At 64.1% G+C, this 54,992-nt stretch carries 57 protein-coding genes (2 of these 57 cut by a window edge); 25 read left to right on the forward strand and 32 right to left on the reverse strand.

Annotation, left to right across the window (positions count from 1 at the left end):
* Positions 1-8 carry the beginning of a bifunctional aconitate hydratase 2/2-methylisocitrate dehydratase gene (gene acnB / locus HA052_RS07005; protein WP_166451363.1) on the reverse strand. 2,578 nt of this gene lie to the left of the window's left edge, so only the first 8 of its 2,586 coding nucleotides appear in the window; it begins with the start codon at positions 6-8; its stop codon lies off the left edge, out of view.
* Positions 9-224: 216 nt separating this feature from the next.
* Here acnB and gcvA point away from each other — a divergent pair, with 216 nt between their 5' ends.
* Complete coding sequence (gcvA, locus tag HA052_RS07010; RefSeq protein WP_166451364.1) at positions 225-1,118, forward strand: transcriptional regulator GcvA; 894 nt, start codon at positions 225-227, stop codon at positions 1,116-1,118.
* Positions 1,119-1,152: 34 nt separating this feature from the next.
* On the opposite strand, the gene HA052_RS07015 is transcribed toward gcvA, so the two are convergent.
* Positions 1,153-1,926: a substrate-binding periplasmic protein gene (locus HA052_RS07015; protein ID WP_166451365.1), complete on the reverse strand. Its 774-nt coding sequence runs from the start codon at positions 1,924-1,926 to the stop codon at positions 1,153-1,155.
* Positions 1,927-2,124: 198 nt separating this feature from the next.
* On the opposite strand from HA052_RS07015, the gene HA052_RS07020 reads away from it, so the two are divergent.
* Positions 2,125-3,132, forward strand: a complete 1,008-nt coding sequence (locus HA052_RS07020; protein ID WP_081550164.1) for a class 1 fructose-bisphosphatase — start codon at positions 2,125-2,127, stop codon at positions 3,130-3,132.
* Positions 3,133-3,196: 64 nt separating this feature from the next.
* Here HA052_RS07020 and ybiA read toward each other — a convergent pair whose 3' ends face one another.
* The gene (ybiA, locus tag HA052_RS07025) at positions 3,197-3,745 is read right to left on the reverse strand and encodes a riboflavin biosynthesis intermediates N-glycosidase (protein ID WP_166451366.1); all 549 of its coding nucleotides are present in this window, start codon (positions 3,743-3,745) and stop codon (positions 3,197-3,199) included.
* A 430-nt stretch (positions 3,746-4,175) separates the two neighbouring features.
* On the opposite strand from ybiA, the gene HA052_RS07030 reads away from it, so the two are divergent.
* Positions 4,176-4,412, forward strand: a complete 237-nt coding sequence (locus HA052_RS07030) for a helix-turn-helix domain-containing protein (RefSeq protein WP_166451367.1) — start codon at positions 4,176-4,178, stop codon at positions 4,410-4,412.
* Between the two features lie 17 nt (positions 4,413-4,429).
* Here the strand turns inward: HA052_RS07030 and HA052_RS07035 are convergent, their stop codons facing one another.
* From HA052_RS07035 to HA052_RS07050, 4 genes are read right to left on the reverse strand one after another with little or no spacing between them, the layout of a single operon-like run.
* Positions 4,430-5,578: an osmoprotectant ABC transporter ATP-binding protein OsmV gene (locus tag HA052_RS07035; protein ID WP_081550158.1), complete on the reverse strand. Its 1,149-nt coding sequence runs from the start codon at positions 5,576-5,578 to the stop codon at positions 4,430-4,432.
* Entirely contained in the window at positions 5,578-6,237 is a 660-nt protein-coding gene (locus HA052_RS07040; protein WP_081550156.1) for an ABC transporter permease, read from the reverse strand. Before HA052_RS07040 ends, HA052_RS07035 begins: the two co-directional genes overlap by 1 nt.
* Before the next feature lie 10 nt (positions 6,238-6,247).
* A complete protein-coding gene (locus tag HA052_RS07045; RefSeq protein ID WP_166451368.1) occupies positions 6,248-7,168 on the reverse strand; it encodes a glycine betaine ABC transporter substrate-binding protein in 921 nt (306 codons plus the stop codon).
* Positions 7,169-7,221: 53 nt separating this feature from the next.
* Positions 7,222-7,926: an ABC transporter permease gene (locus tag HA052_RS07050; RefSeq protein WP_166451369.1), complete on the reverse strand. Its 705-nt coding sequence runs from the start codon at positions 7,924-7,926 to the stop codon at positions 7,222-7,224.
* 457 nt (positions 7,927-8,383) lie between these two features.
* Between HA052_RS07050 and HA052_RS07055 the strand changes: the two genes are divergently transcribed.
* Both HA052_RS07055 and fabG read left to right on the forward strand, forming a co-directional pair.
* Positions 8,384-9,283, forward strand: coding sequence for a LysR family transcriptional regulator (locus HA052_RS07055; RefSeq protein ID WP_166451370.1), 900 nt, complete (start codon positions 8,384-8,386; stop codon positions 9,281-9,283).
* 38 nt (positions 9,284-9,321) lie between these two features.
* Positions 9,322-10,095 (forward strand): 3-oxoacyl-ACP reductase FabG, encoded by a 774-nt coding sequence (gene fabG, locus HA052_RS07060; protein WP_166451371.1) that lies wholly within the window; start codon positions 9,322-9,324, stop codon positions 10,093-10,095.
* On the opposite strand, the gene HA052_RS07065 is transcribed toward fabG, so the two are convergent.
* From HA052_RS07065 to HA052_RS27575, 6 genes are read right to left on the reverse strand one after another with little or no spacing between them, the layout of a single operon-like run.
* Entirely contained in the window at positions 10,092-10,523 is a 432-nt protein-coding gene (locus HA052_RS07065) for a GNAT family N-acetyltransferase (RefSeq protein WP_166451372.1), read from the reverse strand. The genes fabG and HA052_RS07065 overlap by 4 nt on opposite strands.
* Positions 10,520-11,440 (reverse strand): EamA family transporter, encoded by a 921-nt coding sequence (locus tag HA052_RS07070; RefSeq protein WP_166451373.1) that lies wholly within the window; start codon positions 11,438-11,440, stop codon positions 10,520-10,522. Before HA052_RS07070 ends, HA052_RS07065 begins: the two co-directional genes overlap by 4 nt.
* Positions 11,437-12,714: an aminotransferase class III-fold pyridoxal phosphate-dependent enzyme gene (locus HA052_RS07075; RefSeq protein WP_166451374.1), complete on the reverse strand. Its 1,278-nt coding sequence runs from the start codon at positions 12,712-12,714 to the stop codon at positions 11,437-11,439. Before HA052_RS07075 ends, HA052_RS07070 begins: the two co-directional genes overlap by 4 nt.
* Positions 12,698-14,188, reverse strand: coding sequence for an iron-containing redox enzyme family protein (locus tag HA052_RS07080; protein ID WP_166451375.1), 1,491 nt, complete (start codon positions 14,186-14,188; stop codon positions 12,698-12,700). Before HA052_RS07080 ends, HA052_RS07075 begins: the two co-directional genes overlap by 17 nt.
* A 42-nt stretch (positions 14,189-14,230) precedes the next feature.
* On the reverse strand, positions 14,231-15,232 hold the full coding sequence (locus tag HA052_RS07085) for a heme oxygenase-like domain-containing protein (RefSeq protein ID WP_166451376.1): 1,002 nt from the start codon (positions 15,230-15,232) through the stop codon (positions 14,231-14,233).
* A 9-nt stretch (positions 15,233-15,241) separates the two neighbouring features.
* The gene (locus tag HA052_RS27575; RefSeq protein WP_081550138.1) at positions 15,242-16,231 is read right to left on the reverse strand and encodes an iron-containing redox enzyme family protein; all 990 of its coding nucleotides are present in this window, start codon (positions 16,229-16,231) and stop codon (positions 15,242-15,244) included.
* Between the two features lie 592 nt (positions 16,232-16,823).
* Between HA052_RS27575 and HA052_RS07095 the strand changes: the two genes are divergently transcribed.
* On the forward strand, positions 16,824-18,419 hold the full coding sequence (locus HA052_RS07095) for an ABC transporter substrate-binding protein (protein ID WP_166451377.1): 1,596 nt from the start codon (positions 16,824-16,826) through the stop codon (positions 18,417-18,419).
* Positions 18,420-18,470: 51 nt separating this feature from the next.
* Here the strand turns inward: HA052_RS07095 and HA052_RS07100 are convergent, their stop codons facing one another.
* Positions 18,471-18,830, reverse strand: coding sequence for a hypothetical protein (locus tag HA052_RS07100; RefSeq protein WP_166451378.1), 360 nt, complete (start codon positions 18,828-18,830; stop codon positions 18,471-18,473).
* Between the two features lie 560 nt (positions 18,831-19,390).
* Between HA052_RS07100 and HA052_RS07105 the strand changes: the two genes are divergently transcribed.
* Together HA052_RS07105 and HA052_RS07110 are read left to right on the forward strand one after the other, a co-directional pair.
* Positions 19,391-19,663: a hypothetical protein gene (locus HA052_RS07105; protein WP_166451379.1), complete on the forward strand. Its 273-nt coding sequence runs from the start codon at positions 19,391-19,393 to the stop codon at positions 19,661-19,663.
* Positions 19,664-19,694: 31 nt separating this feature from the next.
* Complete coding sequence (locus HA052_RS07110; RefSeq protein ID WP_081550130.1) at positions 19,695-19,994, forward strand: DUF1484 family protein; 300 nt, start codon at positions 19,695-19,697, stop codon at positions 19,992-19,994.
* A gap of 56 nt (positions 19,995-20,050) precedes the next feature.
* Here HA052_RS07110 and HA052_RS07115 read toward each other — a convergent pair whose 3' ends face one another.
* Both HA052_RS07115 and HA052_RS07120 read right to left on the reverse strand, forming a co-directional pair.
* Positions 20,051-21,091, reverse strand: coding sequence for an arginine deiminase-related protein (locus HA052_RS07115; protein WP_206118806.1), 1,041 nt, complete (start codon positions 21,089-21,091; stop codon positions 20,051-20,053).
* A gap of 73 nt (positions 21,092-21,164) precedes the next feature.
* A complete protein-coding gene (locus HA052_RS07120; protein WP_166451380.1) occupies positions 21,165-22,280 on the reverse strand; it encodes a succinylglutamate desuccinylase/aspartoacylase family protein in 1,116 nt (371 codons plus the stop codon).
* Between the two features lie 119 nt (positions 22,281-22,399).
* Here HA052_RS07120 and HA052_RS27920 point away from each other — a divergent pair, with 119 nt between their 5' ends.
* Entirely contained in the window at positions 22,400-22,873 is a 474-nt protein-coding gene (locus tag HA052_RS27920) for an Lrp/AsnC family transcriptional regulator (protein WP_166451381.1), read from the forward strand.
* Here HA052_RS27920 and HA052_RS07130 read toward each other — a convergent pair.
* From HA052_RS07130 to HA052_RS07145, 4 genes are all read right to left on the reverse strand, one after another.
* Entirely contained in the window at positions 22,865-23,593 is a 729-nt protein-coding gene (locus tag HA052_RS07130) for an ABC transporter permease (RefSeq protein ID WP_166451382.1), read from the reverse strand. The two genes, HA052_RS27920 and HA052_RS07130, sit on opposite strands and share 9 nt — an antisense overlap.
* Positions 23,594-23,603: 10 nt before the next feature.
* Positions 23,604-24,278 (reverse strand): ABC transporter permease, encoded by a 675-nt coding sequence (locus tag HA052_RS07135; protein WP_166451383.1) that lies wholly within the window; start codon positions 24,276-24,278, stop codon positions 23,604-23,606.
* A gap of 353 nt (positions 24,279-24,631) precedes the next feature.
* Positions 24,632-25,390 (reverse strand): transporter substrate-binding domain-containing protein, encoded by a 759-nt coding sequence (locus HA052_RS07140; protein ID WP_166451384.1) that lies wholly within the window; start codon positions 25,388-25,390, stop codon positions 24,632-24,634.
* Positions 25,391-25,492: 102 nt separating this feature from the next.
* Positions 25,493-26,254 (reverse strand): dimethylarginine dimethylaminohydrolase family protein, encoded by a 762-nt coding sequence (locus tag HA052_RS07145; RefSeq protein WP_166451385.1) that lies wholly within the window; start codon positions 26,252-26,254, stop codon positions 25,493-25,495.
* A 278-nt stretch (positions 26,255-26,532) separates the two neighbouring features.
* On the opposite strand from HA052_RS07145, the gene HA052_RS07150 reads away from it, so the two are divergent.
* The gene (locus HA052_RS07150) at positions 26,533-27,441 is read left to right on the forward strand and encodes an aspartyl/asparaginyl beta-hydroxylase domain-containing protein (protein WP_206118807.1); all 909 of its coding nucleotides are present in this window, start codon (positions 26,533-26,535) and stop codon (positions 27,439-27,441) included.
* A 6-nt stretch (positions 27,442-27,447) separates the two neighbouring features.
* On the opposite strand, the gene HA052_RS07155 is transcribed toward HA052_RS07150, so the two are convergent.
* From HA052_RS07155 to HA052_RS07185, 7 genes are all read right to left on the reverse strand, one after another.
* Positions 27,448-28,431 carry an amidohydrolase family protein gene (locus HA052_RS07155; RefSeq protein WP_166451386.1) on the reverse strand — a complete coding sequence of 328 codons (984 nt, stop codon included), beginning with the start codon at positions 28,429-28,431 and terminating at the stop codon, positions 27,448-27,450.
* Between the two features lie 90 nt (positions 28,432-28,521).
* Complete coding sequence (gene nbaC / locus HA052_RS07160; protein WP_206118808.1) at positions 28,522-29,085, reverse strand: 3-hydroxyanthranilate 3,4-dioxygenase; 564 nt, start codon at positions 29,083-29,085, stop codon at positions 28,522-28,524.
* A 30-nt stretch (positions 29,086-29,115) separates the two neighbouring features.
* Complete coding sequence (locus HA052_RS07165) at positions 29,116-29,532, reverse strand: RidA family protein (protein ID WP_081550110.1); 417 nt, start codon at positions 29,530-29,532, stop codon at positions 29,116-29,118.
* The gene (locus HA052_RS07170) at positions 29,529-30,308 is read right to left on the reverse strand and encodes a 2-keto-4-pentenoate hydratase (protein ID WP_166451387.1); all 780 of its coding nucleotides are present in this window, start codon (positions 30,306-30,308) and stop codon (positions 29,529-29,531) included. Before HA052_RS07170 ends, HA052_RS07165 begins: the two co-directional genes overlap by 4 nt.
* On the reverse strand, positions 30,305-31,324 hold the full coding sequence (gene dmpG, locus HA052_RS07175; RefSeq protein ID WP_081550106.1) for a 4-hydroxy-2-oxovalerate aldolase: 1,020 nt from the start codon (positions 31,322-31,324) through the stop codon (positions 30,305-30,307). Before dmpG ends, HA052_RS07170 begins: the two co-directional genes overlap by 4 nt.
* 10 nt (positions 31,325-31,334) lie before the next feature.
* Positions 31,335-32,273, reverse strand: coding sequence for an acetaldehyde dehydrogenase (acetylating) (locus tag HA052_RS07180; RefSeq protein WP_166451388.1), 939 nt, complete (start codon positions 32,271-32,273; stop codon positions 31,335-31,337).
* Entirely contained in the window at positions 32,270-33,082 is an 813-nt protein-coding gene (locus HA052_RS07185) for a 2-keto-4-pentenoate hydratase (protein ID WP_166451389.1), read from the reverse strand. Before HA052_RS07185 ends, HA052_RS07180 begins: the two co-directional genes overlap by 4 nt.
* Before the next feature lie 172 nt (positions 33,083-33,254).
* Between HA052_RS07185 and HA052_RS07190 the strand changes: the two genes are divergently transcribed.
* Both HA052_RS07190 and HA052_RS07195 read left to right on the forward strand, forming a co-directional pair.
* Positions 33,255-34,232, forward strand: a complete 978-nt coding sequence (locus HA052_RS07190; protein WP_166451390.1) for a LysR substrate-binding domain-containing protein — start codon at positions 33,255-33,257, stop codon at positions 34,230-34,232.
* Between the two features lie 268 nt (positions 34,233-34,500).
* Positions 34,501-35,964, forward strand: coding sequence for a 2-hydroxymuconic semialdehyde dehydrogenase (locus tag HA052_RS07195; RefSeq protein ID WP_166451391.1), 1,464 nt, complete (start codon positions 34,501-34,503; stop codon positions 35,962-35,964).
* 18 nt (positions 35,965-35,982) lie between these two features.
* Here HA052_RS07195 and HA052_RS07200 read toward each other — a convergent pair whose 3' ends face one another.
* The gene (locus HA052_RS07200; protein ID WP_166451392.1) at positions 35,983-36,453 is read right to left on the reverse strand and encodes a hypothetical protein; all 471 of its coding nucleotides are present in this window, start codon (positions 36,451-36,453) and stop codon (positions 35,983-35,985) included.
* A 602-nt stretch (positions 36,454-37,055) separates the two neighbouring features.
* On the opposite strand from HA052_RS07200, the gene wecB reads away from it, so the two are divergent.
* From wecB to prmB, 13 genes are all read left to right on the forward strand, one after another.
* Complete coding sequence (gene wecB / locus HA052_RS07205) at positions 37,056-38,240, forward strand: non-hydrolyzing UDP-N-acetylglucosamine 2-epimerase (protein WP_166451393.1); 1,185 nt, start codon at positions 37,056-37,058, stop codon at positions 38,238-38,240.
* Positions 38,240-39,844, forward strand: a complete 1,605-nt coding sequence (locus tag HA052_RS07210) for a glycosyltransferase family 2 protein (protein ID WP_081550092.1) — start codon at positions 38,240-38,242, stop codon at positions 39,842-39,844. The genes wecB and HA052_RS07210 overlap by 1 nt, the downstream gene beginning before the upstream one ends.
* Positions 39,841-40,854, forward strand: a complete 1,014-nt coding sequence (locus HA052_RS07215) for a glucose-1-phosphate adenylyltransferase family protein (RefSeq protein ID WP_166451394.1) — start codon at positions 39,841-39,843, stop codon at positions 40,852-40,854. The genes HA052_RS07210 and HA052_RS07215 overlap by 4 nt, the downstream gene beginning before the upstream one ends.
* The gene (locus tag HA052_RS07220) at positions 40,851-41,816 is read left to right on the forward strand and encodes a hypothetical protein (protein ID WP_166451395.1); all 966 of its coding nucleotides are present in this window, start codon (positions 40,851-40,853) and stop codon (positions 41,814-41,816) included. Before HA052_RS07215 ends, HA052_RS07220 begins: the two co-directional genes overlap by 4 nt.
* Complete coding sequence (locus HA052_RS07225; RefSeq protein ID WP_166451396.1) at positions 41,813-43,690, forward strand: polysaccharide deacetylase family protein; 1,878 nt, start codon at positions 41,813-41,815, stop codon at positions 43,688-43,690. Before HA052_RS07220 ends, HA052_RS07225 begins: the two co-directional genes overlap by 4 nt.
* On the forward strand, positions 43,680-44,549 hold the full coding sequence (locus tag HA052_RS07230) for a YaiO family outer membrane beta-barrel protein (protein WP_166451397.1): 870 nt from the start codon (positions 43,680-43,682) through the stop codon (positions 44,547-44,549). Before HA052_RS07225 ends, HA052_RS07230 begins: the two co-directional genes overlap by 11 nt.
* A complete protein-coding gene (locus HA052_RS07235) occupies positions 44,546-45,331 on the forward strand; it encodes a hypothetical protein (RefSeq protein WP_166451398.1) in 786 nt (261 codons plus the stop codon). Before HA052_RS07230 ends, HA052_RS07235 begins: the two co-directional genes overlap by 4 nt.
* Positions 45,332-45,433: 102 nt before the next feature.
* Complete coding sequence (locus HA052_RS07240) at positions 45,434-45,709, forward strand: hypothetical protein (RefSeq protein WP_166451399.1); 276 nt, start codon at positions 45,434-45,436, stop codon at positions 45,707-45,709.
* Between the two features lie 166 nt (positions 45,710-45,875).
* Positions 45,876-46,445: an aminodeoxychorismate/anthranilate synthase component II gene (locus tag HA052_RS07245; protein ID WP_166451400.1), complete on the forward strand. Its 570-nt coding sequence runs from the start codon at positions 45,876-45,878 to the stop codon at positions 46,443-46,445.
* Positions 46,445-46,840 (forward strand): lysozyme inhibitor LprI family protein, encoded by a 396-nt coding sequence (locus HA052_RS07250; RefSeq protein ID WP_166451401.1) that lies wholly within the window; start codon positions 46,445-46,447, stop codon positions 46,838-46,840. The genes HA052_RS07245 and HA052_RS07250 overlap by 1 nt, the downstream gene beginning before the upstream one ends.
* A gap of 57 nt (positions 46,841-46,897) precedes the next feature.
* Positions 46,898-47,926 (forward strand): anthranilate phosphoribosyltransferase, encoded by a 1,029-nt coding sequence (gene trpD / locus HA052_RS07255; RefSeq protein WP_166451402.1) that lies wholly within the window; start codon positions 46,898-46,900, stop codon positions 47,924-47,926.
* A 69-nt stretch (positions 47,927-47,995) separates the two neighbouring features.
* On the forward strand, positions 47,996-49,372 hold the full coding sequence (locus HA052_RS07260) for a phosphomannomutase/phosphoglucomutase (RefSeq protein WP_166451403.1): 1,377 nt from the start codon (positions 47,996-47,998) through the stop codon (positions 49,370-49,372).
* Positions 49,373-49,473: 101 nt separating this feature from the next.
* Positions 49,474-50,388, forward strand: coding sequence for a 50S ribosomal protein L3 N(5)-glutamine methyltransferase (gene prmB / locus HA052_RS07265; RefSeq protein WP_166451404.1), 915 nt, complete (start codon positions 49,474-49,476; stop codon positions 50,386-50,388).
* 123 nt (positions 50,389-50,511) lie between these two features.
* Here the strand turns inward: prmB and HA052_RS07270 are convergent, their stop codons facing one another.
* From HA052_RS07270 to HA052_RS07285, 4 genes are all read right to left on the reverse strand, one after another.
* Positions 50,512-51,237, reverse strand: a complete 726-nt coding sequence (locus HA052_RS07270) for a hypothetical protein (protein WP_166451405.1) — start codon at positions 51,235-51,237, stop codon at positions 50,512-50,514.
* Positions 51,238-51,243: 6 nt separating this feature from the next.
* Positions 51,244-51,795, reverse strand: coding sequence for a neutral zinc metallopeptidase (locus tag HA052_RS07275; RefSeq protein WP_081547220.1), 552 nt, complete (start codon positions 51,793-51,795; stop codon positions 51,244-51,246).
* A gap of 206 nt (positions 51,796-52,001) precedes the next feature.
* Positions 52,002-52,631, reverse strand: coding sequence for a LysE/ArgO family amino acid transporter (locus HA052_RS07280; RefSeq protein WP_166451406.1), 630 nt, complete (start codon positions 52,629-52,631; stop codon positions 52,002-52,004).
* A gap of 69 nt (positions 52,632-52,700) precedes the next feature.
* Positions 52,701-54,992, reverse strand: partial view of an EAL domain-containing protein gene (locus HA052_RS07285; protein WP_346774544.1) — the 3' portion only. Its footprint extends 99 nt past the window's final position; 2,292 of the gene's 2,391 nt are visible here — the last part of the coding sequence; the start codon falls outside the window, past its right edge; its stop codon occupies positions 52,701-52,703.

The raw sequence follows: 54,992 nt of genomic DNA on the forward strand, positions 1-54,992 counted from the left end.
TCCAGCATGACTTTGGACCTTTATGGCTTGGGTTGTTGGCAGCGTCCCCGGCAAGGCCGGAACACCGACGCTGCGGGACAATGGGGTAGGCTATGGCTGCGGCCACCAAGGCCGCGCTGCGACGCCCATTGGCGCAGCCTTGATTTCATGCTTGAAGATTACGCTGTTAGCCGTCCGCTTTCAAACGAGTTATCGCAACATAGATTGTGAGTTAAAATCACAGCATGAGCACTTACCCCCCTCTCAACACCCTGCGTATTTTTGAGGCAGCGGCCCGACTGGAAAGCTTTTCCGCCGCCGCCGGCGAACTCTTCGTCACCCACGGGGCTGTGAGCAAGCAGATCAAGCAGCTGGAGGATTGGCTGGGCTTGCCGCTGTTCGAACGCAGCGGCGGCAGAGTCAAGCTGACCGATCCCGGCTGGCGCTATCTGGTGCAGGTGCAGGACGGCCTGGACCTGATCGCCAACGCCACTTCCCAGCTGCTGCAAGCGGACAGCCGGCGCCGGGTCAGCATCAATTCCACGCCCACCTTCGCCATGTACTGGCTACTGCCGCGGCTAAGCCGTTTTCGCGAGCAGTTTCCGGAACTGGAGCTGCACCTGGCCACATCGGACCGCGACATCAGCCGGCTGGACAGCCCGTTCGACATCGCCATCCGCCGCGGCCCCGGCGACTGGCCCGGCCACATCGCCAAGCCCTTCTTGAAGGAATGGGAGCTGCCGCTGTGCAGCCCGGCCTTGCTGGCCGCCGCGCCCATCGCTAGTCCGGCGGATCTGGCGCGCCACACCCTGCTCTACGCCGACACCCGCCCCACCGCCTGGCCCCGCTGGTTGACGCTGGCCGGGGTGCCGGAGCTGAAACCAGCCAGCGCCCTGCACTTCGATAGTTTCTCGCTGGCCTTGCAGGCGGCGATGGACGGCCTGGGCGTGGTGCTGGGGCCGATGCCGATGGCGCAGGCGCAGATAGACGCCGGCGTGCTGCTGTCGCCTTTGCCGGCGCCGGTGGCCACGGTGCGCGATTACTGCTGGGTGGCGCCGCGCGCGGCGGCGGAGGACGCCGCCGTCGCCGCGTTCTGCCGCTGGCTGGAGAGCGAGGCCGCCCGCCCCGACGCAGCCTGAACGCGCGGTCAAAGCCGCGCGAGCATGGGAGAAATCAATGTCCGGAACCGGGCTGCAAGCCAATCAGCTTGACGTCCATAGGCGTCGCGTCGCGCGGCAGCCATTTGTTGTAGATGCGTTTGAAGCTCCCGTCTTTCTTGACGGCGCTGAAAGCAGTCTGCCAGCGCTTCACCTCCGCCGCCGAGGTGCCTCGCGAAAACGCCAGATACAACTCCAGCGTTTCCAGCACCCGCACCACTTCCACTGCGTCCGGCGGCTGGTGAATGTCTTTCAGCACCGATGCGACGACGAAACCGCCCTCCGACCACATATCGTAGCGGCCCACCAGCAGCTTCTGCGCGGTGATTTGCGGGGTGGGCGCCAGGTCCACCTCGATGAAGCCTGCCGCAATCGCCGCGTCGGCGAAAATACTGCCGCGGTAAGCGCCCACCGGCCGGTGATAGATGCCGTTGCCCAGAGCCAGCAAGCCGGCGGCCTCGCCCTTGCGCGCCAGCAGCACGGTCTGCGAGATGGCAATGGGCCCCAGCAGCGTCATCTGCTTTTCGCGGGTGTCGTTCCGTCCCACGGTGAATAGCATCACCCCCGGCGTGGTCAGCAATTCCTTATAACCCCGCGCCCAGGGCACCACGTCGATGGCGCTGTTGTCATGCATCCGCGCCTGGATTTCGCGCACCACTTCCACCGCCATGCCGTCGGGCACGCCGTTGTGTTGGAAAGTGATGGGAGGCCAGTCCTCGGTGTAAATGGTGATCGCCCGCGCCTGCCAAGCCGCCAACAGCAATAGCAGCGCCAATAAGCCCTTAGCCATGGTCTTTCCCCGTACCACGTGAACCAGATTTTATTCATAGCCGTTTCACGCGTCGCCTGCAGGTCATTTCCGACTGCGACCGCGCCCCGGGGGCATGACGACCGCAACTCGCTTATCCGTTATAATGAGGCGGTCAAGCCGGCACAGCCGGCATATCGAGCATTTGTTTCGCGCACCCACCCAAAGCTAAGGATTGCCATGAGCCGCATCACCCTCTCCCGCTTTTTGATCGAACAGCAACGCAAGGCCGGCACGCTGCCGCCTGAGTTGCGCTTGCTGATCGAAACCGTAGGCCGCGCCTGCAAAGCCATCAGCTATTCGGTGAACAAGGGCGCGCTGGCCGACGTGCTGGGCGAAGCCGGCACCGGCAACATCCAGGGCGAGGCGCAGAAAAAGCTGGACGTGATCGCCAACGACTACCTGCTGGACGCCAACGAGTGGGGCGGCAGCCTGGCGGCGATGGCCTCCGAGGAAATGGAGCTGCCCTACCACATCCCCGGCGAATACCCGAAGGGCGAGTACCTGTTGATGTTCGATCCGCTGGACGGCTCATCCAATATCGACGTCAACATCTCGGTGGGCACCATCTTCTCCATCCTGCGCTGCCCCCATGGCATTGACCACGCCACCGAAGGCGCCTTCCTTCAGCCCGGCACCGAGCAAGTGGCCGCCGGCTACACCGTGTACGGCCCGCAAACCCTGTTGGTGCTGACCTTCGGCAGCGGCGTCCACGGCTTCACGCTGGACCGCGAGCAAGGCTCTTTCGTGCTGACCCACCCGGATATGAAAGTGCCGGAAAGCACCGGCGAATTCGCCATCAATATGTCCAATATGCGTCACTGGGACGCGCCGGTGAAACGCTATGTCGACGAACTGCTGGCCGGCAGCACTGGTCCGCGCGGCCGCGATTTCAATATGCGCTGGGTGGCGTCCATGGTGGCCGAGGTGCATCGCATCCTGACCCGCGGCGGCATCTTCATGTATCCGCGCGACGCGCGCACCCCGGACCAGGCCGGCAAGCTGCGCCTGATGTACGAAGGCAATCCGATGGCCTTCGTGGTGGAACAGGCCGGCGGCGCGGCCACCAACGGCCATCAGCGCATCATGGACATCCAGCCGCAGAAGCTGCACGAGCGAGTGGCGGTGTTCCTGGGCTCCAAGGAAGAAGTGGAACGCGTCACCGCCTACCACGCCGAACAGCGGTAAGCGCGCGCCAAAAGAAAAACCCCTGTCGAAACCGACAGGGGTTTTTTCTTGCTCGTCGCCGGCGCTAGCGCAAACGCTCGCGCACTTCCATCAGCGCGAAGCCCAGCAGATTGCTGCCGTCCCACATGTCCGGCAGCCGGGCCTGCGGGTCGTCCTCGGCCCAGCCTATGCCCCAGACGCAATCCACCGGGCTGGCTTCCACCAGAATGGCGTCGCCGGTGCTGCGCAGAAAATCGCCCAGCGCCGGGTTTTGCTCGAACTTGGCCAGATTGCCCCGCATCACCACCTCGCAGCAGCACTGCTGCCACAAGGCGCTGTCGAAGCCGCGCACCTGGCGTCCCAAGGCCTTGGCCTCGGCCGGCGTGGCCGCGGCCAGTATCCTGCTCCGGATCTCCGCGTCTTCGAACAAACGCGCCTTTTCCGCCATCATATAATGCTCGGCGCTGGCGTAGCTCACGCCGTCCAGCTCGAAGCCCACCGGAAACCACTGACTCAGGCAGCTCTTGCAGACGCCGTCCTCGTGTTTGGGCCTGTGTCCCCAGAAAAACAGAAAATCCAGCGTTTCGCCGGCCGCCGCCCGCTTACGCAACTCGCTTACTGTCCGGATCGCCATGGTCCGCGTCCTCCGCTTCCTGCGCGGCCATATGCCGCAAAAAATGCCAAGAGCCCCTCTTCGTCCGCTGTCGCCGCGGCGCTGAACATCTACATGGCCATCACTATAAGGAGCCGGAACCGGGTTAGACAAGCGCGGCGCGCAGCCGGCCCGCGCGTGAATCCGCCGGTTTCCACGCAAACAGACAAAAACAATGATTAATTACCGCATGGCGATGATTTAGCCGCCTCCGCCCGCATTTCGGGCGCTGTGGATATGCAACACCGCCTTACCAACATAGGACCGGCCACCTCGATTGCCCATAGGTAAAACTACTCAGCGCAAGCGCAACCGTCCGCATTGCCATGAAGCGGCGTAGCGGAGTATGTTTTCCCCCATAAGCCTGTAAGCCGCTGTTGGAAAAGACATTACAAGCCCTGGGGAGACCGGCATGGCTATCGTAATCACGCTGGACGTCATGCTGACGCAACGCAAGATCAAATCCAAGGATCTGGCGCAGGCCATCGGCATTACGCCACACAATCTATCGCTGCTGAAGCTGGGCAAGGTCAAGAGCCTGCGCCTGGATACGCTGGACGCGCTGTGCCGGCAGTTGGACTGCCAGCCAGGCGATTTACTGAGTCACTTGCGGGAAACGGACCCGGTGGACGAAGAGCCGTCGGTCTGACTCTCCGTCCGCCCGCATCAGCGGGCCGGCTGACGCGCGCCGCGCGCCGAGGTGCGGCCCGAATTCAAATAGCCTGCGATGTAATCTTGCGACACTTCGCCGTTGTAGCGGCCGTCGCCGTCCAGCACCGGCATCCAAGTCAGGTTGTGCTCGTACAGGCGGGACAGCACCACGCGCAGGTTCTCGCCCGCCGCCGCGGTCACGCTCACCGGCTTGATCTTGTCCGCGCACACGCCGTCCGCGCCGCGCGCGTCGCGACGACGCACAAAGCCCAGCGGCAGGCCGTCTTCGTCCACCACGGTCAAATGCATCAAGTCGTTGTCGTCCATCAGGGCGTAAGCGGCCGCCAGCGGCGTATCCAGCCGCGCGGTTAGCGTTTCCTGCTGATCGGCCACTTCGCCGGCCTGTACCAACAGCAGGCGCTTGAGCGTGCGATCCTGGCCAACGAAACTGGCGACGAAGTCGTCCGCGGGACGCGCCAGAATTTCGTCGGAACCGGCGCACTGCACCATGCGGCCCTGGCGGAACACGGCGATGCGGTCGCCCAGCTTGATCGCCTCGTCGATGTCGTGGCTGACCAGCAACACGGTCTTGCCCAACTGGCGCTGCATTTGCAGAAACTCGTTCTGGATCTGTTCGCGGTTGATCGGGTCCACCGCGCCGAAGGGCTCGTCCATCAGCAAGACCGGCGCGTCGGCCGCCAGCGCGCGAATCACGCCGATGCGCTGCTGCTGGCCGCCGGACATCTCGCGCGGATAACGCTGCAGGAAGCGGTTGGGGTCCAAGGCCACCATGCTCATCAGTTCGCGCGCGCGCTCGCGGCAGCGCTTCTTGTCCCAGCCCAGCATCCGCGGCACAACAGTGATGTTGTCCTCAATAGTCATATTGGGGAACAGGCCGATCTGCTGGATCACGTAGCCGATCTGGCGGCGCAGCGTCACGCTGTCGATGCCGGCGGTGTCCTCGCCGTTGATCAATACCTTGCCCGAAGTGGGCTCGATCAGGCGGTTGATCATTTTCATCGTGGTGGTCTTGCCGCAGCCGGACGGGCCCAGCAGCACGCAGATCTCGCCTTCCGGCACATGCAGATTGACATTGTCCACCGCCTGGAAGACCTGGCCGTTTTTCTGGGTAAATTGCTTGCAGAGGTTTTGCAGTTCAATCATCAACGAATTCCTTTCGGGGTCAGCGCGCGCTGAGCGCGCAGCAACAACCAATCCATCGCGACGGCGAGCACGCTCACCGCCACCGCGCCGGCAATCAGCTTGCGAATGTCGCTCTGGCTGATGCCGTGCAATATCAGAGTGCCCAAGCCGCCGGCGCCGACGATGGCGGCGATCGCCATCACACCGATGTTCAGCACCACCGCGGTGCGGATGCCGGCGAAGATCAGCGGCGTGGCCAGCGGCAGTTCCACCCAGCGCAAGCGCTGCCAGAAGGTCAGCCCCAGGCCGCGGCCGGCTTCGCGCACGCCGGGCTCAAGATGAGTCAGCGCGGTGTGGGTGTTGCGCACGATGGGCAGCAGGGAGTACAGGAAGGCGGCGGTGATGGCCGGCACTGCGCCAATGCCCTGCCCGATCATGGAAAACAGCGGCACCATCAAGCCGAACAAGGCGATGGCCGGAATGGTCAGCACCACGGTGGCCAGGCCCAGCACCAGGCCGGCCAGCGCCTGAAAGCGCACGATCAGCACGCCCAAAGGCACGCCCAGCAGCACGGCCAGCCCAACGGCCATGCCCACCAGTCTCAGATGCTGCTCGGCCAAAACGGCGATTTGCGGCAGGTTTTGCCAGATGAACTGGCAGGTTTGCAATAGGGTTTCCATGCGGCCTCCTTTAGATCAGGCCGCGCTGGCGCAGGAATTCGCTGGCGACTTCCTTCACCGGACGGTGTTCGATGTCCACCTTGGCGTTGAGCTCGGACATGGTGTCGTTGTCCAGCAAGGCGGCCAGCTTGTTCAGTTCGTCGGCCAGGCCGGGGTTGCGCTCCAGCGTGTCGCGGCGCACCACCGGCGTGGCGGCGTAGGCCGGGAAATAGCCCATGTCGTCCTGCAGCACCACCAGATCGAAGCCTTTTACGCGGCCGTCGGTGGTGTAGACCAGGCCGGCGTCGACGAAGCCGTCGCGGATGGCGTTGTACACCAGGCCCGGATCCATCTGACGGATTTGCGGCCGGCTCAATTCCATGCCGTACAGCTGCTGCATCGGCTTGAGGCCGTCCGGACGTCCGGCGAACTCCATGTCGAAGCCCAGTTGCCAGCGTTTGGACGAACCGTTGTTTTCATTGACCCGCCGCGCCAGATCGGACAGCGTGCGCACGCCCTCGGCCTCGGCGCGCTCGCGTTTCATCGCCAGCGCGTAGGTATTGTTGAGCGGAGCCGGATTCAGCCAGATCAACCCCAGGGGTTCGTCCAGCTTCTTGACCGTGGCGTAAGCCTCCTCGTTGCTCATTTTCTTCTGGATGCCGTGATGGATGATCAGGCCGGTGCCGGTGTAGTCCCACACCAGATCCAGTTGGCGGTTCTCCAGCGCGTTGCGCAGGATCACCGTCGCCAGGTCCGCCTTTTGCGTGACCTGGTAGCCCTTGCTGCCCAGGTACTGCGTGGTGATATCGGACAGCAGATGCTGTTCGGTGAAGTTCTTGCTGCCCAAGATCAGGCCGGCGGCAAAGGCCGGCGCGGCGCTCAGCAAGGCCGCCAGCGTCAGCGCGCGGCGCGCCAGCTTGCGCCAGGGCGAGAAGAAAAGTGCTTGTGTCATAGGTGTCCTCCGTGCGAGCGCCCGCCGGAACGGGCGACAGGGGGGTATTCGAATCAGGCCAGGCCGCGAGCGGCGGCCAAACGGCCCAAGCCGGCCAGCGTCAACGCGATCAGCGCGGTGCCGCCGGCGCCCAGCAGCAGCGCGGTGTGGTTGTTCAGGTAGATGCCCGGGAAGATCAGTTCGCCGTAGCTGCTGGCGCCGATCAGGAAGGCCAGCGGCGCGGTGCCCACGTTCAGCGCCAGGGCCACCCGCACGCCGGTCAGTATCACCGGCAAGGCGTTGGGCAGTTCCACCCGCCACAGCCGTTGACGCGGAGTCATGCCCAGCGCGTCGGCGGCTTCCAGCAGCGCCGGTTGCAAACCGGCGAGGCCCGCGTAGGTGTTGCGCACGATGGGCAACAAGGACGCCAGGAACAAGGCCACAATGGCCGGCGCGTCGCCGATGCCGATCAGGGCCATGGCCAGCGCCAACACCGCCATGGGCGGCAAAGTGTTGCCGATATTGAAAATCTGCATCCAGTGCTCGGCGCTGCCCCGCAGCCGCTGACGGCTGAGCAGCACGCCGCTGGGCAAGCCCACGGCGAGAGCCAGCGCCATGGAGACGCCCACCAGATAGAGGTGTTGCCGGCCCAGGTAGATCAGATCTTCCCGGTACTCGGTCCATACGGCTGGGCTTACACCGTAAATCAATCCCGCCGCCGCTACGGCGACCAGGATCAGCCCGATCATGCTGCGCTTGCTAAACGCTCTTTTGTGCATCTGCGTCCTCCTTGGCGAAAGCAATGGCCGGCAAGGCCACGGCGATCCGCTGTAATGATCGCGACAACTAGAGAGCTGCCAGTAAATAGACATCCGGCGCGGGCCGGACATGAGGTGCGTTTAACGCGAGGATCGACGGCGGAAAACCGTCGATTTTGAGTGGCGCGGTGTGCGCCTGATGAAAAACCTAATAAGTTATAACACTGTTTGTATCGAACATGCAAATTTTCTAATGTTCACGACAATACTTAAAGAGCAAGGGCAAGGCATTGAAAAAGCGATATTTCTTTTTGTTCACATCAAACGAAATAGATAATTCGGCCGCCTTTCTTCCCCCAGCCCTATAAGGTACGCGCGCGGTGGACCCGCCCGCGCCGTCCCAACGGCCACTTGCCGCCGCGCCGCCTCAAGGCCAGAATGCGCTGTTTCGCCCGCTGCAACAATCACGGCAAAAAATATGGATCGATTGCATTTGATGGTTGTATTCATCGCGGTGGCGGAAGCGGAAAGCTTCGCCGGCGCGGCGCGTAAACTGGGCATGTCGCCGCCGGCGGCGACGCGCGCGGTGGCGGCGCTGGAGGCGCGCCTGCAAGCCCGCCTGCTCAACCGCAGCACCCGCCATGTTCGCGTTACCGAGGCCGGCCAGCGCTATCTGGAAGACGCGCGCCGCGTGATCGCCGCGGCGGACGAGGCGGACGAAGCCGCCTCCGGCGGCAAGGCGCCGCCGCGCGGCTTGCTGACCGTCACCGCGCCGGCGCTGTTCGGCCTTCGCTACGTGATGCCGGGGATCAACGACTACCTGCTGCGCCATCCCGAGGTGACGGTGGACGCCTTGCTGCTGGACCGCGTGGTCAACCTTCTGGAAGAAGGCGTGGACGTGGCCGTCCGCATCGGCGAGCTGCCGGACTCCAACCTGAGCGCTCTGCGCGTCGGCCAAGTGCGGCGGGTGGTCTGCGCGGCGCCGGCCTATCTCGCCGAGCGCGGCGCGCCGCGTTCGCCGGCGGACTTGCCGCGACACTCGCTGATCGTCTCGCGCGGCGTGGGCTCCAACCACGAATGGCGTTTCAGCGACGGCGGCAAACCGCTGAGCGTGCGCCTCAAGCCTAGGCTCACCGTCAGCAACAACGAGGCGGCCATCGCCGCCGCGGTGGCGGGCCTGGGCCTTACCCGCCTGCTGTCCTACCAAGTGGCGCCGCAATTGGCCGCCGGCCAATTGCAACAGGTGCTGGCCGAGTACGACGACGCCAGCCAGCCCATTCATATCCTGCATCAAGAAGGCAGGCTGGCCTCGGCCAAAACCAGAGCCTTCATCGACTTGATGGCGGAACGGCTGCGCGGCCACCCCGAGCTGCGCTAACGCCATCGACATCGCCATCCCCCACAAGGAGATTCATCATGTTGACCCCGCTTCAAGACAAAAACGTTCTCATCACCGGCGGCACCGCCGGCATCGGTCTGGGCCTGGCACGGGCTTTCGCCCGCGCCGGCGCGCGCGTGGCGATCAGCGGCCGCAGCCGGGACAAGCTGGACGCCGCGCTGGCCCGCCTGCGCGCCGAAGGCCTGAACGCGTCCGGCCATATCGCCGACGTGGGCCGGCCCGAGAACGTCGCCCGCCTGCTGGCGGACACCGCCGCGCCCAACGGCCTGGACGTGCTGTGCTGCAATGCAGGCGTGTTCCCGTCCGCGCCGCTGGAGAGCATGAGCGCGGAGGAGTGGGATCAGGTGCAGCACACCAATGTGCGCGGCAACTTCCTCTGCGTACAGGCGGCGCTGCCCTATCTGCGCCAGGCCGAATACGGCCGCGTCATCCTGACCTCCTCCATCACCGGTCCCGTCACCGGCTACGCCGGCTGGAGCCATTACGGCGCCAGCAAGGCGGCGCAACTGGGCTTCATGCGCAGCGCAGCGCTGGAACTGGCGCGCGACGACATCACCATCAACGCGGTGCTGCCGGGCAATGTGCTGACCGAGGGATTGCGCGAGCTGGGAGAGGACTACCTGGACAAGATGGCCGCGGCGGTGCCGCTGCGGCGGCTGGGCAGCGTGGACGACATCGCCAACGCCGCGCTGTTCTTCGCCAGCAAGGAGGCTGGCTTCATCACCGGCCAGACCCTGATCGTGGACGGCGGCCAGGTCTTGCCGGAGTCGCTGGACGCGCTGGCCGGCTAGCCCTGATAGACATCCGGCCGGTGCAGCTCCATATAGCGCTCCGGGTGTTCCAGCGCGGCGAAGCCGAACGGCCGGTACACCGGATGCGCGTTGGAAGTCACCAGCACGATGCGACGCAGCCGGGCCAAGGCCGGCTCGGCGGCGACGCATTGCATCAACTGCCGCGCATAACCCCGCCCGCGACATTCCGGAACCACGAACACATCGCATAGGTAGCCGAAGGTGGCCAGATCGGTCACCACGCGGGCAAAGCCCACCTGCCGTCCGTCCAAATACGCGCCGAAGCACAGCGAGCCGGCGATGGCCTGCTCCACCGTGGCGCGAGGAATGCCCTTGGCCCAGGGGGCGTGGTCATGCAGAAAGGCATGGATCAGCGCCACGTCCAGCCGGTGCTTGTCGGTGGATATCTCCAGCTCCGGCTCTCTCATCGCGGCGCGGCTCCCTTGCTTAGGTGGACCCGCGTCAGCCAGGCGCGCAAGACGCCCAGCTTGCCCGCATAGGTGTTCAGCGCCAGCGCCGCCACGATCAAGGCCGACGCGACGATGCTGAGCGCGTCATAGCGCTCGTTCAGGATCAGATAGCCGCCCAGCAGGCCGAACACCGGGCTGAGCAGCGAGAACGGCGCCACCAGCGTGGCCGGATACAGGCTGAGCAGCTTGCCCCAACTGCCCAGCGCGAACAGCGTGCCGATCAAGGCCAGGAACAACAGCGCCAGCGTGGCGGTCCAGCCGAAGCCGGCCAACGCGGCCCAAGCCGCCGCCGGGCCGCCCTCCAGCGCGAAGGACAGCAGCAGCAGAGGCAGCGGCGGCACCAGGCTCATCCATACGGTGAAGGCGAACATGTCCACCTTGCCGGCCCGCTTGAGCTCCACATTGCCCCAGGCGAAGCCGGCCGAGCCGATCAAGGCCAGCGCCAGCGGCAGCAAGGGCAAGGCGTCATGATAACGAGCGTAAGCCAATAGCAGCACGCCTAGCAGGGCCAGCGCCATCACCGCCTTTTGCAGCCGGGATCGCGTCTCGCCCAACAACAGGCTGGCCAGCAGCAAAGTGATGAACACCTGCAACTGGGCCAGCACCGACACGATGCCGGCCGGCATGCCCAGCTTGATGGCGGAGAACAGACAGGCGAACTGGATCACGCCCAGACACAGCCCGGCGCGCAAATACCAGCGCCAGGGCAAGGACGGCCGCGAAAACCACCAGGCCCCGGCGGCGAACACCACCACGAAGCGCAAGGCCGCCAGCAAGAGCGGCGGGCATTCGGTCAAGCCTATCTTCACCACGATGAAGCTGAGGCCCCAGATGGCCGCCACCAGCACCGCCAGCAATACGTGTCCTATCTTCATGATGTCGTCGCCTCTTGCTCCAGCGCGGCGATCGCGCGCCGGCAAGCTTCCTGGAAAAAATCCAACTCCGTCTCCGCCACGTTCAGCGGCGGCAGCAAGCGCAGCGCGGCGGCGTCGTGCGCCGCCGGCGCCGTCAGCACGCCCTCTTGCAGCAATTGCAACCACAGCAGGCCGGCCGCGCCCTCGCCCAGCCGGTCTTGCGCCGCCGGGCCGGCGCGCAGCGCCAGCATCAGCCCCACGCCCTCCAGCTCAAAGCCCTCCAGCCCGGCTTCGCGCCAGCGTCGCCGCAAGGCTTCGCCGCGCTCCCGCGCCCGCGCCGGCGCGTCCAACTGGCGCAGCAGGCTCAGCATGCGCAGTCCGCAGCTCAGCGCCAGCCGGTTGCCCCCAAAGGTGGAACCGTGGATCTTGGCGCAGCCGGGCCGGGCAAACACCGCCTGGTAAATATCTTCGCGAAACAACAGCGCCGACACCGGCAGCACGCCGCCGCTCAGGCCCTTGGCCGCAATCAGCACATCCGGCGCCGGCGCGCCCAGCGCCTGGTAAGCGAACCAGGCGCCGCAGCGGCCCAGGCCGGACAAAGCCTCGTCGTAAATCAGCCGCGCGCCGTGGCGGCGGCATAGCTCCGCCAGTTCCGACAAGGCTTCGCCGCGCCAAGCGCGCGCCCCGGCGCTGCCCTGCACCGGCTCCAACAGCACCGCGGCCACGTCGCCGCGCGCCAGCTCGGCCGCCGCCGCGGCCAGATCGCCCCAGGGCAGCACCGCGCAGTCCTCGCGCCGCGGCAGCCCCTGCCGCCAGAAATCGCTGCCCGCCAGGCTGGTGGCTTCCAGCGTCAGGCCGTGGAAACCGCCGTCGAAACTCAGCGCGCGCCGGCGGCCGCCGGCCATGCGCGCCAGCTTCAGCGCGCCCTCCACCGCCTCGGCACCGGTACTGGCGAACAGAACCTTGCCGTCGATGAAGCCGGCCAGCGCCAGCAGCTCCGCGGCCAGATCGCCGGCCAAGCCGGAAAACCCCAGCGGGTGCAGATTGGGCGCGGGATCGAACAGATCTTCGGCCAGGCCGGCCAACAAGGCTTGCGGACGATGGCCCAATACCGCCGCGCCGTAGCCGGCGACGAAGTCCAGCCAGCGCCGGCCGTCCTCCAGCCGCAGCCAGCAGCCCTCCGCCTCCAGCGGCCGGGCGTCCAGCCCGCATTGCCTCAACACGTCCAACCAAGCTGGATTGACGCTGGCCGCGTAAGCCGTTTGCGTCGCCTCGCGCTCAGCCGGCGACGGCATAGCTGTCCAGCGAGCAGACGGCCAGTTGCGGCTGCGGACCGTAAAAATCCGCCACCTGGTCCATCGCCCGCAGATTGAGCTCCAGCAGATACGCCAGATTGGCCAGCGCGCGCTGCTGCGTCTGCGGCGACAAGGCGCTGATTTCGCGTAAGAACAACCGCGACAACGCGGCGTGGTTGAGCTCGACGTTGAGATCGTCGTGGCGCTTGGCCACGCGCTGATAGTCGGCGCGAAACTCCACCAACGATTCCAGGCGCTCGTGCACCGGATTGTCCACGCCCAGCATGCCCTCGGTCACCATGATGGAGCTCAGATAACCGATCGGATCGTAGCGGCCCAGCACGGTGAAGGCGTCGACATAGGCCTGAAACAGCGGCAAGGGCAAGGCCTGGTCCAGCCAGGCCGGCGGCACCCCCAAGGCTTCGCAGGTGGCGCGCTCGTAGACCTCGTGGCCCAGTTCTTCTTGGAAGTAACGGTAAACGCGTTGCTTCAGCGGGGTGCGCAGCCGCTTGGTCATCAACGGCGCGATGATTTCGACGAAGCGCTGAGTGACGTGGTATTGCTCGATGAACAAGCCTTGCACCAAGGGGCCGAAGCCGGCGTCCTCGGCGTTCACCCGGCTTACGTAGCGCGATTCGCCCAGTTGGGCCAGGCCGTCCAGCGCGAACTGCTCGGCTCGGCGCATGAAGTTGACGCCGCTGTCCACCGTGGATGCCGGCTCGCGGCTGAGCAGCCTACGCCGCGCCTGAGGCTTGGGCGCCAGCAGCAGCAAGTCCGCCAGGCACAGCAAATAGGCTTCCAGATGCGCCGGGCAGTAAAAGCCCTCGCTGGCGGGGTCTTCCTCCGCGCCGCTCTCCCGACGGCTGAGCCCGACAAAGCCGGCGCCGTCGGCGAAACCGTTGAGCACCCGCCGCCACAGCGTCAGCGCCTGCGGCAGGTTGTCGGCCAAATACAGCTTTTGCAGGTAGAAGGTTTGCAGCGCGAAATTATCCCGCCACTCCGGCGCGCCCACGTCGTCAATGCAAAAAGCGTCGGCCCGCGGCGCCGGCTCATCCAGCAAACGCAGCATGCTCAGCACCACCGGCGCGTAAGCGCCGCGCGCGTCTGCGGCGGTGGCCGTCAACAGCTTGTCCACGCAGCGCCGAATCAAGTCGCCCCACTGCCTGCGCTGCCGCTCCAGCGCCGCCGGGTCCGCCGGCGCGTCGCGTATCAACGACAAGGCGTCCAGCTGTTCCGCCAGCGACAGCTGCCAGGACGGCGCCGAACCGGCGTGGATGTCGAACCAAATCTCCGCGTCCGGATTGGCCATGGCCAGCACGCTGTCCAGCACCCGGCCGCCGTCCACGCCGGAGAACTGGATTTCATACTCCTTGGCGTCCGCCGCCAGCACCACGGTCTGGCCGTCGTCGGCCAGGTGAGCGCTGAAGGGCACTAGGTGGGGCGCGCGATAATGGGTGACTTGCCAGGCTTCCATCGTTCTCTCCTTGGCTGCCGTCTCGAGGACTACTGCGGGGGATTACAAATAGAGCCGCGGCATCAAGGCGTCCGGCCGGCTGTAGTAATCGACGATTTCCTCGTCCTGCAACGCCATGGTTTCTATGGTCAGCACCAGGTTTTTCTCCACCACCAGCTGCTCCTCGCGGCTGATGGCGCTGATGTCCTGCAGCAGTTCGGAGGTGATGTCGTCGTGCCCCAGCGTGTCGTTGAGGTAGGCGTGGCGCAGCAACGGCTCCCAAAAGCCCTTGTCCAGTCCGGCGCGTTCGCAACAGCGCACCAACGCGCGGTTGAACTCGTCGCCGGGCATTTCGAACAGAAACAACACACTCTTGAACGACAACAAATGCTGACGCGCGAACACGCCCAGCGCCGCGCACAAGGCGAAGGTAGACGGCAGCGGCTGCAGGTGGTCCAGCCCTTCCACCTCCATGTCCACGCTGGCCAGGCTCTCGGCCAGCATCTGATCGTGATCCAGCTCCGATACCAGGAAGCGCTGGATGCTGCGCTGGTTCTGCCGGCTGTCCGCGTGCGACAGCGCCGAAGCGATCAGGCCCGGCGCCGCGCGCACCAGGAAGTAATACTCCAGCGCGTAACCGATCAACACATTGCGCGGCGCGCTGCCGTCGGACAACATGCCGTACAGCCGGGAGTGGCCGCGCTTGCGCATCGCCCTCTGCGCCAGGTTGCGCAGCCGGGTGTTGAATTCGCAGCCGGACAGCGCGTCGTCCGGCAATTCAAAGCTGGCCTCGGTCACAAGGCCCAGGCGGTCCAGCTCTTCCAGCAGGCCGGGAATCGTCCCCGCCAGTTCGGGGTGCGCGGCGCGCAAGGCCGACATGCTGGCCGGCGCGCGCTGCAGATCGTCCAGCAAGGCCAGCAATTGCAGACGACCTTCGTCGGCCACTTGCAGATCGCAGGACTGTTCGCGGTACAGCAAGGCTACGCCGCCGTCCTGCTGCTGGATTTCCACCCCGGGCCGCAGCGCCGGAAAGCGGAACAGATCATGGGTGCCGGGTCCGTGCATAGTGCCTCCTCAGTAATGCTCGATGCGGCGCAGCAAGGTGTCGGCGTGCAGATAATGCCGCCAGACCGCGCTGTAGAAAGCGTCGTAAAGTTCGACGAACAAATGGGTTTGCGCCAACAAGCGCCGCGCCGTCTCCTGGTCCACCACCGGAATCTGCGCGAATATCTTGCGGGTCAGGCTGCCGTGCTCGCCCTTCAGATTGATGTCCGAGTGCGCCTTCACCGGGCGCAGAAACTCCGCGTCCACGCCCAGGCGGTAGGCGGCGTCCAGGAAGGAATCCTGACGGATGTCCTTGCCTTCCAGAATGCCCAACGTGGTGAAGAAGAACAGCGGATCGTTATGCGACCAATACGCCAGCGCGTTGCACAGCGCCATGGTCTGCGGCAGGGGCACGGTGTGCGCCAGGTCCTCGCGGCTGACGCCGATGCGGTTCAAGGCCTGCAACAGCAGCTCGTCGTGGCCGTATTCCTCGGCGAAGAAAGCGTTCATCGCCAGCCGCACCTGAGTATTGGGCACATAGGACAGCACCGGCGCGTCGAAATAGCTTTCGCGGAACAAAAAGTGATAGTTCTCTATCACCATGCCGTGGAACACCCGCTCCGGAATATCGCCCGGCTGGCTGGCGTTTTGACAGTGGGTCCAGAACGGATTGCGGTACAGCGTCTGGTACAGCAGGCGGTTGGACAGGTCCTCCACCTCCAGCAGCACCTCCAGCCCGGTCTTGCCGCGGGCCGGCGCCAGCGGACGGATGACGCCGTAGTTTTCCAGGCTGACCAGCAGGCGCCGCACCTCGTCGGCGGATTGCCGCGGCAGGATGCGCTCCGCGTCCAACTGGCTGCAGCCCCGCGCCAGCCGCTCCATCAGCGCGCTGACCTCCTCCGCGTTGGCTAGGCCGGCGGAAATCTCCAACTCCTCGTCGCCGGCGGTCTTGACCACCAGCGGCGTCTGCGAAATCACATCGCCGTTCAGGCAAAAACGAAGATCGGACGGATGGGACACGAGGACGTCTCCTCTTAAAGATGAGCGCGGCCGCCGGCAAGCCGGCGGCGCGGAATCCGGATCGGTCAGGGCTTTGCGCCTGAAACGGCAGCCCCGCCATACCCGATTACAAGTGAACCGGTACCAGGACCGGACGCGGATTGCGGGGTTTGACCACGACCACCGCTTCTTGCGTGCTGGCTTGCATTTGGCTCTCCTTGGCTTAAGAGAAAACAAAAACGCCCTGTTGCAGGCAACCCTATCTTATGCCTGCCGCCGCTCCGCAGAAACGGCAAAAAACTGACACAAATAACTGTTTTTAAATGCCATTTGCAAAATAAGGCGACTGCATTGAACCGGCGCATTGCGAATACGGCCGCGGCCGCGCCGCAGCGCACGATTGACGCCGGGCGAACAATCTATATGCTGGCAAGGTCTTCCATTCCCTCCGCCGCCGCCCGTCCCTGCGTTGAATGTCACCCAAACGCATGCCGGTTCGCCAAACCGCGGGAATTGGACAGATGGACAAATAGAAAGCCCTCAAGGGCCTGCCAAGCACTCTTGAAGAAGGCGCTCGCCGCCCTTCATCGCTCTGCAAATTAGGGAAATAGAAATGAAAATGATCCAACCGCAACTGTTGGCCGCGGCCTGCTGCGCCGCTTTCGCCGTATCCGTTCAGGCCGCCGGCACCCTGGTCTACTGTGCCGAAGCCAGCCCGGACGGCTTCGACTCCGCCCAGTTCACCTCCGGCACCACCTTCGACGCCGCCGGCCACGCCATCTTCGACCGCCTGGTGGGCTTTGAAAAAGGCTCAACCAAGGCCATTCCCAGCCTGGCCACCTCCTGGAGCGCCTCGCCGGACGGCAAGACCTACACCTTCAAGCTGCGCCAGGGCGTGAAGTTCCACACCACCGACTATTTCAAGCCGACGCGCGACTTCAACGCCGACGACGTGGTGTTCACCTTCATGCGCATGTTCGACAAGAACCACCCCTTCCGCAAAGCCTACAACACGGAATTCCCCTACGCGGTGGACACCGGCCTGGCCAGCAACGTCAGCGCGGTGGAAAAAGTGGACGCGCAAACGGTGCGCTTCGTCTTGAAAGCGCCGGATGCCGACCTGGCGATCAAGATCGCCATGCCCTTCGCCTCCATCCTGTCCGCGGAATACGCCGACCAACTGCTCAAGGCCGGCCGCGCCGCCGACATCAACCAAAAACCAGTGGGCACCGGCCCCTTCATCTTCAAGCGCTACCAGAAAGACGCGCAAATCCGCTACGCCGGCAACAAAGCGTATTGGGACAAGGGCGCGGTCAAGGTGGACAATCTGGTGTTCGCCATCGCCACCGATCCCTCGGTGCGCTATCAGAAGATGAAAGCCGGCGAATGCCAGATCATGTCCTACCCGCGCCCCAGCGACTTGGCCGTGATGAAAACCGATCCCAAGCTGAAGATGCTGACCGCGCCCGGCTTCAATATCGGCTACCTCAGCTACAACATGGACAAACCGCAGCTGAAAAAACGCGAGGTGCGTCAAGCGCTGGACATGGCGATCAACCGCCAGGCCATCATAGACGCGGTCTACCAGGGCCAGGGCCAGGCCGCCAGCAACCCCTTCCCGTCCTCGCTATGGTCCTACAACAAGAGCCTGAAGAACGCGCCCTACAATGTGGCCGCCGCCAAGGCGCTACTGGCCAAGGCCGGCTATCCCAACGGCTTCGAGCTCAGTCTGTGGGCGATGCCGGTGCAACGGCCGTACAACCCCAACGCCAAACTGATGGCGGAGATGATCCAGTCCGACTGGGCCAAGATCGGCGTCAAGGCCAAGATTGTGTCCTATGAATGGGGCGAATACCTGAAGCGGATGAAGCGCGGCGAACACGACGCCGGCCTGATGGGCTGGACCGGCGACTACGCCAGCCCGGACAACTTCCTGGGCGTGCTGCTCAGCTGCGAGGCGGTGAACGGCTCCAACTACTCGCGCTACTGCGACAAGGAGTTCGACACGCTAGTGGTCAAGGCGCGCACCCTGAACGATCAGGCCGAACGCGCCAAGCTGTACTCGCAGGCGCAAACCATCTTTAAACGCGACCTGCCGTGGACCACCATAGCCCACTCCATCGTCAACCAGCCGATGCGCAAGGAAGTGAACGGCTTCAAGATCAGCCCGTTCGGCGATTACGAGTTTACCGGCGTCAGCGTCAAGTAAGCGTCTACAGGGCGCCGCCCAGCGGCGCCCTAAAACCCATCTAGGCCACGCTTACATGCCGGCCGCTGCCAGCAACTCCGATAGCGTCAAACCGCTCAACTGCATCATCACGGCGATGATGGCGATCAATACCGCAAGCAGCGCCAGCGCGAACAAGAGGCCAATGCCGGCGGCTCGCCATTTGGAAAACACCGAGCCGCCGCTTGCGCCGTGCGCGGCCAGCGCCGTCTCAAAACGTTGCTTGGCCAGCATTTGCATGACCACCGTCTGCGCAACGGTAAAAACCATGCCGGGCACGCTGTCGGGCAAAACCAGGCTAAGCGCCAGCATCGCAAACAGCAGGCCGACACCCAAACCCCATACCTTCTTCAACTGATCGCGCTGCCCCAGCATCTTGCAGTTTTCCGCCATCAGCCAAGCGCCGGCCAAGCTGGAGCCAATAAAAGTTGCAATCGCGACCGCTGCCGGACTGTTCAATTTATATGTCGGCGCAGTGTGGTCAGCGGTGAAGCCAATATCCGTCATGTCTTTCCCTCTTAAAAAATGACGAGGACATTAACAGTTTCTTGGCTACGCCGTGGCGGCACATGCCAAGCAAGCGTGATTTGAGCTGGGCACTCGATACGCGAATCCCTCTGCTCATCGAAAGCAAACACTGCCACGCTTCCAACCTCAACACTCCACACCACCATCAGCTTGACGCTCCACCCCCGCCTCAGTACCCTTTGTGTCGCGCAGCGCCCAATCACGCCGCGCAGGGTTTGGAAGCCCAAAACTCTGGATCGCAGACTCATTTGTGTCAGCTTTGGCACAAGCACGTCTGCTGCCACGCTGTGCCCATTCGGATAGGCCGTGGCAGGGAGTTCCTCGTGAACTACCGGTCTTTGATCTAGAGTACCGGTCTTCCAACCTTGTCACGCGCCTGTCCAAGCATCGCCGGACAGGTTTCCAACGCTGACTTGGAGACCGCAATGACTCCCTTTTCCCCCTCGACTTTTGCCAAACCACCCCCAGCCGCCCAACTGCGCCAGCTGTCCCAAACCCTTGACGCTTGCGCGCTGGCCTTGAACGGCTTCTCCCAATTACGGTCCACTCTGACCGCGATCCAAGCCCAAACCACGCCCTCCTCCCATCAGCATCTATTGGCCTGCCTGTCCATCGAGGTGCTGGACAACTACGCCTCCCAGCTGAAGCACATCAACGCCACGGCCCAAAGCGAACAGCAGAGCCTGTCCCCAACGTAATGGCGCATGCCAAAGTGGAAGGAGAATAGCGATGGAACGCCACTTACCCGTGATAGAGGAATTGAAGCAACTGAATCAGGATTTGCTCAACGCCCAAGCCGACCAGGCCCTCTTGTCCCATCTGGGCCGGCAGTGCGCAGAGATGGACGCCTGTCTGCTGCAAAGCCAGATAGAGCTGCGCGCCGCTCATATCGGCTTGCAAGCCATTCTGACCCTGCTACAACGCCGCGATGAGCCGCTGCTGTTCAGCAGCGATGAAGCGGTGGCGCTGCTGGAGCCAGTGCAGCAGCGCCTCCTCCATGGCTTGAGCTGCCTGGACCGTTTGGTATAAGCCCTCGCTCCCGCACGGCCAGCGCAGAGCCTTGCTGGCCGTTGCTGGGGCCGCCGTTAGCGGATGCGCGGCAGGAACAACTCGGCCAGCATGCAGCGGCAACTGCCGCCGCCCACCGCTTCTATGGTGGGAATTGGGTTCACCACCGGCTGGCCGTGGCGCTCCAGCATTTTTTGCTGCGCAGGCGTGAAACCGTTCCAAGCCTGCTCCGACATCGCGATCAGCGGCTGGCCGCCGGCCCCGCGCAGCTGCAGGATATTGCCGCAGAAGCTGCGCTCCACCTGGGCCAGGCTGATGTCTATCACCTCGTGATGCTCGCCCAGCGCGCTCAGCACTTGCCGCCGCTGCTCCGGCCGATGCAGGCTTTCGGAGCAGATCACCGCGAAGCCCTCGCCCACGCTCATCATCACATTAGTGTGGTAGATGGGCACGCCGCGGCTGTCCACGGTGTCGAACAGGTGCACCGCTTCCAGGCCGCGCCGGCGCGCGTAACGGTAGAGCGCGCCCGGATGGCAGCGCTGCGAGCGCGCCGCGTACACGCGCTTGCGCGGATGGTCGAACACCATCACCCCGGTGCCTTCCAGGATCAGCTCCTCTTCCAGCGGATGGCCGGCCCACACCACTTGCTCCACCTCGTAGCCGTGGCTCAGCAGTAATTGGCACAGTTCCTCCACCCGCCGTTCCCGGCGGCGGTTCAGCGTGTGCATCGGGTAGACGTGCAGGCTGCCATCCACGCTGGTGCTGAACCAGTTGTTGGGAAACACCGCGTCCGGCGTTGGATAGCCGTCCGGACTTTTTTCCAGCACCAGCACTTCAACGCCGCGGTCGCGCAGCCGCTGCGCCATGGCGTCGAATTCCGCCAGCGCCCGCGCGGTGACCTGGGCCGGCGGCAGTTGCAGCCGGTGCTGGAACACATTGTCGGCCCCGGTTTGTTCGTTGAAGGCGAAGTCGTGGGGGCGCACCATCACAACGGCGCGGGCCAATTGGCCTTGTCTGGCGCGGAGCCAGAGCGGCTCCAGGTTTTCTTGCGGCTGCGCGTCTGCGGCAGCGATGGCTTGGGCTTGCATGGTGGGCGGCTCTTGGGTGGGGGTTCGCATGGCCGCCCGCGGGCGGCAAATCATTCTACTGACAGTACGCGTTCCGGCCATGCCGTAAACATGACGCTAACGTTCAAGCAAGCGACACGCTCGCGCCGGCGTCGGCCCGGCCCAGAATGCGGCACAGCTCCATGCCGGCCTGGGCGTAGCGCAGCGGGTGGCTGACGTAGAGCAGCCCCGCCGCCGGGCTGAGCACCGGGACGACCCGGTTTTCCAGCGGATCTATCAGCTCCAGCAGCGGCTGGCCGCGCTCCACTTCCGCGCCGACCGCGCAATGGCGCAGCACCAGGCCGGGCGTGGGCGCGCTCACGCTGGCCATGCCGCGCCAGGTCCACGGCTCGGGCACCGGCGGCGGCAAGGCCGGCGCGCCGCCGCCGATGTGGCCCCGGAGTTGCAAATAGGCGTATAGCGCCTCCGCATCCCGCCGCGCCTGACCGTGATCCAGATCGCCTTGCCCGCGCAGTTCCACCGTGGCCGCCACGCAGCCCAGCGGCAGCGGATGCGCCGGCCCCAGTTCGCGGGCCAGCCGCCACCAACTCTGGCCGCAGGACTCCTCAAAAGTCGTGCCGCCCGGCTCCTCATTCAGCACCACCGCGGCCACGCCCAGATAGCGCGCCAGCGGCTCCAGCGCCGGCCAGAACGGCGCGTCGGCGTATAAATGCAGCAGCGCCTGGCTGTCGCAATGCAGGTCCAGCACCAGATCGCTGTCCAGCGCCAGCCGGCTCAGTTCCTGACGCAAGGCTTCCAGTTCCGTGACCGGCGTTTGCGCGTCCAGCGCGGCTCGCATTCGAGCGCGCATCGTCCGCAGATTGGCGTCGGCGTCGGCGCTCAGGCCGGCCTCCAGATCAGGGCGCAGCAGCGGATGGAAATCGGTGAAGCGGCGGTTGAAGTTTTCGCCGCTGCGCAGCTCGAAACGCCCCGGCTGCTGTAGCAACAGGGCCTGGGCCAGGCCGATGGGATTGGCCGCCGGCACCAACACGATTTCGCCGCGCAGCAGGCCGGCAGCCTCGGCCTGATCCAGCAGCCGGCGCAGATGGTGGATCACCAGCATGCCGGGCAGTTCGTCGGCGTGCAGGCTGGCCTGCAAATAGGCCTTGGGCCCGTCGCCGCGCCGGCCGTAGTGCAGGCTCAGTAGTTCGCGCCGCATGCCGATGCTGGACTGCGGCAAAACCCGGCTGACGATTTCCATAAGGCGCCCTCCTTTTTCATGCCATTCAATTGAAAAACCCATGGTGGTCGCGCCGTCTTGACACCACCGCCTGCCAAGGCTCAAATCAGCGGACAGCCCCACCCATCCCAAAGCCCGCCATGAATGAGAAGAAACCCAGCCTGGACCGTATCGACCTGAAAATCCTCGCCGCTTTGCAAGCCGACGGCCGCATGTCCTTTCAACGTTTGTCCGAGCAGGTCAATCTGACGCCTCGGCCCTGCCTGGAGCGCGTGCGCCGGCTGGAAAAAGCCGGCGTGATCCGCGGCTACCGCGCCGTGGTGCAATGGCCCGCGCCGGTTTACCCCGTCATTGTGGCGGCCCAGGTGGCGCTGGCCGATCACGCCTTGTCGCAACAAGCCTTCATCAAGGAGCTGCAGCGCAGCGAGGCGGTGCTGGACGCCTGGCTGGTGGCGGGCAGCTTTGATTTTCAGGTGCGCATCGGCTGCCGCGACATCCAGCAGTACCGCGAGCTGGCCGAACAATGGCTGGCCAGCTCCGCCTTCAAGATCGACAAGATCATCACCATCACCGAGCTGCAGGAGATCAAGCGGAGCGCCGGCCCTCTAGGCTGAGCGCGGCCGCAGAAACTTCAGCCAGCGCCGCTCCGCCTGACGGAAGCTCGCCAGCAGCGCGAAGGTACAGCCCAGGTAGATCGCCGCCGCCATCAGGAAGGGGAAAAACGGCGCGTAAGTGGCCGCGTACAAGGCGCGCGCCACGCCGGTGACGTCCAAGAGCGTGACCGTGGACGATAAGGCGGTGGCGTGCAGCAAAAACACCATTTCATTGCTGAGCACCGGTATAGAGCGCCGCAGCGCGCCGGGCAAGACGATGCGGCGGATGACCCGCGCCCGCGACATGCCGAAGGCCTCCGCCGCCATGATTTCCTCCCGCGGATAGGCGGCGAGCGCGCCGGCCAGAATCTCCTGGGCGTAGGCCGCGGTGTTCAACACATAAGCGAGGACGGCGCAGAAGGTGGCGTCGCGAAACAGCAGCCAAAACGGGTCTTCCGCCTGCCAGCCGTCTATCACCCAACTGAATTGCGACACGCCGTAGTAGATCAGCATCAGCTGCATGAACAAGGGCGTGCCGCGAAAAAAGTAACTGAACGCGGCCACCGACCATCTCAACGGCGCCGGGCCGTAGACCCTGAGCAAGGCCAGCAGCACCGCCAACAGCATGCCCAAGCCGCCGGAGATCAGGAACAGCTTTGCGGTGACCGCCAAGCCGCTCCATTGGCCGCCGTCGCCCCATAGATAGCCGGGCAAAGCGCGCAGGATTTCGTCGAGCGTCATGGTTTTCCTCTCAGAGCAAGCCGCGGCTGTAGCGCAGCCCCAGCCAGCGGAACACGCCGCCAGAGGCGGCGGTGAACAGCAAATAGACCAAGCAGACCAGGAAGTAGAACAGAAAAGGCATCTGGGTGGCGCGGCCGGCCTGCTCCGCGAGCCAGGCCATGTCTTCCAGGCCGATCAACGACACCAGCGCCGCCGACTTCATCAACGCCAGCCAGTTGTTGTTAATGCCGGGCAAGGCGTGGCGCAGCATCTGCGGAAACAGGATGCGCCGGAACAGCTGCCACGGCCGCATGCCGTAAGCGACGCCGGCCTCCAACTGGCCGCGCGGCACCGCCAGGAAGGCGCTGCGGAAAGTTTCGGTGTAATAAGCGCCGAAAATGAAGCCTATGGTCAGCACTCCCGCCAGGAATTTGTCGAACTCCACCGCCGGCAATCCCAACGCCGCCAGCAACAGATTGCAAACCTTCTCGCCGCCGTAGAACAGCAGCAACATCATCACCAGTTCCGGAATGCCGCGAATCACCGTGGTGTAGGCGATGGACGCCGCGCGCAGCCAGCGCGGGCCAAACAGCTTGACGCAGGCGTTGGCGAGGCCGAACAGCAGCGCCAACCCCAGCGCGGCCAGCGCCACGCGCAGGCTGAGCCAGGCCCCGGTCAGCAATAGGGGCAAATAGGATGCCACCATGCGTCGTCCTCCTTGTGAAACGGCCGGCGGGCGCCGGCCGGGGAAACGGACGTATGCAAGCTGTGCAAAGCCTAGCGAGCAAAGGCGAGACAAGGCGAAGACTGCGAACAAAGCGGGATGTACGTTTGGTACATGAGCATTTCGAAGCAGTATTCCCCGCGGCAAATCTCACGAAGCGCCGCAGACTTTGAACAGGTTCTTAGAACGTGTTTACGATCTCGCGAGCTAAGGCGAGACAAGGTGAAAACAGCTGAGAAAGCGGAATGTACAGGTGGTACATGAGCATTTCGAAGTTGGTTTCAACGCCCTTGTCCAACTAGCCCGCCGACGCGCAGCAGATCGTAAATAGGTTCTTAGTGGTAAATATCGAAGCCGAAGTATTTCTTGCGCACACCTTCGTACACCCCGTTGGCGCGGATGGCGGAGATGGCGCGGTTGATCGCCGCTTTCAGTTCCGGATCGCTCTTGCGCACCGCGATGGCCACAGGGATGGATTCGCCCAGTTTGGAGCCGGCGAAAGCGAACTGCTTGCCGCGCTCGGTGCGTAGAAAGCTGGTTTCGGCCTGGATATTGTCTTGCAAGGCGGCGTCGATGCGGCCGGAGGCCAGGTCTAGATAGACGTTGTCCTGATTGGCGTAGGTAACAATCTTCACCTTGCCGCCGCCCCAGTTGGCCTTGGCGTACTGCTCGTGCACCGAGCCGGACTGCACGCCCACGGTCTTGCCGGCCAGCGACTGCGGCGTGGGCCGCAACGGGCTGCCTTTGCGCGCCACCAGCTGAGAGGCGGACGCGTAGTATTTGTCGCTGAAGTCCACCTGTTTTTGCCGTTCCGCCGTCACATTCAGAGAGGCAATGACGGCATCGAATTTATTGGCGTTGAGCGCGGCTATCATGCTGTCGAACGGCTGCTTGACGAAGACGCAGCGGGCCTTGAGTTCGGCGCAGACGGCTTTGGCGATGTCCGGATCGAAACCGGTGATCTCGCCGTTGGGCGCCAGCACGTCGAACGGCGGGTAGCCGCCGTCCACGCCCCAGCGGATCTGCTTGATGTCCTTGGCCAGTACAGGGCCTGCGCTTAGCGCCAGCAAAAACGCGATATGGATGGTTCTCATCTTTTTCTCCTTATGAAGCCTGTTCATGGCCGGCTGCGCGTCGGCGGCAGGTTCTGAATCTCCCCGGCTCTGCGGCCGGTGGCGAATAAAACAGCGCTGCTTTTAGAAACGCAAGGACATGCAGGTCAAGCCCCCGTCCATCTTGCGGATTTCGCTGGTGTCGGTCTCGATGATGGGCAGGCCCAGGGTCTTCAGCTTGCGCAGCGTGTCCGGGTAACCGCTTGGGGTGATCAGGGTGTCGTTGATCCACAAGGTGTTGCCGGCGTACTCCTCTTCCTTGGCCAGCACGATCTGCTGATAACCGCGGAATACCGGATCGTCGGCGCGGTCCTCGGACAGGATCAGCGTGTTGCGGCCCACGTAATTGACGATGGACTTCAGATGCAGGCCGGCGCTGACTTCCACCGCGGTGACGACATAACCGAACTTTTCTACCGCGGCGGCGAACTGACTGATCCCGGCCTCGTTGGTGCGGCTGGTCAGGCCGACGAAGAAACGCTTGTCTATCATCAAGACATCGCCGCCGTCCATGCGCGCGTCGCCGTTCATCCACACCGCGTGGCGGAAGCGGGACACCAAGGGCGCGATGCTGCTCACCTCTCCGCGACGGGCCGCCGCGCCGGGCTGGGTGATCACCGCCAGCTCCGGCATCAACACCGCGGTGTCTTCAACGAAATGGGCGTCGGGGAAATCGGGCTGGGCCGGCAAGGTGCTGACGGTCAAGCCCAGGCGCAGCAGGATGTCCACGTAATCGCGGAATTGGGAGCGAGTCAGCGCCGGGTCCGGCGCGCCGATGTTGGCGGTAGTCAAACCGCCGGCCACGGTGTCGGCAGGCAGGCGGGTGATCGCATGGGTGAAATGCATGGGCAGGCTCCTTGATCAGGCGGCCCAGCAACCGAATGGTTGATGGGGACGGCGCGAGGCCGTTCTCGCTCGAACCATTCTAGGCAGCGCCCTGGGCGCGCGTCGGTCGTATGGGGCGACGGCGACAGCCGGTTTCGGCTGTTTTGGAGCGGAGGGCAGCCGCTTTGCGCGGCAGCCGTCAAACCTGGCCATATCCCACTCAACTAAACCAATGGCCAGTCGTTTAAATCCGGTATTTGTTTGAAATTGAGCACATTATTTCAAGGGCCAGCCCAAAAATGCCGTATATCAAACTATCCATCCTCCTTCTTTTTGCGCTCTGTACCGTCTACATCCATTATCGCGGCCGTCAACGCTTGGGGTTCTGGCGGCAGTTGACCGACCACTCCACCTTCATGGCGCCGATCAACTGCTTCTGCTACCTGTTCTCCACCCTGCCCGCGCGCCCCTATTTGCCGTTGCAGCGCTTTCCGGAACTACAAACGCTGAATGACAACTGGCAACGCATCCGCGCCGAGGCGCTGGCCTTGTCCGACGACGGCGCGATCAAGGCGTCCGATCGTTACGACGACCTGGGCTTCAATTCCTTTTTCAAGGCCGGCTGGAAACGTTTCTACCTGAAATGGTACGACCAGCCGCATCCGTCGGCGGCCAAGCTGTGCCCGTACACGACCGCGCTGCTGCAAAGCATTCCCTCTGTGAAGGCGGCGATGTTCGCCAGCTTGCCGCCGGGCAGCCGGCTGGTGCGCCACCGCGACCCCTTCGCCGGTTCCGTGCGCTTCCATTTGGGCCTGTCCACGCCGCAAAACGAGGCCTGCTACATCGAGGTGGACGGCCAACGCTACAGCTGGCGCGACGGCGAGGCAGTGATGTTCGACGAAACCTATCTGCACCATGCGGAAAACGCTACCACGCAGCAGCGCATCATCCTGTTCTGCGATATCGAGCGCCCGATGCGCTTCCGGCTTGCGGCCTGGGGAAACCGCCTGATCAGCCGCCTGCTGCTGGGCGCCGCCAGTTCCCCTAATCAGGATGGAGATCGCACCGGCGCGCTCAATCGCCTGTTCCGCTATGTGCAGGCGGTGCGGCTGTTCGGCAAGCGCATCAAGGCGCAGAGCCGCCTTGGCTATTACGCGCTGAAATGGCTGTTGTTCGGCGGCTTGTTGCTGGGCTGGCTGCTGAGTTGAGCCGCGCTATAGATTGAAGAAGGCCCGCGCGTTGCCGGCCAGCAGCCGCTGGCGGTCCTCCTCGTCCGTCACCGTGTAGCGGATCAGGCCGCCCACCACCTGCTCGCCCAGGGGAAACGGCGCGTCCGAGCCCAACATCACCCGCTCCGCGCCCATCGCGGCGATCAGCAGACGGAGCGCACCGGGGTCGAACACCGCGGAGTCCACGTAAAAGCGGTCCAGATAGCTGGACGGCCGCCGCGGGCAGTCTTCGCGCACGATGTCCCGCTGCTCCCAGGCGTTGTCCACCCGTCCCAACAGGTAGGCGAAACTGCCACCGCCGTGGGCGAAGCAGATTTTCAGGCTGGCCGGCAGCCGTTCGAAAGCGCCGGACAGGATGAGCGACAGGATGGCCAGCTGGGTTTCCGCCGGCATCGACACCAGCCAGGGCAGCATCCAGCGCTTCATCCTCTCGCCGGCGCCCATCATGTCCCATGGGTGCACCAAGAGCGGGATGTTCTCGGCGGCGCAATGGCCCAGAAACGTCAGCAGGCCCTCGTCGTCCAGGTTCCGCTCGCCGACGTGATTGCCGATCTGCACGCCGACGTGGCCGGCGCCGCAAGCGCGGCTGGCTTCACGACAGGCGGCGTCGATATCCTGCAAAGGCACTTGCGCCAACACTTTCAAACGCCGCGGCGCAACGGCCGCCATCTCCAGCGCGCGGTCGTTCATCAGTTGCGCCCAAGGCAAGGCGCGTTCTATCGGCGCGGCGTAGGCAAACATCACCGGCGTCGCGCACATGATCTGCGTATCGATTCCCTGCTCGTCCAGCCAGGCCAGCCGGCGCGCGCCGTCCCAAAGCGCGTCATGCACCGGCCGGAACGGCTGCTCGCCCACCATGATCTGCCCGTTGCGGCCGGAGGTCTCCAGCCAGGGCCCGCGCAGCGGATCCAGCCGGGCCGCCTCGGCCTGGCTGATCCGCGGGAAAAAATGGGAGTGGATGTCTATCATGGCGTCGCTTCTCGGTGAATGGGGTGTTTTCAAGAACCGGTTCCCGTCTTGCGAGCTAGGGCGGGAACGCGGCGGTCATTGAACGGGCGCTCAATGACGGGAGCGCTGCCGCAACTCGTGCCAGGCGGCGTAATCCTTGCCGGGGTGGACGGTGCCGCAATGGCGGCAGCGGCGCTCGTCCTCGCTCAAGGCGTAAAACAGCTGATAGGCCTTGGGCAGATCGTCCACCAGGCTTTCCAACTGCTTGGAAAAACGCCAGACTTCGGCGGCGCAGACTGGGCAGAACCATTGCAGGCTGTCGTGCTGGCCGGCCGGCCTCGGCTTTTCCACCAGCAGGCATAGGCCGGGCTCCGGCCGTTGCGGCGAGTGGATGACATGGGCCGGCAGCAAGAAGGCGTCGCCCTCGCGCAGCTCGATGCGGTCGAAACGCCCGCGGTCCCAGATCTCCAGATAGGCGTTGCCTTGGATCTGGTAGAAGATTTCCTCGGTGGGGTTGTCGTGAAAATCGGTGCGGGTATTCGGCCCGCCCACCATATTGATGATGTAGTCGCCGTCCGGCCAGATAGCTGCGTTGCATACTGGCGGCTTAAGTCGGCTTTGATTTCCTTGCGCCCAATCCAACAGATTGAGAGGCATGCCGTATTGCAATTCCATTGCGCTTCCTTCCCTTGTGGTCAACGCCGTCTAAAGTGGTTTGTAGGCGATCGCCTTGATTTCAACGCGCAAATGCGGATGCGGCAGCTGATGCACCGCCACCGTGGTCCGCGTCGGCCCTTCCTCGTCGAAGTACTCGGCGTAAACCTGGTTGTATGCGGCGAAATCGTTCATATCCACCAGGTAGGCGCTGATTTCAACCACATCGGCCAGCCCGGCGCCGGCCGTGGCCAAGATGTCGCGGATATTCTCGATCACCGCCCGGGTTTGCAAGGCGATGTCCAGGCGCGTCGCGCCCATGGCGTCGGCTTCGGCGCCGGCTATGCTGTTGTCCGGCCGCCGCGAGCTGGTGCCGGAGACAAAGAGGAAGTCCCCGGCCCGCTTCAGGTGCGGAAAGCGGCCGCGCGGCGCGGCCTTGCCGCTGACGATGGTGGCTTGGGTACTCATGCGGCGCTCCCGCTGATTTCAAATTCACAACGCCCCAGGCCGGCGATCTCCACGCCGACATGCAGGCCGGCGCGCAGCGGCTCTGCCGCGGTGGCGGCGCCGGCCAGCAGCAAGGAGCCGGCCGGCAGCGTGCGTCCTTCCGCGTGCAGCAGCGCGGACACTTCCATCAGCGCGCGCAGCGGCTGGCCCAGGATGGCGGCGCTGCTGCCCAGTTGCGCCGGCCGGCCGTTGAAGCGCAGCGTCACGCCCAGATTGTCCAGCGGCGTGTCCGGCGGGCTCAGCGGGCCGACGACGAAATGGGACGAAGAACAGTTGTCCGCCACCACGTCCTCCAGGCTGAAACGAAAGTCGCGGTAGCGCGAATCGATGATCTCCAGCGCCGGCGCCACGCCGGCCAGCGCGAGACCGGCCTCGGCCAAGGACAGCGGCCGCGAGATATCCCGCGCGGTGATGAAGGCGATTTCCGGCTCCACTCGCGGATGGATCAGGCGGACCAGGTTCAGCTCGCCGCCGTCCGCCAACTGCATCGCGTCGGTCAGTTCGCCCCAGATCAGCGCGTCCACGCCCATTTGCACGCGCTTGGCCCGACTGGTAAAGCCCAGTTTCAGTCCCAGCACGCGTTCGCCGCGATGCTGACGCAGCGCGATGCCGGCCTGCTGGATGCGGTAGGCCTGTGCCAGATCGAAGGCTTGCCGCGCGCTCAGTTGATCAAGGGCTTCGCCGGTTTGGGTCGCGATGTCCAGTTCGCGGGCGCAGGTTTGAACAAAATCCGTCATGCCGCGCCTCCTTTGGCCTTGAGCAAGTCCAGCGCCACGTCGACTATCATGTCCTCCTGGCCGCCCACCATGCGGCGGCGTCCCACTTCCAGCAGGATGTCCAGGGTTTTCAAGCCATACTGCCGCGCCGCCGTTTCCGCATGACGCAGGAAACTGGAATAGACGCCGGCGTAGCCCAGCGCCAGCGTTTCGCGGTCCACCCGCACCGGGCGGTCCTGGGTGGGCCGCACCAAGTCGTCGGCGGCGTCCATCAGCCGGATCAGGTCGCAGCCGTGATTCCATCCCAGCCGCTCGGCGGCGGCGATGAACACTTCCAGCGGCGCGTTGCCGGCGCCGGCGCCCTGGCCGGCCAGCGAGGCGTCGACGCGGCGACAGCCTTCTTCCACCGCCACGATGCTGTTGGCCACGCCCAGGGACAGATTGTGATGGGCGTGCATGCCGGTTTCCGTTTCCGGCCGCAGCGCGTCGCGCAAGGCGCGGAAACGGTCTCTCACCTCCTGCATCAACAAGGCGCCGCCGGAATCCACCACGTAGACGCAGTGAGCGCCGTAGCTTTCCATCAGCTTGGCTTGCTCCGCCAGCCGCTGCGGCGTGCTCATATGCGACATCATCAGGAAACCGACGGCATCCATGCCCAGCTCTCGCGCGTAGCCGATGTGCTGTCTGGCGATGTCGGCCTCGGTGCAGTGGGTGGCGATGCGCGCAATGCGCGCGCCGGCGTCGTAAGCGTTGCGCAGGGCGCGAACGGTAGCGATGCCGGGCAGCAGCAAGGTGGCTATCTTGCTGTTGCGCACCGATTCGGCCGCCGCGGCGATCCACTCCACATCGCTGTGGGCGCCGAAGCCGTAGTTGAAGCTGGAACCCTCCAGCCCGTCGCCGTGCGCCACTTCGATGGAATCCACGCCGGCGGCGTCCAGCGCCGCGGCGATGGCGCGCACCTGGGCCAGCGAATAGCGATGGCGGACAGCATGCGAGCCGTCGCGCAGGGTCACGTCGGAAATATACAGTTTGTCCATGCCGGGCTCCTCAAGCTTGCAGCAGACGGGCGGCGACGCGTTCGCCGCAGGCCAGCGCCGCCGATGTCATGATGTCCAGATTGCCGGCGTAGGCCGGCAGATAGTGGGCCGCGCCTTCCACCTCGATGAAGACCGACACCTTGAGCCCGCCGCTCTGCGCCAGCTCCGGGTAGGCCGTCAGCGCTTCCGCCGGCAGCGCCTCGAACTGCACCTCCTGCTTCAGCCGGTAGCCGGGCACATAGGCGCTGACCTTGTCCGCCATCGCGGCCACCGAGCGGGCGATGGCGTCCCGGTCCGCCGGCGCGGTCAGGCAAAACACCGTATCCCGCATCATCAGCGGCGGCTCCGCCGGGTTGAGGATGATGATGGCCTTGCCGTGGCGCGCGCCGCCGACGCCAACGATGGCCTGGGCGGTGGTTTCGGTGAATTCATCGATATTGGCGCGGGTGCCGGGGCCGGCCGATTGACTGGCGATGGAGGCGACGATTTCGCCGTAGAACACCGGCGTCACCGCCGCCACCGCCGCTACGATCGGAATGGTGGCCTGGCCGCCGCAGGTGACCATATTGATGTTGGGCGCGTCCAGGTGCGCGTCCAGATTCACCGCCGGCACCACGTAGGGCCCGATGGCGGCGGGCGTCAGGTCTATCACCCGAACGCCGCGCGGACGCAACAGCCGCTCGTGGCGCGCGTGGGCGCCGGCCGAGGTGGCGTCGAACACCAGGCGGATGTCGGCGGCGCCAGGCATGGCCAGCAGCCCTTCCACGCCCTGGTGGCTAGTGGCCAGGCCCAGGCGGCGCGCGCGGGCCAGGCCGTCGGAATCGGGATCGATGCCTATCATGGCGGCCAGTTCCAGTTGCCGGCCGTGGCGCAAGAGTTTGACCATCAGATCACAACCGATATTGCCGGAACCGATGATGGCGGCTTTGACGCGAGCGGAATGGTTCATGAGGAGGCTCCCTGAAGTGAGGCGAAGCGGGCCGATACTTCGCCCAAGCCCTGGATGCGAGCGGTGAACACGTCGCCGGCCCTCGCCGGCGCCATCGGTCCCAGCGCGCCGGTCAGCACGATGTCGCCTGCCTTGAGCGGCTCGCCGCGCCGCCCCATCGTGTCCGCCAGCCACAGCACGGCCAGCAGCGGGTTGCCCAGACAAGCCGCGCCGACGCCCACCGAAACCGGCTCGCCGCGCAACTCCATCGTCATGCCGCAGCCGAGCAGATCGACGTCGGCCAACCGCCGAGGCTGGTTGCCCAGCACAAACAGGCCGCTGGACGCGTTGTCGGCGATAGTGTCGCTGATGCGGATATCCCAGCCGGCGATGCGGCTGTCCACAATCTCCAGCGCCGGCAATACCGCGTCCACCGCGCGGAACAGATCGGCCAGCGTGTGCTTGTCGTGGTCCAGATCGCGCCCCAGCAGCAGCGCCACTTCCGCCTCTATCTTGGGCTGCAGCAGCCGCCGGCTGTCTATCTCCTCGCCGTCGCACACCGCCATGTCGGCGAACAGGCGGCCGAAATCCGGCTGGGACACGCTCAGCTGCCGCTGCACCGCCAGCGAGGTCAGGCCGATCTTGCAGCCCACCAGCCGCCGGCCTTGGGCCTGGGCATGACGGACATTCAGCGTTTGCACCTGGTAGGCGGCGTCGACGTCTCCCTCGCCGAGCAGGCCGCGCACCGGCGCGCAGGGCTGGCCGGCGTCGGCGGCGCGGCGCAGCTGCTCGGCGGCGGCTTGCAGTGCGGATGGTGAAACTGGGCTCAAGGCATTCTCCTTAATCAAGCGCTCCGGCGCGGACTAAACCGGCCGTATCAGTGGGACGCGTCCAGTCTATGGAGCGCGACGATAAGGAGAAAATGAATATCCGGGCTTCTGCTATTCCCTAAAGTTATGCCATAGTCTTCTGTCACTCCGACCCAACCTCACAGGAGCGGCGATGGATCCTCTGACGCCTTTTTCCGTTCACGATATGGTGTTGAACCGGCTCAAGCTGCGTCCTCTCTTGGTGTTCGACCGGGTGCTGCGCTGCCAGTCCATCGCCCGCGCCGCGCGCGAGCTGCACCTGACCCAGCCGGCGGTGACCAAGGCCATACGCGAGCTGGAGCAGCAGCTGGACACCGTGCTGTTCCTGCGCGGCAACCGCGGCGTGACGCCCACCGAATACGGGCTGCTACTGGGCGAGCGCGTCAAGGCGGTGATCGCCGAACTGCGCTATCTGACCGACGAGATCAACGCCTTCAAGGGCGGCATTTGCGGCCATGTCATCATCGGCACCCAGATCTCCGCCAGCGCCAGCCTGCTGCCGCAGGCCATCCTGCGGCTGAAGGCCCACGCGCCCAAGCTGCTGGTCACCGTGCGCGAGGGACCGCAGGATTATCTGTTCCCGGCGCTGGCCGCCGGCGAACTGGACCTGGTGGTGGGCCGCCTGCCGGACCCGGACGCGCCGCCCACCCGCAAACTGCCCTTGCGCCACCAGCCGCTCTATCTGAACCGGCTGTGCATCGTGGCCGGCGGCCACCATCCGCTGCTGGCCGCGCCGCCGTCCAGCCTCGCCGAACTGCGCGACTGGCCATGGATTCTGCCGCCGCCGGATTCCCCGGCCCGCCTGGTGGCCGAGCAGTTCTTCCACGACGCCGGCCTCCCGCTGCCGGACAATCTGCTGGAATCGCTGTCCTTGCTGACCAATGTCAATCTGCTGGTGGATTCGGACTGCCTGGGCCTGATGCCGCGGCTGGCGGCGCGCCGCTTCGCCGCCGCCAAGCTGCTGGCGGTGCTGCCGCTGGACGAGGTGGGGCCGCCCACCGCCGTCGGCTACTCGGTGCGCGCCGACAAGCCGCTGACGCCGGCGGCCCGGCAGATGATAGACAGCCTGAAACTGGCCGCCGCCGCGCTGGACGCGGCGGATCAGGTATAAGCGCGGGGAATAGCAAGACTCGATTTATTCATTTTCGCGCCCAAGGCCGCCTTTCCTACACTCGCCAATATTGCGTCGCCCCTTAAGAACGTGTTTACGATCTTGCGAGCTAAGGCGAGACAAGGCGAAAACGGTTGAGACAGCGGAGTGTACAGACGGTACATGAGCATTTCGAAACCATTTTCAACGCCGTATCGCCGACGCACAGCAGATCGTAAACAGGTTCTAAGACCGCGGCGTCCACCCCCCGTTGACGAGGATAGAAACCATGAGCCGCCCCGCCCTGCTGCCGCTGTACATCAATGGCCGATTCGAAGAGGAAGGCCAACGCTTCGACAATATCAGCCCGGTGGACGGCCGCCTGCTGAACCAGGCGGTAGAAGCCGACGCCGCTCAGGTGGCTCGCGCCGTCCAGGCCGCCAGCGACGCGCTGCAAGGGCCCTGGGGCCGCTACAGCGTGCCGGAACGCGCCGCCTTGCTGCACAAGGTGGCCGACGGCATCCAGGCGCGCTTCGACGACTTCGTCGCCGCCGAGGTGGCGGACACCGGCCGCCCGCTGCATTTGGCCCGCACGCTGGACCTGCCGCGCGCCATCGCCAATTTCAGAACTTTCGCCGACCTCGCCGTCGCCCAGGTGGACGATTGCTGCGAAACCCCGCAAGCCGACGGCGGCCTGCTGTTCAACTACACCGTGCGCAAGCCGCTGGGCGTGGTGGCGGTGATCGCGCCGTGGAATCTGCCGCTGCTACTGCTGACCTGGAAGCTGGGCCCCGCGCTGGCGATGGGCAACACCGTGGTGTGCAAGCCGTCCGAGGAGACCCCGTCGTCGGCCGCCTTGCTGGCCGAAGTCATGTACAATGCCGGCGTCCCCGCCGGCGTGTTCAATCTTGTGCACGGCTTCGGCCCCGGCTCCGCCGGGGAATTCCTGACCCGCGCGCCGCAAATCAGCGCCGTGTCCTTCACCGGCGAATCTCGCACCGGCAGCGCCATCATGAAGGCGGTGGCCGACGGCGTGAAAGACATTTCCTTCGAGCTGGGCGGTAAAAACGCCGCCGTGGTGTTCGCCGACGCCGACTTCGACGCGGCGGTGGCCGGCGTGGCCCGCTCGTCCTTCTTCAATACCGGGCAGGTCTGCCTGTGCACCGAGCGGGTCTATGTGGAACGCCCTATCTTCGATCGCTTCGTCGCCGCGCTGAAAGCCCGGGCCGAGGGCCTGAAACTGGGCTATCCGGACGAGGACGGCGTGGATCTCGGCCCGCTAGTGTCGCGCCAGCACCGCGAGAAGGTGCTGTCTTATTTCGCGTTGGCGCGCGAGGAAGGCGCGGTGGTGATCACTGGCGGCGAAACGCCGCAGTTCGGCGACGCGCGCGACCAAGGCGCTTATGTACGCCCGACGATCTGGACCGGCCTGCCCGACCACGCCCGCTGCGTGCGCGAAGAGATTTTCGGCCCGGTGTGCCACATCGCGCCGTTCGACGACGAGGAGGAAGTCCTCCGCCGCGTCAACGACAGCCCTTACGGCCTGGCCTGCGCGCTTTGGACCCAGCGGCTGGACCGAGCCCACCGGTTGGCGCGGCGCGTCCAGGTCGGCATCGTCTGGGTCAACGCTTGGTACGCGCGCGATCTGCGCACGCCCTTCGGCGGCAGCAAGCTGTCCGGCCTCGGCCGCGAAGGCGGCCGTCATTCGCTGGATTTCTACTCCGAAATCAGCAATGTCTGCGTCAAGCTGTGACGCGGGAGAACGCCGCTCTCATCTAGCCTGCGCGGCGGCCCCCCCGCCAGCCGCCAAATCCCCCTCGTTGAAGCTCATTTCCATCACTTCCCCGGCGGCGTCCCGGCAGCTCACCGCGAAGTCCGGCCGCTCCGGACTCGTACTGCCGGGGTGCAGCCTGACCGACGTCACTTCCATGCAGTCGCGCACCAGCGCCGCTTGACGTCCCACATCCGTCAGCGCCGGCACCCAAGCGCAAAAGGCGCCGCCGGCGAAAGACTCGGAACCGCACAACTCCCCCGCGGCTTGTTCCGCACCCGGCAGCACTACGCCGGCGACCTCCTTCAGCTCCGCCTCGTTCCTGGCCTCGGCCTGTTGCTGGCTGGGCCAGACCGTGTACGCCAAGCCCGCCGCGCCGGTCAGCAAGACGCTGATTACCGCGCCCGCATGCGTCCATTTGAGCCGGGATACGGGCTCCAGCTCCTGCCGCGGCAGTGGTTGCGGATACATTTCCAGATAAGGTGCCTGGCACAACGGACACGCGTAATGCGGGGTCCTCTGGTCACGCGGAGAATCGCCGCGCAGGTATCCGCATTGTAGGCACTTCTTTTCCATTGGCCCTTCTCCCCAGGTGGAAGTCAGTCACGCTCGCCGGCGCTTTAGGTCTGCTTCCCAAATGATTAACGCTCCCCATGCGTACGTCCTGACATGCTAACAAAGAAATGCCATTGCAGTTTCACATCGCCGTCGCGACTCTTGCACTAGCGCTTTGGCCAGGTGCAATCCAATGGGATTGCTTGCCGGCGCGCACTCACCTGACCGGGGCTTGCAATGGCGCTCCAGCAGGCTTGTGAATGGCTGCCCAAAGCGCGCTCATATTAAACCGTTTAATTAAAACAAATATTTAACTTTATTTCTTATGGGGGGGTGTGCTACTTTAGTTTAAACAATTTGAATCAGTAGTTTTAACAAAATCAACAAAGTTAAGCTCCGCTAAGTGCTTGTGAATAGCTGCGATAGATATGATATGGCTACCGTACTATAGTGATTTTAACAAAACAAACAAAACCAAGCCCTGCTGTGTGCTCGTGAATCGCTGTGATGGAGATAATATGTTTACCGTACTAACAATCTTTGGCACCCGTCCGGAAGCCATCAAGATGGTGCCTGTCATCCACGCGCTGCAAGACTGCCCGGGCGTGGCGTCCAAGGTATGCGTGACCGGCCAACATCGCGAGATGTTGGACCAGGTATTGGACTTTTTCGGGATCCGACCGGATTTCGACCTGAAACTGATGCAACAGGCGCAGGGCTTGGCGTCTTTGACCGCAAGGCTGGTGGACGCTGTAGACAAAGTCCTGGAGGAAGTCCAGCCCGACGTCGTGCTGGTTCACGGCGACACCGCCACCACGCTTGGCGCCAGCCTGGCCGCGTTTTACCGCCGGATTCCGATTGGACATGTTGAAGCGGGCTTGCGGACCGGAGACCTGTCTTCGCCTTGGCCGGAGGAAATGAACCGCCGCGTCACCGGCATTCTGGCATCCTGGCATTTCGCTCCCACGGAAGAGTCCTGCCTCAATCTGCGGAATGAAAAAGTTGATCCAGATCGGATCTTCATCACCGGCAACACCGTTGTCGACACCTTGCTATTGGCGGTGAAGAAGTTGGAACAACAGCCGGACCTCAAGGCCGGCATCGCCTCCGAGTTTGCCTTCCTGCGGCCGGAGGCGAGAGTGATACTGGTCACCGGCCACCGCCGGGAAAATTTAGGGGAAAGGTTTGAAAGCTTTTGCCGCGCTCTGGTGCGGCTGGCTGAGCGTTACCCTGACGTGGACATCGTCTATCCGGTGCACTTGAACCCCAATGTGCGCAAACCGGTGTATGCGCTGCTGTCCCAGGTGAGCAACATTCATTTGATCGACCCGCAGCAATACCTGCCCTTCGTCTACCTGATGGCCCGCTGCCACCTCATCATCACCGACTCCGGCGGCATACAGGAAGAAGCGCCGGCGCTGGGCAAGCCGGTGCTTGTGACACGAGACACCACGGAAAGGCCGGAGGCGCTTGCGGCCGGCACCGCCAAGCTGGTGGGGACCACAACGGCGCTTATCGTTCAGCACGCCAGCGAACTGCTGGATGATGAAGCGGCTTACCGCAGCATGTCCCAGGCCCACAACCCTTATGGAGACGGTTGCGCCGGCAGGCGCATCGCCACCATTCTCTCATCCTTGTCGCAGTCGGCAGACAAAGAAAGCCAGGCCGCCGTCGCTCTTCCCGCCCTGCAAGGAGAAGAGTGATGAAGTTGGCGCAAGGCATTCTGCTTTGGCTGAGCTTGCTGGTTTGCTGTTCGCCGGCCTGGTCCGCCAAAGATCAGGCTGAAACCGCCGGCCATCAGACGCGCCGCCACACTGCGGCCGCTTCTGCGGACAGCAAGGCCGCCATGGAGGCCTTGCCCATAGACCCGGACTCGCCCGCCGCCCCTCACCCCTCCATCAGCATCAAGGGCGCTTCGGAAAACGTCGATCTGCGCCATACCCAGCAGTTGATCATGGACCAAATCGAAGAAGCGCGACATCGCACCGTCAGTCAAGAGGATGACCCCTTGCTGATGCGCACAAACGCTCAGCCCTTCATCTGGCCTTTGCGCGCGCTGAGCTTCGTACTGTACGGCGTGGTGCTCTTGGTCGTGGTGTACGCGGCGCGGCATATGGCGTTCACCTTGAATCGGCTGTTCGGCCATCAGCGCCACCCCTATCTGGACATTGAAACGGCGCAATGGCCCAAGGTCACGGTTTTCATCGCGGCGCACAATGAAGAGGCCGTAATTGCCGATGCAATGGAGGCGCTGCTTGAGTCCGACTATCCGCCGGGACAAATGATCATCATGCCCGTCAACGACCGCTCCACGGACGGCACGCGCGCCATCATAGACCGTATCGCGGCGCGCAGACCGGACGCGATCAGGCCGTTTCACCGCACCCAGGGCAAGCCCGGCAAAGCCGCGGCGCTGAAGGATGCGACGGCCTTGATCGACACCGAGCTGTTCATTGTCTTCGACGCCGACTACCTGCCAAGCCGCGGCCTGCTCAAACAATTGATCGCGCCGTTCTTCGATCCGGAAGTGGGCGCCGTGATGGGCCGCGTGGTGCCCTTGAACCCGGGCGCCAACCTGTTGACCCGCATGCTGGACATGGAACGCGCGGGCGGCTACCAAGTGGACCAGCAGGCCAGGATGAATATGAAGCTGGTGCCGCAGTACGGCGGCACGGTCGGCGGCATCCGCGTCGCCGCGCTCAACAGCGTCGGCGGCTGGCACGACGACGTACTGGCGGAAGACACCGATTTGACTTACCGCTTGCTGATCGGCGGCTGGCTCACGGTCTACACCAACCGCTCCGAGTGCTACGAGGAGGTGCCGGAGAGCTGGCCGGTTCGCATCCGGCAATTGATGCGCTGGACGCGCGGCCATAATCAGGCGCTGGCGCGGCATGTCGGCCGGCTGCTGAGCACCCGAGGTGTGCCGCGGCGGGAAAAACTGGACGGGCTCCTGCTGTTGGGCACTTACGCCATGTCCCCGCTGCTGCTGCTCGGCTGGGCCATCACCTTGGTGCTGTTCTTTTTCGACAGCATGCTGCCATCCCCCGGCCTCCTGCTGATCCTGGCCCTGGTCTGCTACAGCGCGATGGGCAATTTCGCTGCCTTTTTCGAGATCGGCGCCGCCTGCTATCTGGACGGCAACGGCAAGAGACTGCGTATTTTGCCTTTCGCCATTCTTGGCTTTTTGGTCAGTCTGGTCACCATTTCCCGAGCCACGCTGCAGCAGTCGCTGGTCGAGCCCTTCAAGAAAAACAGAACGCTGCATTGGGATAAAACCAAGCGGTATCGGAGACAGCCGGGATGATGGCCATACTTTACGTGCTTGGCGTGGCGCCGCTGATCGCGCTGCCGCTCTTGCCCGGTCTGTTGGAGTTGCTGCGCAAGACCGACGCCTCCGCGCTGGGCATCAACCGGCTGCACACCGGCACCGCCGATGTCTTCGCCCGCAACTACCGGCAACGGCTGGAAACGCTGGACTTGGGCGAGCGGCGGCAAGACTGGAACGCTCGCCTGGACGCCATCGGCCCGGAAAACCGCCCTGTCGTGGACGAGGAGGTCTTGGCCGCGGGCGAGTTGCGCATTCCGGCGCGCTTCAGTTTCCTGAAAGAAATCCATTGCGACGACAACGTCGTCACCGGTCCGGGCGTGATCCTGCGCAGCGTCTTGGCCGACGGCGATCTGAACCTGGGGCGGAGCAGTTCGATTCTACGTTGGGCCGGCGCCCGGAACATCCGCATCGCGCCGGACAGCTTGTTGTTCGGGCGCACCGTGGCCGAGGACACGCTGGACATTTCGGGGCCTGTCCGCTTCCAACGCCTTCAAGCGGCAACCATCCGCATGGGCGAACCTTCGCACCAGCCTCCCCCGGCTAAGCTGTTGCGGGAGGTGAATATCGAAAACTTGAAAACCCCCCACCCCTTTAACGCGGAAATGCGCCGCACGGTAATCGACGGCGATTTCCTGTTGCCGGAAAACAGCTTGCTGCGCGGACACTTGGTGGTGCGCGGCGGCTTGAGCATCGGCCCCGGCTGCCGGATTGAGGGCAGCGTCAAAGCCAGCGGGCCGGTTCGCTTGGCCAGCGGGGTGACCGTGGACGGCGCCGTCGTTTCCGATCACTCCATTATCTGCCGGGAGAACTGCCGCTTGCTGGGCCCGGTTGTCGCGGACCGGCTCGTCGTCATCGGCGCCCATTCGGTATTGGGCGCACCGGATTCGCCCAATACCGTCTCCTCGCGCTTGGTGCTGCTCACGCCGCCCCTGATCGCGCACGGCACCATCTGGGCCCGCGTCCGCGGCAAGGTGCGCGGCCGATGAAGCATCTCTATTTAATGCTGGCCTTGTGTTGCGGAACAAGCCAGGCCGCGGACGGCGCGTTCAAGCTGCCTGACTACCAGAACGAGGACGGCGCCATTCTGCTGCAAGCGCATGGACGGCATGTCGACCCCTATTTCGCGATGAAAGCCTTGCTGACGGCCGAGGAGCTGGGCTTATCCATCGCTCCGGCCACGGACGCTTGGGTGGCGTGGCTGGCACCCAGGCAGGAACGCAACGGCAGCTTTCCCCGCTTCGAGCGCCAGACGGATGGTGTCTGGCGCCGAACGGCCGACGCCGACGCCGACGACTCCACGCTGGCCATGTGGATTTCCCTGCTGAGCCGGCGCTACCGGCAACAGGACATGCCCCCGCCGCTTCAGGCATCGCTGGCGCGCGCCAGGCAGGCGCTGTGGCGGCTGAGGCAAGCGCGCAGCGGCATTTATGACTATGCCGCGGGCGTCAAGCTGGGCTACTTGATGGACAACGTCGAAGTTTACGCCGCGCTGCGCGACGACTGCGCCAGAACAGGCGCCAGTTGCCGGAGGATGCGGCAGTTGGCCGCGGCGCTTCCCAAAGCGTTTTGGGAGACGAAAACCCGACGCTGGCGCGTCGCCAGCCGCGACCTTCCCCCTGTCGCCTTCTACCCGGAAGCCGCCGCGCAACTGTTCCCCAAAATGGAGGGCATGCCGGCAATGCCGGGGCAAGCCTCCTTCGACACCTGGCTGCAGGGCGAAGGCCGGCCCTGGCTTGCTCAGGACAAGGCGCAACTGGACTTTCCCTGGGGCGTGCTGGCCCTGGCCGCGTTAAGAGACGGCCGGGAGGACGCCGCGCGCGCCTGGTTGCAGAAAGCCGCTCCCGCGCGCGGAACACCGCGCTGGAATGTGCTGGAGGAAGCGGTTTTTCAAGGATTGGAGCACCGCCTGGCCACAACGGCGGAGCAAGAGCAAAGGCTGGAAGAATGAATAAGATTCGATCATGTCCCCGCTGGGTGTTCATCATCCTGCTGCTGGGACTCCTACTGGCGGCAAGCGCGATCTGGCACAGCTGGCGCGCAAGGCAAACGCCGCCGCCCCAGGCCTTCATCGCCTTGCTGCTGCCGGACAAACCAGCCAGCAGCAAATACGCGCTGGCGTGGCAAGACGCCGCCAGCGAAGGCGGCGTGGCGATGATGCAGATCACCGCCAGCCAACTGGTGGGCATGGAACCGGAACAACGCGCCCGCCTCCGCGGCATCATCTTGCCGGACACCATACACCGCTACGTCGACGCGGCGCTGACCGGGGTGCTGGAGGAGTATGTGCAGGCCGGCGGCGCTTTATGGATCAATTACGACGCCGCCAGCGAAAACGCCGGCGGCCGCTTTTTGGACAAGCCGGCGCTATCACGCCTGGTGGGCGTGGATTATCTGCTGTACCGGGAATTGGGCAAGCAGATGGTGCGCAAGGATTTGATGCTGATGCCGCCGTCCGCCGTCGCCGAACTCGGCATCACGCCCGGCCGCTTCCAGCCCTATCCGGACGGCAAGTCCCCCATGCTGCAAGCCTCGACCTACGGCTACGACCAGGCGGCTTTCAGCTACTTGGCTACCCGCGGCCGCTTCCCGGGGCGCGTGTTGGCCGAAGGGCCGGACGGCACCTTGATTGCCGGCGTGCGCGACTATGGCCGCGGCAAGGTCTTGTTCGTCAACCTGCCGATCACTTTTCTCAAAATACGCACCGACGGCTTGTGGCTGCACTCCTATCTAAACTTCTTCAACAGCCAAGTTCTGCATCTGCCCCAGTTGGCTTCCGTACCGGACGGCGTCGGCGGCCTGGTAATGAACTGGCACGTCGACGACGCCAACGCCATCCCCTATCTGGACCTGCTCAAAAAACTGGGTTTTCTCGAGCAAGGCCCTTATTCCGTCCATTTCACCACCGGGCCGGACACCAATCAGCCCGGCGACCACCGAGGCATGGACCTTGCCCACAACCCGCGGGCTCAGGACTGGGTTCGTCGCTTGAGCGAGCGGGGTTACGAAATCGGCGCGCACGGCGGCTGGGCGCACAACTACTTCGCCTTCAACATCAATGAGCATAACGGCAAACGATGGGAGCCCTATCTCGCCAACAACAAGCAAGACCTTGAAAAACTCACCCAACAACCGCTCACCGAGTATTCCGCGCCCAACGGCCACCATCCGGACTGGGTAACCGCCTGGCTGCGCCAACACGGCGTACTGGCTTATTACTACGTGGGCGACCTGTCCATGGGGCCCACCCGAGCCTATATCGACCCCGCCAACATGCATGGCCGACCCTGGGCTTTCCCGGTATCGGCCAACGGCGGCATCGCCTCCTTCGAAGAAGCCGTGCGCAATAAATTGCCTAGCGCTCAGATGACGCTTTGGCTGCAGGACATGACGCGCTTCGCGGTACAACAACGAGTGGCGCGCCTAGTCTATTTCCACCCTCCGGGCGTTTATTTCTATCAACAGACCGTCCGCCAATGGCTGGCCCAAACCCGGACCTTGGGCAAACAAGGGGTATTTCATTGGTACACGATGACGGACCTGTCGCGTTTTCTGTCCCAACGAGAACTGACCCAGTGGCAAGCCGCGCCGGCGGAAGGCCGGGACGCGTCCTGGATCAGCGTCAGCGCGCACAACCCAAAAACCTTGGCGCGGCAAAGCTGGCTGCTGCCCAAAACCCCAACGCCGCCCGTGCTGCGGTCCGGCCAGGCCGATATCGAAGCGCTGCCGGACGCTTGGAGAGTCACCGCCCGATCCGGGCAGGACCTTCGGTTTGAATACGTGCAAACAGCGAGCAATACCATGGAGACCCGCCATGCTCAGTAAACGACTAGCGCAAATCTGCCTTTTGGCCCTGTGTCTTGCCGGCCAAGCGCGCGCCGACGAGATGGCGGCCCCGGAAGCGGCGGAAACAGCGCCCGCTCTCGCGGATACCGAGGCCGAGGCCCCGCCATCGGCGCCGGAGCCGTATTCATGGGCACGCAGCATCGAGATCGGCGCACAGCACTCCCGCCTCACAGGGGACAACCCCGCCTGGGATGGCATCTATCTGTCCGGCGTCTGGCAGACCGACGCCGGCAACGTCTTCGACTGGACCGCAGAGCAGGACAGCCGTTTCGGCGAACGGGGCATGGCCTTGAACGGCGGCTGGAACCACGACATCAACCCGGACTGGTACGGCAGGCTGGAGTTGGGACGCAGCAGCGGCGGCACCTTCTGGCCAGGCACCCACTACGGCGCGGCTCTCAACCGCAAATGGCTGCCCAACCGCAACCTGGTCACCACCTTCGGCTTGGCCTACAACGACAATCGCCAAGGCTATAGCGACCGCATTCTGACCTTGGGCATGGCCTATTACTTCGACGCGCCCTGGGTGGTGGAAGGCGGCGTGCACCGCACCTTGAGCAACCCCGGCAGCGTAAGCTCCATGCAGGGTTACGGCGCGGTGACTTATGGGCGCGACCGCTGGCGCCTGATCACCCTGGCGGTCAACGCCGGCGGCGAGGGTTATATGCCCATCGGGGTCGACCAGCCCAAGCAAAGCTTCGACAGTCAGCTCTATCAACTGAGCTGGAGGGAGTGGATAGGCAAGCATTGGGGCATCCATGCCGCCGTTGAACGCTATCACAGCCCCTATTACGATCGCTCCGGCATCACCACCGCCGTGTTCTGGAATCTGCCATGAGCCTTCAAGAACGTCTAAAACACTTCAAGGCGCTGCGCCACACCGGCCATGGGGGCGAACTCATCTCCCTGCACCGGGCCATGCGCACCGAATCCTTCCAACGTCTTCGCTGGCTGGAGATCATCGGCATCCCGCTGCTGTTCAACCTGTTGCTGCTCGCTTTCCTGCCGCAAACGCTCGCGCTATGGCGGCTCGTCACGCAATGGAGCATAGAGGTAACCGGCGTACCGGCCCAGCTCTCCAGCCTGGAGATACTAAACGGGCAAATACCGGGTTTATGGCTGCCTTGGCTGGACCTGCCGGCCTCGGTGCCCTCGTTCTGGCAATGGTGGGGCAACGGCCTCATCGGCCTGCTGCTGCTGCTGCTTTCGTTTTTGATCAGCCCGGAAAACATGCCGATGCGCTACTTGCTGCGCTTGTTCGTCATCATCCAGGGCTGCTCCTGCGTTTACTTCGCGCTATTGCCGGCGGCTTTCAACCATTCCCTCCCCGAATATCACAGCTCCTGTCTGACCTTTGTGCTGACCTTGCTGTTTTTGATGCCCTGGGTGCACGCGCTGACCTTTCACGTGCTGGAAAAGCCGATCTGGCACAAGCTTGCCCTCACTGGGGTCTCCCTGGCCTACCTGCTGCTGGAGGCTCCGCTGCATTATTTCGCCGCCGCTCTGGTGCTGCACTATGGTTCTCTGCTGTTCATGCCCTTGCTCTTCATACTGGGCAGCCTGATGATGGAGGTCATGATGATGATTGCGCTATACGCTTGGGCGATGAGTTGGGAGTAAGGGCGGCGAATCCGCGCATGTAAATGGGCCCTTGGTCTCTCATTCAAACCGCGCGGCGCGTGTATCCTGTAACGTGGGTCGCAATCAAGACTGGGAGACCGCATGGGTTTCAGCGCAGATGAAAAAAACAAGATGGTGGCGTTGAAAGGCGTGGGCGCCACCGTTGTTTCCAGACTGGAGCAAATCGGCTTTTCTTCCTTGCCGCAGTTGGCGGGCCAGGACCCTGCCTTGCTGACCCGCCAGATCGCCGACATGATGGGCTCCAGCTGCTGGCACAACAGCCCGCAGGCCAGAGCCGCCATTCAGGCCGTTGTCGATCTGGCGCGCGCGGAACGCGGCCAGGCCACGGCGACGGAGCTTGACCCGATTGTCAGATAGACGCGCCGCCAAGCTAGCTGCGCACTTTGGTCTGATCCGGTATATTGATTCTCATGCTCCAATCGCCTCCTCGTGCGACCGGCGCTCAAGCGCGGGGACACAGCTGGAGGCGTCAAATGGCTGGCAAACCCTTTAAGGCCAGTGAAATCAAAGGTTCAAGCCAAAAATGCTATTGATGATCGACAACTACGACTCCTTCACCTACAACCTGGTGCAGTACTTCGGCGAGCTGGGTCAAGAAGTCAAGGTGTACCGCAACGATGAAATTTCCTTGCAGCAAATCGAAGAGCTGCAGCCTAAATATCTGGTAATCTCGCCCGGCCCCTGCACGCCCAACGAGGCGGGAGTGTCCGTGCCGGCCATCCGGCACTTCGCCGGCAAGCTGCCCATCATGGGCGTGTGCCTGGGGCATCAGGGCATAGGCCAGGCTTTCGGCGGCCGCATCGTCCACGCCAAACAACTGATGCACGGTAAGGTGTCGCCGGTCAAACACCGCGATGTCGGCATGTTCCGCGGCCTGCCCAATCCCGTGACCTGTACCCGCTACCATTCGCTGGTGATCGAGCGCGAGACGCTGCCGGACTGTCTGGACGTCACCGCCTGGACCGACGACGGCGAAATCATGGGCGTGCGCCATAAAACGTTGCCGATCGAAGGCGTGCAGTTCCACCCGGAGTCCATCCTCACCGATCACGGCCACGCGATGCTGGACAACTTCCTGAAAGAGTTTGCCTGATGAAGAGGATGTTGATGCTGAGCGCCGCCCTGGCGCTGTCCAGCGCGGCGCAGGCCGGCGCGCTGGACGACTGCATGCGGACCGAAGCGCAGACACCGGCAGTATCCGCCTGCTTGCAACAGCGGCTGAGCAAAGCCGAAGCCGAACTGGCCCAAAGCGAAAACAGGGCCTCCGCCGCGATGCGCGAGCTGGACCAGATCACCGGCAACCGCTACCGCGCCCGACTGGCGCTCAGCCAATCCAAGCGCGCCTTCAAGACCTATCTGGACAAGCAATGCCGCTGGGTGGCCAGCAGCTACGCCAGCGGCAACGGCGCGGACCAGGCGCAAGCCGCTTGCCGCGCCGACCTGATCGAGCAACGCCTCTCCCAGCTGGCGGCGCACGCCGGCAATTGAATCACCGGACGGCGCGCCTCCGCGCGGCGCCGCCCAAGCAAGCAAAAGGACTCCCCGATGATTACCCCGCAGGCCGCGCTGAACCGGCTGATCGACGGCAACGAACTGTTTTATGACGAAATGCTGGACTTGATGCGCCAGATCATGCGCGGCGAACTGACGCCGGCGCAAACCTCGGCCATCCTGATCGGCCTGCGCGTCAAGGTGGAATCGGTGCTGGAAATCGCCGCCGCCGCCACCGTGATGCGCGAGTTCGCCACCCCGGTGCCGATCAGCCAGCGCGACCACTTGGTGGACACCTGCGGCACCGGCGGCGACAAATCCCACACTTTCAACATCTCCACCACCTCCGCCTTCGTCGCCGCGGCGGCAGGCGCCCGCGTGGCCAAGCACGGCGGCCGTTCAGTGTCCTCCAGTTCCGGCAGCGCCGACGTGCTGGAGTCGCTGGGCGTCAAACTGAGCTTGAGCGCCGAGCAAGTGGGGCGTTGCGTCGACGAAATCGGTATCGGATTCATGTTCGCGCCCAACCATCACACGGCGATGCGCCACGTGGCGCCCATCCGCAAGGAGCTGGGCGCCCGCACCATCTTCAACATCCTGGGGCCGCTGACCAACCCGGCCGACGCCGAAAACCAGTTGATGGGCGTGTTCCACCCGGACCTGGTGGGCATCCAGGCTCGGGTGCTGAAGCAGTTGGGCAGCCGCCACGCGCTGATCGTGCACGGCCTGGACGGCCTGGACGAGCTGACCTTGTCCGGCCCCAGCATGGTGGCTGAACTAAAGAACGGGCAGATCGAGGAATATCAGCTGGATCCGCGCGAACTGGGCCTGGATTTCGCCGAACTCAAGCAGCTGCGGGCCGACACCGCCGCCGCCTCGCGCGACATTCTGCTGGCGGTGCTTGACGGCCAAGCCGGCCCCCCGCGCGACATCGTCTGCCTCAACGCCGCCGCCGCCATCTACACGGCAGGCGTTTCCCCTACCCTGGCCGACGGTGTTACCATGGCGCGCGAAGCGCTCGACTCCGGACAAGCCCGCGCCAAGCTGGACCAATTGATCAGCCTGAGCGCCGCGCTGGCCGCCTGAGCCCCCAATTTCCGACGCGGAGCGCCGTCGCTCCGCGCTCATCCTTCATTTCGATTGCATAAGAACGCCATGAGCAAACTGTCCAAAGACATCTTCAAGGCCTATGACATCCGCGGCATCGTCGGCAAGACCCTGACCAATGACGTAGCCCGCCAGATCGGCCAGGCCGTCGGCTCCGAAGCCAAGGCCCGCAAAGTGAAAACCATCGTGGTGGGCCGCGACGGCCGCCTGTCCGGCCCGGATCTATGCCAGGCGCTGGCTGAAGGCATTCAGGCCGCTGGCGTCGACGTGATCGACGTCGGCCGCGTCGCCACCCCCATGCTGTACTTCGCCGCCCACGAGTTGGGCTCGGTGTCCGGCGTGATGGTCACCGGCAGTCACAACCCGCCGGATTACAACGGCTTCAAGATGATGTTGGCCGGCAATACCCTGGCCGGCGACGACATCCAGAAACTGTACCAGCGCATCGTCGACGGCGATCTCGCCAGCGGCGAAGGCGCTTACGGCACCCACGACATCGCCGAAGCCTATTTGGACCGCATCACCTCCGATATCAAGCTGGAGCGCCCGCTCAACATCGTGGTGGACTGCGGCAACGGCGTGCCCGGCGCTTTCGCCCCGGTGCTGTTCCGCCGCCTGGGCTGCCGCGTGCGCGAACTATTTTGCGATGTGGACGGCAACTTCCCCAATCACCACCCGGATCCGGCCAAGCCGGAAAACCTGCAGGACGTGATCGACGCGCTGCAAAAGACCGACGCCGAAATCGGCCTGGCCTTCGACGGCGACGGCGACCGCCTGGGCGTGGTGACCAAGGACGGCACCATCATCTGGCCGGATCGTCAGCTGATGCTGTTCGCCGCCGATGTGCTGGAACGCAACCCCAAGGCCAAGATCATCTACGACGTGAAGTCCACCCGCCTGCTCAAGCCGTGGATCAAACAGAACGGCGGCGTGCCGGTGATGGCGCGCACCGGCCACAGCTTCATTAAGGCCAAGATCAAGGAAACCGGCGCCTTGCTAGCCGGCGAGATGAGCGGCCACGTCTTCTTCAAGGAACGCTGGTACGGCTTCGACGACGGCATGTACGCCGGCGCCCGACTGCTGGAAGTACTGTCCCGCGTGGAAAACCCGAGCGAGCTGCTCAACGCCTTGCCCAATGCGGTGTCCACGCCGGAACTGAACCTGAAGATGGCCAAGGAAGGCGAAAACCACGCCTTGATCGCCAAGCTGCAGGCTTCCGCCCGCTTCGACGACGCCGAGGAGATCAACACCCTGGACGGCCTGCGCGTTGAGTATAAGGACGGCTTCGGCCTCGCGCGCGCCTCCAACACCACGCCGGTGATCGTGCTGCGCTTCGAGGCCGACAACGACGCGGCGCTGGAGCGCATCAAGGGCGATTTCCGCCGCGTGCTGGGCACTGCCACCGACGCCAAGCTGCCGTTCTAACGCCGACAGTCCAACGTCTTGCCCGCGCTCCACGCGAGCGCGGATAAACACCGCCGGGGACATGGCCGCAGCCATGTCCCTGTTGTATTGAAAGGAAAATCATGTACGCCCAGGCTGCATCCAGCTTCCACACCACGCGTGACCTGCTGCGCTTCGCCGTGTCGCGCTTCAACGACGCCGGCCTGTTCTACGGCCACGGCACCCAGAACGCCTACGACGAAGCCGCCTACCTGATCCTGTCCGCACTGAAACTGCCGGTGGACCAGCTCGAGCCCTTCCTCGACGCCAAGCTGCTGCCCACCGAGGTCAAGGACGTGATCGACATGATCGAGCGCCGCGCCGAACAGCGCGTGCCGGTGGCCTATCTGACCCACGAAGCCTGGCAAGGCGATTTCAACTTCTACGTGGATGAGCGCGTGCTGGTGCCGCGCTCCTTCATCTACGAACTGCTGGGCGAGCCGCTGCAGCCGTGGATCGAACACCCGGAACTGGTCCAGCGCGCGCTGGACCTGTGCACCGGCTCCGGCTGCCTGGCCATCCAGCTGGCGCACCACTACCCGGACGCGGAAATCGACGCGGTGGACATTTCGCTGGACGCGCTGGAAGTGGCGGCCATCAATGTGCAGAACTACGGCCTGGACGAGCGCGTACAGCTGATTCACACCGATATGTTCGAGGGCATCGAAGACAAATACGACCTGATCATCTCCAACCCGCCCTACGTCGACGCCGAATCGGTGGACGCGCTGCCCCCGGAATACCTGCATGAACCGGAACTGGCCTTGGGCTCCGGCGAAGACGGCCTGGACGCCACCCGCGAAATCCTGCGCCGCGCGCCGGACTTCCTGAACGACAAAGGCGTGCTGCTGGTGGAGATCGGCCACAACCGCGACATGCTGGAAGAGTGCTTCCCCACCCTGCCCTTCATGTGGATGGAAACCGAGAGCGGCGACGGCTTCGTGTTCCTGATCACCCGCGAGGACTTGGTGGCCGGCCTGGCCGCCGACGCTCAGTAAGAACTAGTTCAACGTCCGCTGTGCTTCAGCGGGATTGTTGGACAAGGGCGAGGAAAACGCCAAGCTTCGGCAAACGAGAAAACCGGCGACACCCTTGCGGATGTCGCCGGTTTTTTGCGACCGCTAGCCTTTGGACTGAGCCGCGCCCGGATGCAGTTCGCGCCAGATCTGCTCCGCTCGCTCCGTCGCCGCCGCTTTCTGCCCGGCGTTCAACTGCCGATAGTCCTTGGTGGTCAGGAACCAGTCTGCGCTCAACGCGTCTCCGGCCCGCCGCGCCACCAGGTTCCAGGCCGCGGCCTCCAAGGGTTGCCGCTCCAGCAAATAGCTCTCGGAGATCATCGCCGCCGCATGGCGGTTGCCCAGCCGGTATGCCTGCTGCAAGGCGGCGCGCGCCTCCTCGCGGTAACGCATCTCAGGCTCAAAGCCCGGCCGCTGCGGCTTGCCGTCCAGCTCGAACAGATAGCGTTCTGCCAAGTGAGTCAAGGCCTGGACATTGCCGGCTGCCGCCAACTTCCGCAGCTCGGCCAGCGGCATCCGGTAGAAGCGCTCGTCGATGACGTAGCCCAGTTGGCGCAAGGCCTGCTTGCGCTGGCGTTCTGCCTTGCTCTCCGGCAAGGGCTCCGCCGGAGCGGCGGCCGGAGCCGGCCCGTCGCCCACCGCGAAGCTCAGCCCCTGGTAAGCCCGCGCCGGCGCCTCCCCCTTGGCCGGCTGCGCCGCGGTCCCGGCGACCAAGGTCGCCGGGGCCGGAACGCTCAGGCCCAGCCGCGCGCGAACCGGCTCAGGCAGGCTGACCCAGGCCAGGCCCAACAGCGCCAGCCCGCCGGCCATCCCCCACGCTCGCTTGCCCATCGTCGATCAGATCGAGTTCAGGCAAGCGTTGAGCCCGTTGGCGTGGCCGTAGCGCGAATAGTAATCGCGCTGAGACGGCGTGCCGTGCTCGCCGTAATCGGCGGCGTTGCGCGCCGAAGCCACCGCGTTCTCGATAAAGCTCGGATAGCGCAAGTTGGTTTCAGCGTACTTGGCGAAAGTCCCTCCCACGCAATCGGCCTGCAACTCCTGCATCGGGGCCTGGCGGTAGATATTGTGGGTGAACTGGATGGAATGGCCCCATTCATGCGCCAGGATGAACTTGGCCACATAGTTGCCGTAGCTGTTTTCCTGTTGCTGCAGGAAGCCGGTGCCCACGCTGATGGTGTAAGGCCCGCACGCCATCGCGCTCAGCTGAGGCTCGCGGCAAGCGTACTGGTTGACGTAGACCGTCGGCCGCGCGTAGCCGCCGAGAAAACCGCGAATCTCGTTGGCGCTGGACTGGATGTAACTGTTGTTCACCGGAGCGGCCACAGCCGGGACGGATGCGCCGGCCAATACAGAAACCCCAATCAAACTGGCTTGAATCAGACTTCTCATGACTAACTCTCCTTATGTTGTTCACAACGGAGATTTAGTTATGGTAAATGATTTGGTATTTACAAAATTATTTTGCAATTCCAAATGCATAAATACGCAGTGAAAAATTACCTTGTCACGACAACCCGCATATGAAAAAGTGACGGGTTGCTTAAAAGCAAACCGTCACTTTCAAAAAACAAAGCGCCAACTACTGTCCCAGCCGCTCAGGCCATCCCTTCGAAACCGTAATTGCGCAACAGCATGAAGGCGGTGAACAGCATCACCAGGCCAATTACGCAATCCAGCACCCGCCAGCTTTGCGGCCGCTGGAACAAGGGGGCCAGCTTGCCGGCGAAGCAGGCGATTCCGCCGAACCACAGCACCGAGGCGCTGAGGCTGCCCAACAGAAAGGACGGCGCGGCGCTCTCGCCGTAAATGGCGGACACGCCGCCGATCAGCACCACCGTGTCCAGCCAGGTATAGGGATTGAGCAAGGTTACCGCCAGCACCGTGCGAATAGCGCGCTTGCGATCTTTCTCCACGCCGCCCGCCAGCGACATCGCTCCGGGCGTCAAGGCGGAACGGAAAGCCTTGTAGCCTAGCCACAGGATGAAGCCCGCGCCCAGCCAGGTAACCGTGACAATGAAGCCGGGAATCGCATTGAGCAGTTTGCCCACGCCCATCACCCCGCAGGCGATCAGAAACACGTCGGCGACGATGCAGATCGTAACAATGGGCAGGATGTGACAGCGGCCTATGCCCTGCCGCAACACGAAGGCATTCTGCGGCCCAATGCCGACGATCTGCCCGATGGATAACCCAAGGGCAGACAGATAAACGCTGAAGTTGAACAAGAACCGCTCCCGGAAAGTTTCAACACAGACTAAGTGAGCGGCAATGCAAAGTAAAACTAATAAAAATTATTATATATAAGCAGAGTTAATACTTACTCGCCGCTCCCAATCCGCTATCCACTCCGGCAACTGCTTGGGGTCTACTGGCGGAGAAATCTCGTAACCCTGCCCGTCCAGGCAGCCTATTTCCAGCAGACGGTCCCAGATCGCCCGGCTTTCCACCCCCTCCACCACCAGCTTGCGGCCGGTGTAGTGGGCAAAGGACACCATGCTGCGGATGATGGCTTCGTTGCCCGGCGTATCCAGCAGCAGCCGGACAAAGCGCTGGTCTATCTTGATGGTGTCAAAGGGCAGCTGCTGCAAATGCACCAGCGAGGACGCGCCGGTACCGAAGTCGTCCAAGGCGATGGACAGGCCCAGATCGCGGCAATGCTCCAGCTTGGCGGTAATCTGTTCCGCCTCCTGCTGGGTCACGCTCTCCAACACCTCCAGCTCCAGATAGCCGGCCGGCAGCGGGTAGGCCTGCAACAAAGCCTGGATGCCCGGCACAAAGCCCTCGTGCTTCAAAGTAATGGCGGAAAGGTTGACGCTGACCGGAATATGACGGCCGTCCGCCAGCCATTCGCCTGACTGGCGCAGCGCCTCGCGCAGCACCCACCAGTCCAGCTCCCGCATCAAGTCAGTGCTCTCTATCGCGGGAAAGAAGGCCCCCGGCATTTCCAAGCGGCCGTCCCGGCGCCAGCGCACCAGCGCCTCCACGCCTTCGATGCGGTTGTTGCGCAGATTGATCTTGGGCTGATAGAACAGCGCCAGCTCATCGCGGGCGACGGCCTGCGCGAAAGCGTTGCGCACCGCGTGCATGTGCTGGATCTCTTCGTCCATGGTCACATGGTAATAACGGCAATGACCGCCGCCGGCCTCCTTGGCCCGGCTCAACGCCAGCTCGCCGCGACGCAGCAGCGCGGAGGCGTCGCTGCGGCCGCTCACCGGCTCCACCACGATACCCATGCTGCAACGGGTGTGAATCACCACGCCCATGCAGTCCACCGGCTGCTGCAGACTACCCATCAGGCTGTCCACCAGTTGGTCCAGCCGCTCGTGGCGGTCGCTGCAGGCGACGAAGCGCGAGGCGCCCACCCGGCCGACGTAGCCGTAGGGATAGATGCAGCGCCGCAACCTATTGGCCACCTCGCACAGCACCGCGTCGCCGCCCTCGTGGCCCAGGCGGGCGTTGATTTCGTGAAAGCCTTCGATGGACAGCACCAGCACCGCCAATTGCGCGTTGGCGCGGCGGATCTGCAATTGCTTGTTGATGTGCTCTTTCATCAGGTGACGATTGGGCAGGCCGGTCAACGGATCGTGAAAGGACAGGAAGGCCAGTTCGGATTCGGCGCGATGGCTGCGCTCCAGCGCGTCCTGGCGTTCCAGCGCGCGGCTGATCTCCCGCGCCATGGTGTCCACCAAGGCCACCTTGGTGTCGTCGAAAAAACCCGGCAAACCGGAATACAGCGACAAGGTACCGATCACCTGCTCGCGCAAGGTCAGCGGCGCCACCAACGCGCTGCGCACATTCCGGGCGTTGAGCACCCGCATCCACGGCTGCATCGACGGGTCCTCGCCGCAATCGTTGACCACCTGCACCGTCAGGCCACGGATGGCCCGACCGCTGGGCCCGCGGCCATGCAGGCTTTCGGACTGCGCGGAGACTTGCAGCCAGGGGATGAAGGCTTCGGCGTGAGCGCCAGCCATTGCGGCGGGACGCACGCTTTGGGATTCGGCGTCCAGCAGGCCAACCCAGGCGTGGGAAAAATCGCCCTCGCGCACGCAGACGTCGCAAATCGCCTGGAACAATTCTCGGCGTTCGGAACAGCGCACCAGCGCCATGCTGACGCCGCTGAGCGTGGCGTACAGTCCGGACATGGTCTGCAAATGACGGTGCTTGCTGTCCACCGCCTCCTGCAAGGACTGCTGGTGGCCGTGCAGCTGCAGCATCTGGTCCAGCAAAATGCGCTTGCGCAGTAGCCGCGACAGTGCGGCGAGATCGTCCAGACCCAGCCCGGCCTCGGCCAGCCGCGCCAGGAAATGCGCCTGACAGCGCTCGTAAGCGCCCACCACCCACATCAGACCCACGCCCAACTGGCGCATCAAGCGTCCCTGCTCCACCACGCGCCAGGCGGCGCGGCCATTCACCGGACGAGTCAGCATCCGCTCGCAATACTGCAACAAGGCGTCCACTAGGGAATCGATGCCGCCCGGCAGGCGCTCGCTCAGCAGCGCCAGCGTGTCCGGGCATTTCAACGCATACCAGTAAAACTCCTTGCCCAGGGCCTCCTTGCGCGACAACAACAGCGGAGCATGGAC

The organism is Chromobacterium fluminis, from assembly GCF_011602385.1.
Lineage (GTDB): Bacteria > Pseudomonadota > Gammaproteobacteria > Burkholderiales > Chromobacteriaceae > Chromobacterium > Chromobacterium fluminis.

Bases quoted from the DNA above. Each gene is read 5' to 3' on its own strand.
- gcvA (WP_166451364.1), top strand. From the start codon at position 225: ATGAGCACTTACCCCCCTCTCAACACCCTGCGTATTTTTGAGGCAGCG.
- HA052_RS07015 (WP_166451365.1), bottom strand. From the start codon at position 1,926: ATGGCTAAGGGCTTATTGGCGCTGCTATTGCTGTTGGCGGCTTGGCAG.
- HA052_RS07020 (WP_081550164.1), top strand. From the start codon at position 2,125: ATGAGCCGCATCACCCTCTCCCGCTTTTTGATCGAACAGCAACGCAAG.
- ybiA (WP_166451366.1), bottom strand. From the start codon at position 3,745: ATGGCGATCCGGACAGTAAGCGAGTTGCGTAAGCGGGCGGCGGCCGGC.
- HA052_RS07030 (WP_166451367.1), top strand. From the start codon at position 4,176: ATGGCTATCGTAATCACGCTGGACGTCATGCTGACGCAACGCAAGATC.
- HA052_RS07035 (WP_081550158.1), bottom strand. From the start codon at position 5,578: ATGATTGAACTGCAAAACCTCTGCAAGCAATTTACCCAGAAAAACGGC.
- HA052_RS07040 (WP_081550156.1), bottom strand. From the start codon at position 6,237: ATGGAAACCCTATTGCAAACCTGCCAGTTCATCTGGCAAAACCTGCCG.
- HA052_RS07045 (WP_166451368.1), bottom strand. From the start codon at position 7,168: ATGACACAAGCACTTTTCTTCTCGCCCTGGCGCAAGCTGGCGCGCCGC.
- HA052_RS07050 (WP_166451369.1), bottom strand. From the start codon at position 7,926: ATGCACAAAAGAGCGTTTAGCAAGCGCAGCATGATCGGGCTGATCCTG.
- HA052_RS07055 (WP_166451370.1), top strand. From the start codon at position 8,384: ATGGATCGATTGCATTTGATGGTTGTATTCATCGCGGTGGCGGAAGCG.
- fabG (WP_166451371.1), top strand. From the start codon at position 9,322: ATGTTGACCCCGCTTCAAGACAAAAACGTTCTCATCACCGGCGGCACC.
- HA052_RS07065 (WP_166451372.1), bottom strand. From the start codon at position 10,523: ATGAGAGAGCCGGAGCTGGAGATATCCACCGACAAGCACCGGCTGGAC.
- HA052_RS07070 (WP_166451373.1), bottom strand. From the start codon at position 11,440: ATGAAGATAGGACACGTATTGCTGGCGGTGCTGGTGGCGGCCATCTGG.
- HA052_RS07075 (WP_166451374.1), bottom strand. From the start codon at position 12,714: ATGCCGTCGCCGGCTGAGCGCGAGGCGACGCAAACGGCTTACGCGGCC.
- HA052_RS07080 (WP_166451375.1), bottom strand. From the start codon at position 14,188: ATGGAAGCCTGGCAAGTCACCCATTATCGCGCGCCCCACCTAGTGCCC.
- HA052_RS07085 (WP_166451376.1), bottom strand. From the start codon at position 15,232: ATGCACGGACCCGGCACCCATGATCTGTTCCGCTTTCCGGCGCTGCGG.
- HA052_RS07095 (WP_166451377.1), top strand. From the start codon at position 16,824: ATGAAAATGATCCAACCGCAACTGTTGGCCGCGGCCTGCTGCGCCGCT.
- HA052_RS07100 (WP_166451378.1), bottom strand. From the start codon at position 18,830: ATGGCGGAAAACTGCAAGATGCTGGGGCAGCGCGATCAGTTGAAGAAG.
- HA052_RS07105 (WP_166451379.1), top strand. From the start codon at position 19,391: ATGACTCCCTTTTCCCCCTCGACTTTTGCCAAACCACCCCCAGCCGCC.
- HA052_RS07110 (WP_081550130.1), top strand. From the start codon at position 19,695: ATGGAACGCCACTTACCCGTGATAGAGGAATTGAAGCAACTGAATCAG.
- HA052_RS07115 (WP_206118806.1), bottom strand. From the start codon at position 21,091: ATGCGAACCCCCACCCAAGAGCCGCCCACCATGCAAGCCCAAGCCATC.
- HA052_RS07120 (WP_166451380.1), bottom strand. From the start codon at position 22,280: ATGGAAATCGTCAGCCGGGTTTTGCCGCAGTCCAGCATCGGCATGCGG.
- HA052_RS27920 (WP_166451381.1), top strand. From the start codon at position 22,400: ATGAATGAGAAGAAACCCAGCCTGGACCGTATCGACCTGAAAATCCTC.
- HA052_RS07130 (WP_166451382.1), bottom strand. From the start codon at position 23,593: ATGACGCTCGACGAAATCCTGCGCGCTTTGCCCGGCTATCTATGGGGC.
- HA052_RS07135 (WP_166451383.1), bottom strand. From the start codon at position 24,278: ATGGTGGCATCCTATTTGCCCCTATTGCTGACCGGGGCCTGGCTCAGC.
- HA052_RS07140 (WP_166451384.1), bottom strand. From the start codon at position 25,390: ATGAGAACCATCCATATCGCGTTTTTGCTGGCGCTAAGCGCAGGCCCT.
- HA052_RS07145 (WP_166451385.1), bottom strand. From the start codon at position 26,254: ATGCATTTCACCCATGCGATCACCCGCCTGCCTGCCGACACCGTGGCC.
- HA052_RS07150 (WP_206118807.1), top strand. From the start codon at position 26,533: ATGCCGTATATCAAACTATCCATCCTCCTTCTTTTTGCGCTCTGTACC.
- HA052_RS07155 (WP_166451386.1), bottom strand. From the start codon at position 28,431: ATGATAGACATCCACTCCCATTTTTTCCCGCGGATCAGCCAGGCCGAG.
- nbaC (WP_206118808.1), bottom strand. From the start codon at position 29,085: ATGGAATTGCAATACGGCATGCCTCTCAATCTGTTGGATTGGGCGCAA.
- HA052_RS07165 (WP_081550110.1), bottom strand. From the start codon at position 29,532: ATGAGTACCCAAGCCACCATCGTCAGCGGCAAGGCCGCGCCGCGCGGC.
- HA052_RS07170 (WP_166451387.1), bottom strand. From the start codon at position 30,308: ATGACGGATTTTGTTCAAACCTGCGCCCGCGAACTGGACATCGCGACC.
- dmpG (WP_081550106.1), bottom strand. From the start codon at position 31,324: ATGGACAAACTGTATATTTCCGACGTGACCCTGCGCGACGGCTCGCAT.
- HA052_RS07180 (WP_166451388.1), bottom strand. From the start codon at position 32,273: ATGAACCATTCCGCTCGCGTCAAAGCCGCCATCATCGGTTCCGGCAAT.
- HA052_RS07190 (WP_166451390.1), top strand. From the start codon at position 33,255: ATGGATCCTCTGACGCCTTTTTCCGTTCACGATATGGTGTTGAACCGG.
- HA052_RS07195 (WP_166451391.1), top strand. From the start codon at position 34,501: ATGAGCCGCCCCGCCCTGCTGCCGCTGTACATCAATGGCCGATTCGAA.
- HA052_RS07200 (WP_166451392.1), bottom strand. From the start codon at position 36,453: ATGTATCCGCAACCACTGCCGCGGCAGGAGCTGGAGCCCGTATCCCGG.
- wecB (WP_166451393.1), top strand. From the start codon at position 37,056: ATGTTTACCGTACTAACAATCTTTGGCACCCGTCCGGAAGCCATCAAG.
- HA052_RS07210 (WP_081550092.1), top strand. From the start codon at position 38,240: ATGAAGTTGGCGCAAGGCATTCTGCTTTGGCTGAGCTTGCTGGTTTGC.
- HA052_RS07215 (WP_166451394.1), top strand. From the start codon at position 39,841: ATGATGGCCATACTTTACGTGCTTGGCGTGGCGCCGCTGATCGCGCTG.
- HA052_RS07220 (WP_166451395.1), top strand. From the start codon at position 40,851: ATGAAGCATCTCTATTTAATGCTGGCCTTGTGTTGCGGAACAAGCCAG.
- HA052_RS07225 (WP_166451396.1), top strand. From the start codon at position 41,813: ATGAATAAGATTCGATCATGTCCCCGCTGGGTGTTCATCATCCTGCTG.
- HA052_RS07230 (WP_166451397.1), top strand. From the start codon at position 43,680: ATGCTCAGTAAACGACTAGCGCAAATCTGCCTTTTGGCCCTGTGTCTT.
- HA052_RS07235 (WP_166451398.1), top strand. From the start codon at position 44,546: ATGAGCCTTCAAGAACGTCTAAAACACTTCAAGGCGCTGCGCCACACC.
- HA052_RS07240 (WP_166451399.1), top strand. From the start codon at position 45,434: ATGGGTTTCAGCGCAGATGAAAAAAACAAGATGGTGGCGTTGAAAGGC.
- HA052_RS07245 (WP_166451400.1), top strand. From the start codon at position 45,876: ATGCTATTGATGATCGACAACTACGACTCCTTCACCTACAACCTGGTG.
- HA052_RS07250 (WP_166451401.1), top strand. From the start codon at position 46,445: ATGAAGAGGATGTTGATGCTGAGCGCCGCCCTGGCGCTGTCCAGCGCG.
- trpD (WP_166451402.1), top strand. From the start codon at position 46,898: ATGATTACCCCGCAGGCCGCGCTGAACCGGCTGATCGACGGCAACGAA.
- HA052_RS07260 (WP_166451403.1), top strand. From the start codon at position 47,996: ATGAGCAAACTGTCCAAAGACATCTTCAAGGCCTATGACATCCGCGGC.
- prmB (WP_166451404.1), top strand. From the start codon at position 49,474: ATGTACGCCCAGGCTGCATCCAGCTTCCACACCACGCGTGACCTGCTG.
- HA052_RS07270 (WP_166451405.1), bottom strand. From the start codon at position 51,237: ATGGGCAAGCGAGCGTGGGGGATGGCCGGCGGGCTGGCGCTGTTGGGC.
- HA052_RS07275 (WP_081547220.1), bottom strand. From the start codon at position 51,795: ATGAGAAGTCTGATTCAAGCCAGTTTGATTGGGGTTTCTGTATTGGCC.